Origin of the sequence: Psychrobium sp. 1_MG-2023 (assembly GCF_030689115.1) — a bacterium.
Classification (GTDB): domain Bacteria; phylum Pseudomonadota; class Gammaproteobacteria; order Enterobacterales; family Psychrobiaceae; genus Psychrobium.
Genome location: NZ_JAUYVJ010000017.1, coordinates 1 through 57,671, shown reverse-complemented (window position 1 = coordinate 57,671; position 57,671 = coordinate 1). Strand labels below are relative to the sequence as shown.

At 40.2% G+C, this 57,671-nt stretch carries 55 protein-coding genes and 1 pseudogene (1 of these 56 running past the window's edge); 28 read left to right on the top strand and 28 right to left on the bottom strand.

Annotation, left to right across the window (positions count from 1 at the left end):
* From Q8W26_RS10435 to pedF, 3 genes are all read right to left on the bottom strand, one after another.
* Positions 1-938, bottom strand: partial view of a PQQ-dependent methanol/ethanol family dehydrogenase gene (locus Q8W26_RS10435; protein ID WP_101215409.1) — the 5' portion only. Its footprint begins 826 nt before the window's first position; the window shows 938 of its 1,764 coding nt (coding positions 1-938); its start codon is at positions 936-938; its stop codon lies beyond the left edge, outside the window.
* Between the two features lie 299 nt (positions 939-1,237).
* Positions 1,238-2,098 carry a substrate-binding periplasmic protein gene (locus Q8W26_RS10430; RefSeq protein ID WP_370694276.1) on the bottom strand — a complete coding sequence of 287 codons (861 nt, stop codon included), beginning with the start codon at positions 2,096-2,098 and terminating at the stop codon, positions 1,238-1,240.
* Between the two features lie 4 nt (positions 2,099-2,102).
* Positions 2,103-2,504, bottom strand: a complete 402-nt coding sequence (pedF, locus tag Q8W26_RS10425) for a cytochrome c-550 PedF (RefSeq protein ID WP_305473307.1) — start codon at positions 2,502-2,504, stop codon at positions 2,103-2,105.
* Positions 2,505-2,790: 286 nt separating this feature from the next.
* Here pedF and Q8W26_RS10420 point away from each other — a divergent pair, with 286 nt between their 5' ends.
* The 4 genes from Q8W26_RS10420 to Q8W26_RS10405 are packed head-to-tail and all read left to right on the top strand — an operon-like array spanning position 2,791 to position 6,591.
* On the top strand, positions 2,791-4,023 hold the full coding sequence (locus Q8W26_RS10420) for an ABC transporter substrate-binding protein (protein WP_101215406.1): 1,233 nt from the start codon (positions 2,791-2,793) through the stop codon (positions 4,021-4,023).
* Positions 4,024-4,034: 11 nt separating this feature from the next.
* Positions 4,035-5,033 carry a YVTN family beta-propeller repeat protein gene (locus tag Q8W26_RS10415; protein WP_101215405.1) on the top strand — a complete coding sequence of 333 codons (999 nt, stop codon included), beginning with the start codon at positions 4,035-4,037 and terminating at the stop codon, positions 5,031-5,033.
* A 14-nt stretch (positions 5,034-5,047) separates the two neighbouring features.
* Positions 5,048-5,788 (top strand): ABC transporter ATP-binding protein, encoded by a 741-nt coding sequence (locus Q8W26_RS10410; RefSeq protein ID WP_101215404.1) that lies wholly within the window; start codon positions 5,048-5,050, stop codon positions 5,786-5,788.
* Between the two features lie 14 nt (positions 5,789-5,802).
* Positions 5,803-6,591 carry an ABC transporter permease gene (locus Q8W26_RS10405; RefSeq protein ID WP_101215403.1) on the top strand — a complete coding sequence of 263 codons (789 nt, stop codon included), beginning with the start codon at positions 5,803-5,805 and terminating at the stop codon, positions 6,589-6,591.
* 383 nt (positions 6,592-6,974) lie between these two features.
* Here Q8W26_RS10405 and Q8W26_RS10400 read toward each other — a convergent pair whose 3' ends face one another.
* Complete coding sequence (locus Q8W26_RS10400; RefSeq protein ID WP_305473287.1) at positions 6,975-9,353, bottom strand: TonB-dependent receptor; 2,379 nt, start codon at positions 9,351-9,353, stop codon at positions 6,975-6,977.
* 242 nt (positions 9,354-9,595) lie between these two features.
* On the opposite strand from Q8W26_RS10400, the gene Q8W26_RS10395 reads away from it, so the two are divergent.
* Positions 9,596-10,219 (top strand): trimeric intracellular cation channel family protein, encoded by a 624-nt coding sequence (locus tag Q8W26_RS10395; RefSeq protein WP_305473286.1) that lies wholly within the window; start codon positions 9,596-9,598, stop codon positions 10,217-10,219.
* A gap of 8 nt (positions 10,220-10,227) precedes the next feature.
* Here the strand turns inward: Q8W26_RS10395 and Q8W26_RS10390 are convergent, their stop codons facing one another.
* Complete coding sequence (locus Q8W26_RS10390; protein ID WP_101215401.1) at positions 10,228-10,746, bottom strand: DUF501 domain-containing protein; 519 nt, start codon at positions 10,744-10,746, stop codon at positions 10,228-10,230.
* A 123-nt stretch (positions 10,747-10,869) separates the two neighbouring features.
* Here Q8W26_RS10390 and Q8W26_RS10385 point away from each other — a divergent pair, with 123 nt between their 5' ends.
* The 4 genes from Q8W26_RS10385 to Q8W26_RS10370 all read left to right on the top strand — a co-directional run bounded on the left by Q8W26_RS10385 (position 10,870) and on the right by Q8W26_RS10370 (position 13,667).
* On the top strand, positions 10,870-11,376 hold the full coding sequence (locus Q8W26_RS10385) for a DUF3087 family protein (RefSeq protein WP_305473285.1): 507 nt from the start codon (positions 10,870-10,872) through the stop codon (positions 11,374-11,376).
* A gap of 134 nt (positions 11,377-11,510) precedes the next feature.
* Positions 11,511-12,611: a peptide-methionine (R)-S-oxide reductase MsrB gene (msrB, locus tag Q8W26_RS10380; protein ID WP_101215399.1), complete on the top strand. Its 1,101-nt coding sequence runs from the start codon at positions 11,511-11,513 to the stop codon at positions 12,609-12,611.
* A 67-nt stretch (positions 12,612-12,678) separates the two neighbouring features.
* A complete protein-coding gene (locus Q8W26_RS10375) occupies positions 12,679-13,329 on the top strand; it encodes a UPF0149 family protein (RefSeq protein ID WP_101215398.1) in 651 nt (216 codons plus the stop codon).
* Positions 13,330-13,400: 71 nt separating this feature from the next.
* Positions 13,401-13,667 carry a late competence development ComFB family protein gene (locus Q8W26_RS10370; RefSeq protein ID WP_101215397.1) on the top strand — a complete coding sequence of 89 codons (267 nt, stop codon included), beginning with the start codon at positions 13,401-13,403 and terminating at the stop codon, positions 13,665-13,667.
* An 11-nt stretch (positions 13,668-13,678) separates the two neighbouring features.
* Here Q8W26_RS10370 and Q8W26_RS10365 read toward each other — a convergent pair whose 3' ends face one another.
* Positions 13,679-14,089 carry a hypothetical protein gene (locus Q8W26_RS10365; RefSeq protein ID WP_101215396.1) on the bottom strand — a complete coding sequence of 137 codons (411 nt, stop codon included), beginning with the start codon at positions 14,087-14,089 and terminating at the stop codon, positions 13,679-13,681.
* Positions 14,090-14,411: 322 nt separating this feature from the next.
* On the opposite strand from Q8W26_RS10365, the gene ccoN reads away from it, so the two are divergent.
* From ccoN to ttcA, 11 genes are all read left to right on the top strand, one after another.
* The gene (ccoN, locus tag Q8W26_RS10360; RefSeq protein ID WP_101215395.1) at positions 14,412-15,836 is read left to right on the top strand and encodes a cytochrome-c oxidase, cbb3-type subunit I; all 1,425 of its coding nucleotides are present in this window, start codon (positions 14,412-14,414) and stop codon (positions 15,834-15,836) included.
* A gap of 12 nt (positions 15,837-15,848) precedes the next feature.
* Positions 15,849-16,463 (top strand): cytochrome-c oxidase, cbb3-type subunit II, encoded by a 615-nt coding sequence (ccoO, locus tag Q8W26_RS10355; protein WP_101215394.1) that lies wholly within the window; start codon positions 15,849-15,851, stop codon positions 16,461-16,463.
* A gap of 8 nt (positions 16,464-16,471) precedes the next feature.
* Positions 16,472-16,648 carry a cbb3-type cytochrome c oxidase subunit 3 gene (locus Q8W26_RS10350; protein ID WP_101215393.1) on the top strand — a complete coding sequence of 59 codons (177 nt, stop codon included), beginning with the start codon at positions 16,472-16,474 and terminating at the stop codon, positions 16,646-16,648.
* Complete coding sequence (ccoP, locus tag Q8W26_RS10345) at positions 16,645-17,595, top strand: cytochrome-c oxidase, cbb3-type subunit III (RefSeq protein WP_101215392.1); 951 nt, start codon at positions 16,645-16,647, stop codon at positions 17,593-17,595. The genes Q8W26_RS10350 and ccoP overlap by 4 nt, the downstream gene beginning before the upstream one ends.
* 126 nt (positions 17,596-17,721) lie before the next feature.
* Positions 17,722-18,213, top strand: coding sequence for a FixH family protein (locus Q8W26_RS10340; RefSeq protein ID WP_101215391.1), 492 nt, complete (start codon positions 17,722-17,724; stop codon positions 18,211-18,213).
* A gap of 8 nt (positions 18,214-18,221) precedes the next feature.
* Positions 18,222-20,621: a heavy metal translocating P-type ATPase gene (locus Q8W26_RS10335; RefSeq protein WP_101215390.1), complete on the top strand. Its 2,400-nt coding sequence runs from the start codon at positions 18,222-18,224 to the stop codon at positions 20,619-20,621.
* A complete protein-coding gene (gene ccoS / locus Q8W26_RS10330; protein ID WP_101215389.1) occupies positions 20,618-20,794 on the top strand; it encodes a cbb3-type cytochrome oxidase assembly protein CcoS in 177 nt (58 codons plus the stop codon). The genes Q8W26_RS10335 and ccoS overlap by 4 nt, the downstream gene beginning before the upstream one ends.
* A 10-nt stretch (positions 20,795-20,804) precedes the next feature.
* Positions 20,805-21,500, top strand: coding sequence for a sulfite exporter TauE/SafE family protein (locus Q8W26_RS10325; protein ID WP_101215388.1), 696 nt, complete (start codon positions 20,805-20,807; stop codon positions 21,498-21,500).
* Between the two features lie 69 nt (positions 21,501-21,569).
* Positions 21,570-22,301, top strand: a complete 732-nt coding sequence (fnr, locus tag Q8W26_RS10320) for a fumarate/nitrate reduction transcriptional regulator Fnr (RefSeq protein WP_101215387.1) — start codon at positions 21,570-21,572, stop codon at positions 22,299-22,301.
* A gap of 133 nt (positions 22,302-22,434) precedes the next feature.
* On the top strand, positions 22,435-23,361 hold the full coding sequence (uspE, locus tag Q8W26_RS10315) for a universal stress protein UspE (RefSeq protein ID WP_101215386.1): 927 nt from the start codon (positions 22,435-22,437) through the stop codon (positions 23,359-23,361).
* Positions 23,362-23,457: 96 nt separating this feature from the next.
* Positions 23,458-24,360, top strand: coding sequence for a tRNA 2-thiocytidine(32) synthetase TtcA (gene ttcA / locus Q8W26_RS10310; protein WP_101215385.1), 903 nt, complete (start codon positions 23,458-23,460; stop codon positions 24,358-24,360).
* Between the two features lie 44 nt (positions 24,361-24,404).
* Here the strand turns inward: ttcA and Q8W26_RS10305 are convergent, their stop codons facing one another.
* Genes Q8W26_RS10305 through Q8W26_RS10295 form a run of 3 tightly spaced genes read right to left on the bottom strand, consistent with a single transcriptional unit; the run spans position 24,405 to position 26,608 of the window.
* Positions 24,405-25,070 (bottom strand): DUF2987 domain-containing protein, encoded by a 666-nt coding sequence (locus Q8W26_RS10305; protein ID WP_101215384.1) that lies wholly within the window; start codon positions 25,068-25,070, stop codon positions 24,405-24,407.
* Positions 25,071-25,871 carry a glucosaminidase domain-containing protein gene (locus Q8W26_RS10300; RefSeq protein ID WP_101215383.1) on the bottom strand — a complete coding sequence of 267 codons (801 nt, stop codon included), beginning with the start codon at positions 25,869-25,871 and terminating at the stop codon, positions 25,071-25,073.
* A 2-nt stretch (positions 25,872-25,873) separates the two neighbouring features.
* Entirely contained in the window at positions 25,874-26,608 is a 735-nt protein-coding gene (locus Q8W26_RS10295) for a hypothetical protein (RefSeq protein ID WP_101215382.1), read from the bottom strand.
* A 179-nt stretch (positions 26,609-26,787) separates the two neighbouring features.
* On the opposite strand from Q8W26_RS10295, the gene sppA reads away from it, so the two are divergent.
* Complete coding sequence (gene sppA, locus Q8W26_RS10290; RefSeq protein ID WP_101215381.1) at positions 26,788-28,632, top strand: signal peptide peptidase SppA; 1,845 nt, start codon at positions 26,788-26,790, stop codon at positions 28,630-28,632.
* A 42-nt stretch (positions 28,633-28,674) separates the two neighbouring features.
* Positions 28,675-29,697 (top strand): asparaginase, encoded by a 1,023-nt coding sequence (gene ansA / locus Q8W26_RS10285; RefSeq protein WP_101215380.1) that lies wholly within the window; start codon positions 28,675-28,677, stop codon positions 29,695-29,697.
* Between the two features lie 71 nt (positions 29,698-29,768).
* Here ansA and Q8W26_RS10280 read toward each other — a convergent pair whose 3' ends face one another.
* The 7 genes from Q8W26_RS10280 to Q8W26_RS10250 all read right to left on the bottom strand — a co-directional run bounded on the left by Q8W26_RS10280 (position 29,769) and on the right by Q8W26_RS10250 (position 37,397).
* A complete protein-coding gene (locus tag Q8W26_RS10280) occupies positions 29,769-30,038 on the bottom strand; it encodes a YeaC family protein (protein WP_101215379.1) in 270 nt (89 codons plus the stop codon).
* 15 nt (positions 30,039-30,053) lie between these two features.
* The gene (locus Q8W26_RS10275; protein ID WP_101215378.1) at positions 30,054-30,377 is read right to left on the bottom strand and encodes a hypothetical protein; all 324 of its coding nucleotides are present in this window, start codon (positions 30,375-30,377) and stop codon (positions 30,054-30,056) included.
* A 101-nt stretch (positions 30,378-30,478) separates the two neighbouring features.
* Positions 30,479-32,137, bottom strand: coding sequence for a sodium:alanine symporter family protein (locus Q8W26_RS10270; RefSeq protein ID WP_101215377.1), 1,659 nt, complete (start codon positions 32,135-32,137; stop codon positions 30,479-30,481).
* Between the two features lie 199 nt (positions 32,138-32,336).
* Complete coding sequence (locus tag Q8W26_RS10265) at positions 32,337-32,975, bottom strand: TetR/AcrR family transcriptional regulator (RefSeq protein ID WP_305473281.1); 639 nt, start codon at positions 32,973-32,975, stop codon at positions 32,337-32,339.
* A gap of 232 nt (positions 32,976-33,207) precedes the next feature.
* Positions 33,208-35,238, bottom strand: coding sequence for a prolyl oligopeptidase family serine peptidase (locus Q8W26_RS10260; protein ID WP_370694275.1), 2,031 nt, complete (start codon positions 35,236-35,238; stop codon positions 33,208-33,210).
* Positions 35,239-35,376: 138 nt separating this feature from the next.
* Positions 35,377-35,781, bottom strand: coding sequence for a hypothetical protein (locus tag Q8W26_RS10255; RefSeq protein ID WP_101215374.1), 405 nt, complete (start codon positions 35,779-35,781; stop codon positions 35,377-35,379).
* A gap of 101 nt (positions 35,782-35,882) precedes the next feature.
* Positions 35,883-37,397 carry a fumarate hydratase gene (locus Q8W26_RS10250; RefSeq protein ID WP_101215373.1) on the bottom strand — a complete coding sequence of 505 codons (1,515 nt, stop codon included), beginning with the start codon at positions 37,395-37,397 and terminating at the stop codon, positions 35,883-35,885.
* A 164-nt stretch (positions 37,398-37,561) separates the two neighbouring features.
* Between Q8W26_RS10250 and pabB the strand changes: the two genes are divergently transcribed.
* Both pabB and Q8W26_RS10240 read left to right on the top strand, forming a co-directional pair.
* The gene (gene pabB / locus Q8W26_RS10245; protein ID WP_101215372.1) at positions 37,562-38,962 is read left to right on the top strand and encodes an aminodeoxychorismate synthase component I; all 1,401 of its coding nucleotides are present in this window, start codon (positions 37,562-37,564) and stop codon (positions 38,960-38,962) included.
* Positions 38,963-38,984: 22 nt separating this feature from the next.
* Complete coding sequence (locus Q8W26_RS10240) at positions 38,985-39,554, top strand: CoA pyrophosphatase (RefSeq protein ID WP_101215371.1); 570 nt, start codon at positions 38,985-38,987, stop codon at positions 39,552-39,554.
* Here Q8W26_RS10240 and Q8W26_RS10235 read toward each other — a convergent pair.
* Positions 39,540-39,896, bottom strand: a complete 357-nt coding sequence (locus tag Q8W26_RS10235; RefSeq protein WP_101215370.1) for a hypothetical protein — start codon at positions 39,894-39,896, stop codon at positions 39,540-39,542. The genes Q8W26_RS10240 and Q8W26_RS10235 overlap by 15 nt on opposite strands.
* 360 nt (positions 39,897-40,256) lie before the next feature.
* Between Q8W26_RS10235 and Q8W26_RS10230 the strand changes: the two genes are divergently transcribed.
* Entirely contained in the window at positions 40,257-40,472 is a 216-nt protein-coding gene (locus Q8W26_RS10230) for an ATP-binding protein (RefSeq protein ID WP_305473278.1), read from the top strand.
* Positions 40,473-40,503: 31 nt separating this feature from the next.
* Here Q8W26_RS10230 and Q8W26_RS10225 read toward each other — a convergent pair whose 3' ends face one another.
* The 4 genes from Q8W26_RS10225 to speB all read right to left on the bottom strand — a co-directional run bounded on the left by Q8W26_RS10225 (position 40,504) and on the right by speB (position 46,065).
* Positions 40,504-41,499, bottom strand: a complete 996-nt coding sequence (locus tag Q8W26_RS10225) for a sensor domain-containing diguanylate cyclase (protein ID WP_305473276.1) — start codon at positions 41,497-41,499, stop codon at positions 40,504-40,506.
* A gap of 583 nt (positions 41,500-42,082) precedes the next feature.
* Positions 42,083-42,775: an alpha/beta fold hydrolase gene (locus Q8W26_RS10220; protein ID WP_101215368.1), complete on the bottom strand. Its 693-nt coding sequence runs from the start codon at positions 42,773-42,775 to the stop codon at positions 42,083-42,085.
* A gap of 388 nt (positions 42,776-43,163) precedes the next feature.
* Entirely contained in the window at positions 43,164-45,092 is a 1,929-nt protein-coding gene (gene speA, locus Q8W26_RS10215) for a biosynthetic arginine decarboxylase (protein WP_305473274.1), read from the bottom strand.
* A gap of 10 nt (positions 45,093-45,102) precedes the next feature.
* Entirely contained in the window at positions 45,103-46,065 is a 963-nt protein-coding gene (gene speB, locus Q8W26_RS10210; RefSeq protein WP_305473272.1) for an agmatinase, read from the bottom strand.
* Between the two features lie 225 nt (positions 46,066-46,290).
* Between speB and Q8W26_RS10205 the strand changes: the two genes are divergently transcribed.
* Both Q8W26_RS10205 and speE read left to right on the top strand, forming a co-directional pair.
* Positions 46,291-47,253, top strand: coding sequence for an adenosylmethionine decarboxylase (locus Q8W26_RS10205; protein ID WP_101215366.1), 963 nt, complete (start codon positions 46,291-46,293; stop codon positions 47,251-47,253).
* Entirely contained in the window at positions 47,243-48,103 is an 861-nt protein-coding gene (gene speE / locus Q8W26_RS10200; RefSeq protein ID WP_101215365.1) for a polyamine aminopropyltransferase, read from the top strand. Before Q8W26_RS10205 ends, speE begins: the two co-directional genes overlap by 11 nt.
* A 138-nt stretch (positions 48,104-48,241) precedes the next feature.
* Here the strand turns inward: speE and Q8W26_RS10195 are convergent, their stop codons facing one another.
* Together Q8W26_RS10195 and hutH are read right to left on the bottom strand one after the other, a co-directional pair.
* On the bottom strand, positions 48,242-50,242 hold the full coding sequence (locus Q8W26_RS10195) for a urocanate hydratase (RefSeq protein WP_101215364.1): 2,001 nt from the start codon (positions 50,240-50,242) through the stop codon (positions 48,242-48,244).
* Between the two features lie 13 nt (positions 50,243-50,255).
* Positions 50,256-51,749, bottom strand: a complete 1,494-nt coding sequence (gene hutH, locus Q8W26_RS10190; RefSeq protein ID WP_101215363.1) for a histidine ammonia-lyase — start codon at positions 51,747-51,749, stop codon at positions 50,256-50,258.
* Positions 51,750-51,896: 147 nt separating this feature from the next.
* Between hutH and Q8W26_RS10185 the strand changes: the two genes are divergently transcribed.
* Positions 51,897-52,817: a LysR family transcriptional regulator gene (locus tag Q8W26_RS10185; RefSeq protein WP_101215362.1), complete on the top strand. Its 921-nt coding sequence runs from the start codon at positions 51,897-51,899 to the stop codon at positions 52,815-52,817.
* Positions 52,818-53,559: 742 nt separating this feature from the next.
* Here Q8W26_RS10185 and Q8W26_RS10180 read toward each other — a convergent pair.
* From Q8W26_RS10180 to Q8W26_RS10160, 5 genes and pseudogenes are all read right to left on the bottom strand, one after another.
* The gene (locus Q8W26_RS10180) at positions 53,560-53,973 is read right to left on the bottom strand and encodes a hypothetical protein (protein WP_305473270.1); all 414 of its coding nucleotides are present in this window, start codon (positions 53,971-53,973) and stop codon (positions 53,560-53,562) included.
* Between the two features lie 222 nt (positions 53,974-54,195).
* Positions 54,196-54,504: a hypothetical protein gene (locus Q8W26_RS10175; RefSeq protein ID WP_101215360.1), complete on the bottom strand. Its 309-nt coding sequence runs from the start codon at positions 54,502-54,504 to the stop codon at positions 54,196-54,198.
* 380 nt (positions 54,505-54,884) lie between these two features.
* Positions 54,885-55,223, bottom strand: a complete 339-nt coding sequence (locus tag Q8W26_RS10170) for a hypothetical protein (protein WP_101215359.1) — start codon at positions 55,221-55,223, stop codon at positions 54,885-54,887.
* A 132-nt stretch (positions 55,224-55,355) separates the two neighbouring features.
* Positions 55,356-55,679: pseudogene (locus tag Q8W26_RS10165) on the bottom strand (S41 family peptidase); the annotation flags it as partial.
* Between the two features lie 309 nt (positions 55,680-55,988).
* A complete protein-coding gene (locus Q8W26_RS10160) occupies positions 55,989-57,497 on the bottom strand; it encodes a serine hydrolase (RefSeq protein WP_101215357.1) in 1,509 nt (502 codons plus the stop codon).
* Between the last annotated feature and the right edge of the window lie 174 nt (positions 57,498-57,671).

Below are 57,671 nucleotides of genomic sequence, written 5' to 3'. Positions count from 1 at the left end.
AAATGCCATTTAATTTTACCCGTGTCAGGGTCAATACCTAGACGTGATGAAGAAAAGTAGTTATCGCCAGGACGTAAGTGAGAGTTCCATGGAGCTGGGTTACCTGTACCAAAGAATAATAAATCAACTTCTGGATCGTATGTACCACCTAGCCACGGAGCAGCACCACCTGATTTCCATAAGTCACCAGTCCATGTTTTGCCAGCTTCGCCACCTGAAATACCGTTTTCCATTTTCTTACGGTTTTTCCAGATATAACCCATGTGACCTTCAACTGTTGGACGTTCCCATGCAATTTGACCAGTCTTTGCATCATACGCACGAATTTTACCAACGATACCAAATTCACCACCTGATACACCTGTGATTACTTTACCTTTTACAACAATTGGTGCTGCTGTAATTGAGTAACCAGCTTTATAGTCTTCTACTTTTTTCTTCCAAACAGTCTTACCTGTCTTATTATTAAGTGCGACTAATTTTGCATCAAGTGTACCGAAGATAACTAAATCATCATAAAGTGCAACACCACGGTTGATAACGTCACAACAAGGCATGATGCCATCAGGTAAACGTGCGTCATATTGCCATAACTCGTCGCCTGTAATTGCATCAATTGCGTAAACACGTGAGTAAGAACCGGTAATATACATTACACCGTCTTTAACAACTGGTTGAGACTCTTGACCACGTTGTTTCTCACCACCAAGTGAAAAACCCCATACTGGACGCATGTCTTTTACAGTTTTAGTGTTAATTAGGGTTAATGGGCTAAAGCGCTGCCCTCGAGGACCTAAACCATTTGATACAACATCGTTAGTTGTGGCTTGGTCATTAATAATGTCTTTATCTGTTACTTTTGCATTAGCACCTGCTGCTAATGTAAAAGCAATTACAGCGGCTACTGCTTTTAGCTTTGTTTTACCTGCACTTATCATTGTATGTTCCTCGCGGGCTTTAGTTATAATGATTGCTCAACGTGATTTAAAATGAATCAATTCGTTGGTTCATGTTATTATTTGAACAGTTATAGTGTATGCATCAATAAAGCGACTGCCCATAACACTGCGGTAGGTAAACGCATCATCACTTAGTATGAAAATGGTTTGTTTTGTCCGATAAGTATCAATTATTTATAGATTTCCAAGCTTGGGAATATCTACAAATATAAAAAAAGGCGTGATTATTAATCACGCCCAAGAAGGAAATTTTGCAGAGTAAATAACGATTCAATTCTTTATGGGTTGTAGTAAGTTGGCTGTTGATAAATGGAACCATACTGCTCAAATATCCGAGCCATTTGGCCATTTTTTACCATTTCAGTAACAACATCACCGATAGCATAACTCAGTTGGCGATAATCACTTTTTACTGCCATGCCAATATCCCATTGTTGACGACCGATTAGAGGGAATGCATTAGTCGCTAGTTCAAAGTTAGCAGGTTGTTCCACTAACAGGTGACTGACTTCACTGCGCAATCCCATGATTGCATCGACCTCTTCAGCGAGCATCGCATCGCGCGCCAAGCGGATATTTGGGTAATGATGAGTGTGTTTAGTCATGGTTCCTCGAAATGCACCAGTAAGATAAAACGCCGGGACGGTATCAACTTCAACACCAATATCATGGTATTGAAAAACCGCCATGGTAGACACTTCTTCTATCTTATTTTTATTAAATGCAATTTGCCAAGACTCAGTATGATAAGGAGCAAACATGTGCACTCTATCATGAACCAACTCACCAATATCATCACGCATCTGTGAATAGTCACGATCATAAGGAACGCGCATCATTAAGTCGCTTTTGGTTTTAGTTTGAAAATCTCCCTTCCATAAGGTGTTTCTCAAATCATCTTCCACACTCTCGTCGGCCGTTGTAAAACGCACAGTAAGTTCAACGTTCAGAGACTTAGCAATCTGCTTAGCTATATCAACATCGATACCGTGCGCTTTACCGTCCTTTTCAAATGAAAAAGGCGCAAAATCACGATACACCGAAACTATGAGCTGCTTAGTTTCAATAATATCGTCGTAGGTTCGACCCTGCGCTAAACTGCTAATAGCACTTACGACTAGAAGTGCTATCAATAATATAGTTCTACTCTGCAACACTTACAGACTCTAACCAAGTTCTAATTGCCCAAAGTGCTTCTTGACTAAGGTGTTCTGACATTTTAGGCATATAAACAGCACCATTTCGTACAGCACCGTTTTGAACACGGTAAACGAACCATTCATCGCCATCATAGTCTGCTGGTAACATTCTTAGGTCAGGTGCGATTCCTCCAGAAATACCTTCCAAGCCATGACAACGTGCACAGTTTTGCGTGTAAGCAGATGAACCAATGCGAGTAATTTCGTCTAACATTTTTCCTGTTTGGTCACGGTAAGGGTTAGTTTCTTCCCACTCTGTCCCTAATTGTGGGATAGTCGATGTATCAATCGATTGAGGCGTTACATCACCGTGTGCTGATGCTAAAAATGGTGTTGCACAGATCATAGCTGCAAATATTTTGTTTTTTAGTGACGACTTGTTCATTACCGAATACCTTTTAATATTTTTAATAGGATCATTGTAAAAGTACTCGGCAATCTTGTTTATTCCACTTTAGCTCGGTTGAAAGTCATCCTTTAGGATGAAAAATACACTGAAAGTAACAGCGCAGCTCATCGTAATGTATATATATCAACCACTTAACCTTAATTAATGAAATAACCTACTCTTCAAAAGAACACATTTTAATTATATGCTACGGCTTATGTAAAATTAGAACAGTAAAAATAATATGAAATATTTTCAACAATTTGCAGCCAAATTTACAGCTATACCAGCGCCTAAACTATCTATTTTATTCAAGCCTGCGAAATTAACATCGCTGTGCGTAACCGTTTTATCTGTTTTGATCCCTATCTCTGCTGAACAACTCGTCCTTGATGTCGATTATATCAAAGAAAAACAGCCTGTTATCGCGACGCTGTCAAATTTGGTTAAACCTGCTAGTGACAGTGGCTTTATGGGTTCAACACTTGGCGTTAATGATTCTAATACCACCGGCAAGTTCTTAAATCAGAAGATAGTATTAAATAAAGTTGATATAAGTACACCTCAAACTATCATCTCTACTTTAGAGCAGCAATTTAGTCAAGGTAGTCGTTTTTTTGTAGTCGAGTTATCTCGTGCCAGCTTAAAGCTTGCCAGAGAATGGGCAAGCGATAAGCCCGTTATATTATTTAATATAAACCTTCAAGATGACTTTTTTCGACAACAACAATGCAGTAGCAACACGTTACACACCATTGCGAGTTACGCAATGAAGAATGATGCCCTTGCTCAATGGTTGTTGAAAAGGCGCTTTAATGACGTGCTCGTTGTTACAGGTCAACGTGAAGAAGATAAGCAATTAACAGGTTCATTTAAACGTGCAGCAAAACGTTATGGGATCAAATTAATTAAAGAGAAAACTTGGGACTTTGATTCAGATTTACGTCGTAGCGCCGGGGCAGAGATGCCTTTATTTACCCAGACAAGAAAAGATTATGATGTTGTATTTGTCGCTGATAAACATAAAGACTTTGCTCAATATTTACCATTTAATACCTACCTACCGCGCCCTGTGATTGGCTCTGCTGGGCTAGAAGCATTAGGTTGGCATCGCAATATCGAACAATGGGGAGCAACGCAATTACAAAACCGTTTTATTAAACTTGCTAATAGAGCAATGAATGAAGTCGACTTTAGCGGATACTTGGCTATTCGTACTTTAGCATCAGCCCTTACAAAAACTAATTCAGCAGATCCTGCAAAGTTATTGGGGCATATTAAATCAGATCAATTTGAATTGGCGGCGTATTTAGGTAGAAAACTCTCATACCGTCCGTGGAGCCAGCAACTTCGTATGCCAATAGCACTTGTTCAACCTAATGCACTTATTTCGCAGTCACCACAAGCAGGAATGTTGCACCCGGTCACGGAACTTGACACACTCGGTTTCGATCACAAAGAATCTACTTGTCAATAAGGACTCCCTCAATGATTAATAAAATCTCACATACTATTACAACTAAATTATCTGGTTGTCTTGCGCTTGCCTTATTAAGCTTTGCAGCCCACAGTGCCGAGCTAGCTTATGTCACTAATGAAAAAGATAACAACATTTCAGTAATTGATCTTGCTAGTTTAGATGTGGTTAAAGAAATCCCAGTTGGTCTTCGTCCTAGGGGAATTATTTTCAATAAAGAGCAAACTCTCGCTTATATTTGCGCTAGTGATTCAGATACCGTACAAATTCTTGATTTAGCGACAGATCAAGTTATTGGAGAGCTGCCCTCTGGCGCTGACCCTGAGACTATCGCATTACACCCACATGGTAAGATAATCTATACTGCCAATGAAGATGATGCATTGATGACTATCATTGACATTGAATCACGTAGTGTTATTGGTCAGGTTGACGTTGGTGTAGAACCTGAAGGCTTGGCTGTAAGCCCAGATGGAAGTCTTGCTATTGTGACCTCCGAGACCACTAACATGGTGCATTGGATAGAGACCAAAACAAACACTAATATTGCCAATACACTTGTTGATTCGCGCCCTCGTGCTGCAGAGTTTACCAAAGATGGTTCTCAATTATGGGTCAGCTCGGAGATTGGTGGTACAGTTTCGTTAATTGATGTCGCAAGCAAAAAAATTATTAAAAAATTCAACTTTGCTCTTAACGGTATTCATAAAGATAGAATTCAACCTGTTGGGATTAAATTAACGGCTAACGAGCGTTTTGTTTATGTTGCGTTAGGTCCAGCGAACCATGTCGCTATCATCGATACTAAATCACAAGAAGTCACTAAGTACCTCCTAGTAGGCCGTCGGGTCTGGCAACTTGCATTTAATCATGATCAGTCTTTATTACTGACAACGAATGGGGTTAGTGGCGATGTTTCGGTTATAGATACAGCCAAGCAGAAGGTTATTCGCTCTGTCAAAGTAGGTCGTTATCCTTGGGGTGTGGCAATCCGTCAACTAAGCAAATAACGGGGTGAACTTAGATGACTGCAACACTTGAAATCAATCAAATTAGTTTCAATTATGGTCCGAAAAAGGCCCTAGATAAAGTAACCTTTGCGATCAAGCCTGGTTTCAATGTATTACTTGGCCCTAACGGAGCGGGTAAAAGTACTCTGATTTCCTTGTTAACTAGATTAACTAAAGTCGATTCCGGGAACATTCTTTGCGATGGCTTTGACCTTGAAAAAGAAACTGCGAAAGTAATGCGATTGTTCGGGGTTGTTTTTCAACAATCAACCCTAGATTTGGACTTATCAATTAAACAAAATTTGGTATATCACGGCGCTTTACATGGGTTAAGTGCAAAACAATCCCTGTCTAACGTTATGCCGTTACTTGAAGAGTTTGAACTATCATCTCGTTTAGGTGACAAAGTGCGAAGTTTAAATGGCGGTCATAGGCGTCGTGTTGAGCTAGTCAGAGCATTATTACATAAACCAAAAGTACTCTTACTTGATGAGGCCAGTGTGGGTCTTGATAACCCAAGTCGCCACATGATCATCAACTACTTACGTCAATGTGTAAGGCAAGAGGGTTTAGCTGTGCTCTGGACAACACATTTACTTGATGAAATTAACGCAAGTGATTATTTGATCATGCTTAACCAAGGGCGAGTAGCACAGCAAGGCCAAGTCTCAACACTTTTAGCCCAGTATGCAGTGAATGATGTGCAAGCATTATACGCAGCGTTAACCGATGCTTTTGCATTCAATAAAATATAGCAAATGAGCTTTATATGAACCTGTCACATTACTATGTCGCTTTTCTTGGGATCGTATCACGTGAATTGCACCGTTTTTTCCAACAACGCACCAGATTACTCAGTGCGTTAATCAGACCGCTGCTTTGGCTTGTCGTCTTTGCTGCTGGTTTTAGGGCTGCGCTTGGTGTTTCCATCATGGAGCCTTATGGAACTTATATTACCTATCAAACTTACATTACACCTGGTTTGTGTTGCATGATTATCTTGTTCAATGGAATGCAAAGCTCACTGTCTATGGTCTATGACAGAGAAATGGGAAGTATGAAAGTTTTACTAATGAGTCCACTGCCCCGCCCTTTTTTGCTGTTCTGTAAGGTCTTTGCGACCGCGCTGTTATCATTAATCCAAGTCTACATCTTTTTAGCACTTGCCCAATTGGTCGATGTTGAAATCGATTTTATGGGTTATATAACAGCTATCCCTGCTGTCTTTTTAATTGCACTATTTTTGGGTGCTTTAGGGCTTATGCTATCAAACCTCATTAAGCAATTAGAGAATTTTGCTGGCGTGATGAACTTTGTTATTTTTCCAATGTTTTTTCTATCCAGTGCGCTTTACCCTTTATGGAAAATGAAAGAAGCTAGTTTGTGGTTATACTGGATTTGTCATTACAATCCGTTTAGTTACTGTGTCGAGTTATTACGGTTCGCTCTCTACGAGCAGGCTAATACCGATACTTTGATGGTGTTAATCCCAATCACTTGCGTTGTTGTTGTCCTTGCTCTTGCAAGCTTTAGTCCTAAATCAGGTGGTAGACGGTAGTCATCAAGCTTTTTCAGGGCTTGACACTTAATGTCACTGCCCTGAAGGTATCCCATGTTTCTATGTCTTTTTTAATCTTATCTTTGAGCAGTTAATCGTTTAATTAAATTAGGATTGTAGAAGTGAATAGGTCTCTCGTACGATTTCCTATTTATAAGCAGATTTAACCCTTGTCAAATTAGGTCGCGGATGCCTCTCTAAATGAATGATCTGATCTTCTCCCACTAACCTCAATGATGGTTAGAAATGCTCGCCATTACGCTTACCACTTTCATTCATACCCTAATCACATTTCACCAGATTAACCAATGATAGCTGCGTAAAAACAAAAAAAGGCATAAAACATCACTGCTTTATGCCTTTGAGTAAATTATTAATTAATATTAGAACTGGTAGCTTAATTCTACAGATACTGACCTTGGTTTTGCTGGTCCAACAAAATACGGGTCTTCAATATCAGGGTAGACATTTTCTAATACTTCATCTGCTTCACCGTATGCGCCAAAAGTGAAGTATTGGCGATCAAACACATTATCAACCCGTAATTCTAACGCGAGTTGTTGGGTAATTTGATAATTTGCAAATAAATTAACCACGGTATGTGAACCAATTTGCTGGTTCTCGTTAGCCTCATCTCCACGATAATAGCTTTCAGATGCATAACTAAGCTCAGAACCAATATCGAAACTTTCAGTTGCTTGGTATTGACCAATTAATTTGATTTGATGCTGAGGTTGCCCAGGTATTGTATCACCTGGACTCACTTGACGGTTTGGTCCTAACGGATTAACTGGGCTAAATGAAACAAATGGAGATTCAAATGTCGCATCTAGATAGTTATAGCTTGAGGTAATATCAAAGCTCTCACCGCGATAGCTTGCAGATAGCTCGACACCACGACGCTGTGTTTCATCAATATTGACAAAGTAACCGCGAGCTGGGTGCTCTCCGGCTTGTTGAAAGATGATATCGTCTTGGCTTTGTGTACTAAAGAACGTTACTCCATAATTTAAATTATCGTCTTTACCCAATAAACTCAATTCAACGGTGTTTACCACTACCTGTTTTAGCGGAGGATCTGAAACAAAACCATTAGGTAGCTTACAAGGATCGTCTTCGTCGGCACAGCTCAACTCTGCTGGACTAGGGTTACGAGATGACTCACTGTAGCTTAATTTAGCCGTCAATTGTGGTGAGATTTGGTAGCTTAAACCAATCGCAGGATTAAAACGTGAGAAATCATGATCACCATCTAAAGAGCCTTCACCGTCGTCAATTAAATCATTCATCAGGATGTTTGAGTCATGATAACGACCAGCAATGTCTAAATGTAAATCAGAAGCTAATTTAAAACGGTTGGCTAGATAAAAATAATACTGTGTAGTCTCAGTATCTAAACGAACCGTTGATTCTTGATCAAACAGGCCGGGTATCGGTGTAACGCTTCGGTCATCTTCTGCTGTATCATTATGTAAAATAGCAAATTGCGTGTCACTTGCAAATGAGATATCAGCTTTATCTGCACCACCACCAATAATTAATTCATGGCCATTACCCCATTGGGTAACTAATTGCGCACTAAAGCCAAAGCTTTCATTATCAGTGGCCCCCGTATTATAAGTACCGTCTATATCATCAGCATCGAGTGCTGGCATGATGTCTGATAAATACTGTCCTTCGTTATAGCCAACAAAGTGAACAGGCTCTATCTCTTCACCCTCATCATCGTCATCGCCGTGTGACTCAATACCATCGATTTCATCATCATCGTCGTCTTCACCTTCACATAGTGTAACAGCTGTTCCAAATTCACATTCATCATAGTCACTGTCATCGCCATTAATGCTGCTGATTTCATTTTTGCGATAATATGCATTGACCGCCAATGAAGAATCCTCTGTTAACGCTGCCGTGATATTCAAGCCAAGCATGTTCAAGTTGGTCTTCGTTTGATCCGGCTGTGTGTAGATTGCTGTTGAAGACTCCTGCTCAAGCAGTTCGATTGGCACAGTACCATTACCGATCATGGTATTATTGTTGGTTGCAAACAATAAATCAGCGGTTAAATCATCTGTTTTATAGCTGAGGTTTGCTAAGTATTGCTTTACCTCACTTGGAGAGCCATCTCGCCAACCATCTTCTTCATAATGGTTTAGGTTAAGGTAGTAGCCCCAATTTCCACTCGTACCACCACTTTGCACATTAAGCTGTTTCTCTCCAAAGCTACCCGCTTGCGCCGATAATTCATGACCATCATAAGTGAAACCATCTTTAACAGATAAAGCTAAAGCGCCGCCCAGGGTGTTTTGACCAAAAACAGGGTTCGATCCTGAGTATAAAGTAACATTATCAATGGCGGTTAGTGCAATCAGATCCCAGTTAACGGTGTCACCAAAAGGTTCGTTAAAGCGGATGCCATCTAGATAGACAGATATACCTTGCGGTAAGCCTAACAATGGTGAGGCAGTAAATCCACGGTATTGAACATCAGGCTGGAACGGGTTGTTTTGAACATCATTAATATTTACGCTAACGAGCGTATTCTTTAATTGTTGTGTCAGTGTTTTTGCGTTTGAACGTTCAATCTCTTCAGCGGTTATCTTTTGCGCCACGCCAAGAAGGTAAGGACCTTGTTGGTCATTTGTTAACGGGGTTTGACCAGTCACTTTGATGACTTCTTGTGCTGGGGTTTGTGCCCCTGGCGTCGGTGGCGTATTCATTGCAACATTCATTGCTGTTGCCAGCACTGTGAGGTAGAACATTCGACTTCCTTAGTTTCTATAACATTAGTAAAAACAAATAGATCATTTGCTATTGTTACTAAGTATTCATCGAATGACATAATTTGTCTGTTAGACATGGGTACTCATTCTAAAGGATGATAAATTCACATCAAAGATAGTAGAATCTTGATTAATTTTGCCGTTTTTTCTTCCGTTTTTATCCTGTTGCTATTATTATCTTTTTTATTTAACTTCTAACTAACATGTATGAATCTCTAGAGTTGTCAGCCCTTGTTAACTGGCTCGGTTTATTTGGTATTGCAGTGTTTGCCGTTTCAGGTGCCCTTGATGCTGCCCGTAAACACATGGACATTTTAGGCTTCATGTTGATTGGTACTCTCACTGGATTAGGAGGCGGTACTGTCAGAGATGTGTTGCTCGGGCGCTTACCCGTTTATTGGACAATTGATGCTACTTTTGTTGGTCTGTGCTTACTGATGTCCTTTATCACTTTTTTTATTGCACCTAAATTAGACTCACGAAAAAAAGCCTTAATTTGGATGGATGCGCTTGGTTTATCACTCTTTTGCGTCACTGGCGCACAAATTGCTGTAGAAATTGGTGCAGCCCCACTCATCTGTGTTTGTATGGGAGTCATTACAGCAACCTTTGGTGGTATTCTCCGAGACGTATTGTGTGGTTATGACTTAGTCCTTGGAAGTCGTGAGCTTTATGTAACAACCGCAGTGGTAGGTGCGTCGGTTTACCTGGGCTTGCACTGGTTGGGTATTGGAGAAAATATTGCTGTGGCAGGTGGTTTTATCGCTGCATTAACCCTTCGAAGTGCAGCGATTATCTGGGGATTATCACTGCCCTCATACCGTGGGCAGCATAATCGTAATTAATAAAATAATTAGATACTAATTGCCAATTTATTCAGTTCGAACTCTTGGTCCATCAGTTGGCCAATCACGTTCTCACCACATAGGTGGTGAGCATACTGCATATGAAGACAACGAACTTTGTCCCATTGAGAAATGCCTCCGATACCGTATTTATCGAATAGCTCGATGTAACCTAGCGCTTCTAAGCGCGCCTTGTCTTCAGGGAACATGGCTAACCATCTAGCTTTCACATATTGTTGATGGTTTTTGTAAAACGTCTCTCTCAATTCATCATCTTCAAGGATGCGTTGCTCAATCAGTTTAGTCCAACCTGAAGTTTCAATCTCATTAATAGCTTTATGCAGATCTTTAGAACATAACCAATACATTGTTGGGAATGGTTTATCAGCAACTAAAGAACGCGTTTGAAGTACCGTTGGAATACCTTGAGGAGTTTGATGAGCAATTTTTACAATACCGCGTGGTGTACGGCCTAATTGAGTTTTAATAATTTCTAACTCTTGCTCAGATAATTGGCAGTTTGACATCGAGAATCGCCTAAATTTTAAAAAGGCTGATTATACGCACAAGTGGATTAAATTTAACGTCATAAACTGTTTAATATGATAAAATTCGCATAATTAATTAAAAAGTCTCTGCTTGGATATACAGTGAAAATTAAAAATATAGATAAAACGCGTTACCGCAGCCATTTAAACAAAATTATAATTGTATGTATTGTCGCTTTACTCCTAGGCTCGATTGGCATTTCTCAAATGCTAATTTTATTACTGAGTCAGCCCGATGCTGATAATTTCTATTTCAATTTGATGGGGGTCGTATTAACACTGGTTAGCATCCTAATGACATTGAGCGCGTTTAAACATCACCCTTTTATGACTGAAGTTTATTATGTATGGCAATTAAAGATGGAAATAAACCATATTAATAGAAAATTGCGCCACGTTGAACAAGGGATAGAAAGTCAACAACATGCAGCATTTGTAATCATGAATTTCTTTTATCACGCATCACGTCAATTATGGACACTTGATGACAATACGATCTCAATCGATAGCTTAACCATTAAAGAGCAACAGCTTGCAGGTTTACTAGCCCAAAATAACCTTAAAGTGTCGACCGATGATTATAAGCGTGAGCTTTTAACTAACTATTAATTTTTTTAGATAACTATATTACTTTTAAAACCGTGTGATAAATTTGTTATAGTTAATTGATGTGCGCGCGAAGATTCCCTTCGCGCCACATTGTACATTGAGTAATAACCTAAGTTAACCTTGTGGAGTCGCTCATGTCCCTATCATCCTTTTTTAAGTCTATATCGTTTATCCCCTTTGTTTTTGTCTCTGGTTTTTCAGCCAACACTTATGCTCAAAAGCCCAGCGTTGCAACTTTCGCTGGTGGATGTTTTTGGTGTATGGAACATCCTTTTGAAAAAATTGAAGGTGTAAGTGCAGCGACTTCAGGCTACGCTGGCGGCACAACAGTTAACCCTGCCTATAAGCAAGTTGCATCGGGTAAGACCAATCATGTTGAAGCTGTACAGGTGCACTTTGATTCTAGTAAAGTGAATTACCAACAATTATTAGACATTTATTGGCGTCAAATAGATCCAACTGATAATAAGGGATCCTTTGTTGATCGTGGTGCACATTACAGACCCGTTATTTACTTTCATAATCCTGAACAAGAAAAACTGGCTAAAAAGAGTCTAGTTTCGTACACAGAAACTGGCCGTTACCCAAAGCCTATCACACTTGAAATTAGCCCATTCACAACTTTTTATAAAGCCGAGGATTACCATCAGGATTATTACCGCAAAAACCCACTGCGTTATAAGTATTACCGCTCCCGATCAGGGCGTGATAATTATTTAGATAAAATTTGGGGGAAAGATCGAAAGTCCTCACCAAAATACAAAGCGATGATTGATCAAAACAAGCAAATGAATAATCACCGGTTTGATAAAGCCATGCTTAAGAAGACCCTAACCCCATTACAGTATAAAGTGACTCAAGAAGATGCGACTGAACCAGCATTTAATAACAAGTATTGGGACAACAAACGAGAGGGTATCTATGTTGATATCGTGTCAGGGCAAGCATTATTTAGTTCAACCCATAAATTTAAGTCGGGTAGTGGCTGGCCAAGTTTTTACCAGGCAATCGACGAAAAAAATGTAGTACACAAGATAGATAAATCGTGGTTTATGACACGAATCGAACTTAGAAGCAGTGAGGCCGATTCACACTTAGGACACTTGTTTTCCGACGGTCCACAACCAACAGGCCAACGTTATTGCATTAACTCGGCGTCCCTACGATTTATCCCAGTTGCCGAACTTACAAAGCAAGGATATGACAAATATCTGTATTTATTCGCAACCAAATAAAGGCATAGCTTTAAAAATTGACTAAAAAACGCGATAATAACTTTATAACATTTAAAGGAAATCATCCGTGCAAGCATTATCAAATGAACAAGAGCAGCAACTTTCTAGTTGGCTGCTCGATAAAGCACCCAGCAACACATTAAGTCTCAACGCTGTTAAAGGGTATTTTTTTGCCTTAATTGCTTCCCCTGATCCAATTGACGTCAGTCAATGGCTTCCCGTCATCTTTAACAACCAAACTAATGACTTACCAGATGAAATAACACTCTCATTAGCACAGCTTTATAATGCGACCAGTGATCAAGTGTTCGACACAGGCTATACGTTGCCTGAAGTAGTTGAGTGCTCTGACATGATTGAAGCGAACTTTCTAAGTGGCCACCCTCTGCATGAGTGGTGCTTGGGTTTTGCTTGTGGCGTTAATTTTTATTCCAATAAACTCCTTGATAACATGCCTGAACAAGGGGAGATTACCGAGTCATTCTCTTTAGCGATAATGGCAATGACGTTTTTTGCTGATCGCGACATTGCTCAAGAAGTTGTAGATAATCAAGATGAAAGTAATATTAATCTTTTCTCTCCTCTAATGTTTCAGATGATCAATGAGTTAGCACCTGAGTATGCCAGTTTAGTTGAGCATGCCGCATTAAGCACGGGTTTGTATGATGAAGAAGTTAATGACGACGAAGAATGGGATGAAGATCAGCCATTAGATTAATAAAATATTCATTGCAACTGAATGAAATTTAATCTTTACTAATAGTATCTAGCATTTAAAGGACGGTAGGTATGCATTTAGAACTTGATATTCACAACTACTATGAACATTTAGTCGTTGAGCGGTTGCACGAAGATAATCTATACAAATCATATGACAAGGAGTTTCTAGCCGATCTCTGTTGCCTAGCACTAAGTAAACTACCAGCTCGTTATATTCGTCATGAAGTTGATATGGCATTTTACCTAAGCGTCGAACAGCGAACATCGATGGTTGAAGAATCAAGAAAAGCTGTTCGTGAGTCTCTTGATTATCTTCTAACCAAATCAGATGAGTAAGCACTTCCACATTAGCGTTTAATTTCAATTATTTGGCTGTGCTGCATTCGTTGTTCTCCTTGCAGCCAAGTGATTAGCATTCGCCACTCCATAGAAGGCTCTGTACAACTTCCGACTATCACTTGAGAATGGTAATCTTGAAGATGCCCATTTTCTTGCGCCGAGAATATAATCGGCATCGTCCCCATATCCATATTGATACTAATGAGTTTTGCTTTGACATCCCTGACCGGTTGTGAAAAATGTAAACTCACCGGGAATAAAGTTTCTGCGTTCATTTGCTTTGGTACAGTCATCGTTAAATGTTCTGACATAAATGTCACGGTACTGTCTTGCCCCATTTTGTTAATAGGACTATTCTTAGCCGATTCTTGGCAGCCTAATAACGCTAAAATAGATAATAAAACTATTTTCTTAACCATAAAGTTGTACACCTTTCCCCTTCAAAAGTATGGCTTTTGACGTTAATGTAAATGAAATGACTAAAAGCCATGCATATTAATTGACCATTCAACTAAAGTTATGAAATTTATTTCCATTTTCTCATTTATCAAATTTCATCTTTGATCTAAATCAAGCTACAATAGACCCGATTTATCGTATGATAATACCGCTTAAATTTAACATCAATAAAGTTAAATGTAGCAAGGGTCCTATTTACGCTTTTTGTAAATAGGTTTTTCGCTGATTTAGAATCTTCTAAATCGGTTTTCACAAGCAAATGTAAGCACTGGAAGCAGAAAGATGACTCACACTAGTCCATCACACGCTGATTATAACTACACTGTTATTCGTCAGTTCGCTATTACCACAGTAATTTGGGGTATTATCGGCATGACAGTAGGTGTATTTATCGCAGCACAGCTATACTGGCCACAATTAAACTTTGATACACCGTGGTTAACCTTTAGCCGTTTACGTCCGCTACATACTAATGCAGTAATTTTTGCATTTGGTACTAGCGCCCTCTTTGCAACGTCTTATTACGTTGTTCAACGCACATGTCAAACAAGACTGTTTAGCGATAAACTCGCAAGCTTTACCTTTTGGGGTTGGCAGGCAGTAATCATATCTGCAGTAGTAACTTTACCACTTGGTTATACCTCGTCTAAAGAATACGCTGAGCTAGAATGGCCAATTGATATCCTTATCACCATCGTATGGGTTGCCTACGCGATTAACTTCTTCGGAACGTTATTCCAACGTAAGACATCACATATCTATGTTGCTAACTGGTTCTATGGTTCATTCATCTTAGTTGTTGCTATTTTACATTTAGTAAATAGTGCAGCTATACCTGTAGATTGGTTGAAATCTTACTCTGTTTACAGTGGTGCAACCGATGCAATGGTGCAATGGTGGTACGGTCACAATGCCGTAGGTTTCCTACTAACGGCTGGTTTCTTAGGTATGATGTACTACTTCGTACCAAAACAAGCTGAGCGTCCAGTATACTCTTACCGTTTATCTATTGTTCACTTCTGGGCCCTTATCGCATTATATATTTGGGCTGGCCCACATCACCTTCACTACACAGCGCTTCCTGATTGGACGCAAACTGTAGGTATGGTTATGTCTGTTATTCTATTCGCGCCTTCTTGGGGTGGTATGATTAACGGTATCATGACACTTTCTGGTGCTTGGCATAAGCTACGAACTGACCCTATTCTACGTTTCTTAATCGTTTCACTTTCTTTCTACGGTATGTCTACCTTCGAAGGTCCAATGATGGCGATTAAAACAGTTAACGCTCTATCGCATTACACTGACTGGACTGTTGGTCACGTACATTCTGGTGCACTTGGTTGGGTTGCTATGGTATCTGTTGGTGCTTTATACCACATGATTCCACGTCTATACGGCAACACCCAAATGTATAGCACAAAATTAATTAACACTCACTTCTGGTTAGCTACCATCGGTACTGTATTGTATATTGTTGCAATGTGGATTTCTGGTGTAATGCAAGGCTTGATGTGGAGTGCTGTTAACGCTGACGGTACATTAACTTATAGTTTCGTTGAGTCGTTACAAGCATCTTACCCATTCTACTTAATGCGTACTATCGGTGGTGTGTTCTTCGTAGCTGGTATGGTTATCATGTTATACAACGTGATCAAAACTATCCAAGCGCCTAAAGGTTCACTAACTGAAAAGCAAGCATTGTAAGGGGTCGCTGAAATGTTTAAAAAATTAAATCATGAAGCAGTTGAAAAGAATGCTGGCCTATTAGGTGTACTAGCTATCGTAGCGATTAGTTTCGGTACGTTAGTTGAAATTACACCACAGTTATTCTTAGAAGAAACTAACACGCCAATGAAAGGTATGAAGCCGTTAACTGCATTGCAGTTTGAAGGCCGCGATATCTACATTCGTGAAGGTTGTGTTCAGTGTCACTCGCAAATGATCCGTCCATTCCGTCACGAAACTGAGCGTTATGGTCATTACTCATTAGCTGGTGAATCAGTATGGGATCACCCATTCTTATGGGGTTCTAAGCGTACCGGTCCAGATTTGGCTCGTGTTGGTGGTCGCTACAGCGATGCATGGCATGTTGCCCATTTAATCGACCCACGTGCGGTTGTTCCTGAGTCTAATATGCCTGGCTTCCCTTGGTTAGCTGAGAACAAATTAGACGGCGAATTAACGCCTAAGAAGTTATCTATCTTCAAGAATAGCTTCGACGTTCCATATACTGATGCTGATATTGCAGGGGCTACAGATGCCGTTAAAGGTAAAACTGAGCTTGAAGCACTTGTTGCTTACCTACAATCACTTGGCACTAACTTAAAATAGGAGTTCCCATGGATTACGCTACATTTCGTGGCATATCAACGGTGGGAATGCTGATTCTGTTTATCGGCATTTACGCCTGGGCATATAGCTCACGCCGCAAAAAGTCATTCGATGAAGCAGCAAATCTTGTATTTGCTGATGAACAAAATCATGACAATAAAATAGCAGGAGAAGAGTCCAAATGAGTACCTTCTGGAGTGCATGGATCATCATCGGTACATTGATTGTGATCTTGGGCAGTGCCTACCTTTTACGCATGGTTATCGTTGATACTATGGGTAAAGAAGGCGAAGAAATGCCGCATAGCTTTGACGGCATTGTAGAAATCAATAATCCGCTACCAAAATGGTGGACCATTATGTTCGCAATCAGTATCGTATGGGGCCTTGGCTACCTTGCGATATACGGATTAGCAAACTTTGGTGGTGTACTAGATTGGAAGAGTGCAAATAAAGAAGTCTATTCTTTAGAAGAATCTCGCGCAGCGATTAAAAAGTCTATTGAAGACGGTGATATCGTTCAGTACAACGCGGAAATGCAAATTGCTGATGAAGTTTACGGTAAAACGTACGCAAACTATGCAGCTAAGCCAGTAGCAGAATTACTAGAAGATCCTGAAGCACTGAAAGTAGGTCAACGCCTATTTATTCAAAACTGTGCTCAGTGTCACGGTAGTGATGCTCGTGGTCAACACGGCTTCCCTAACCTGTCTGATAAAGATTGGTTATATGGTGGTAGCTTTGATAAAATCAAAGAATCTATCATGATCGGTCGTACGGCTGTTGGCATGATGCCTTGGAAAGACGCGTTAGGCGGCGACCAAGGTGTTGAAGAAGTTGTTGCATACGTTCGTAGTTTAAGTGGCCGTAAAGTTAATGCTAAGCAAGCAGCTGCAGGTCAAGCTAAGTTTGGTTTATGTATGGCTTGTCACGGTGCTGACGGTTCTGGTAACCAAATGATGGGTGCACCTAACCTAACTGATAACATTTGGTTATACGGCGGTTCTACTGCTGCGATTACTGATTCAGTTGCAAACGGTCGTGCCGGCGTAATGCCAGCTTGGCAAGACATTTTAGGTAATGACAAAGTTCACGTTATCTCTGCATACGTTTACAGCTTATCTAATAAATAATTATCTTCGGGTAATTATCAATAAGGCTCCGTAAAGGAGCCTTATTTTTGTTATAAGTTTATTTCTATTAGCTTTTACTTACATAAGTATAAGTTAACAAATATAAATTTAAACATTGGAGTTTTTGTGGAAACGATTCAACCTTGGTATAAACAGTTCTGGCCTTGGGTCTTAATTTTCCTTCCTGGATGCGCAGTAGTTGCAAGTGTCACTACCCTCTTTATAGCCATCGACAACAAACCGGATATGGTTGTTGAAGACTACTATAAGAAAGGTAAAGCCATTGACGTAGATTTAACGCGACTAGAAAATGCGTACAAGCTTGCACTTAAATTCCGCTTAACAGTCACTGATGATAGCTTAACAGTTAAACAAACGTTCGGTGAGCCTCAGACGGCAGCACTAAAAGTACGATTTATTCACCGTACTCAAGAAGCGAAAGATTTTGAACAAATGATTACCGCTAATGGTAGTGGTGATTACACCCTTGCATTAGAGAAACCATTACAAGGGAAATGGACCGTACAACTCGAGTCATTTGATGGTCATTGGCGCATTCAAACGGTTGACACCTATCCATCATCGATAGATACACTTTTAGATTCATTTGATCGTTAGGTGACACAATGACATCACCTCATGATTGCTTCCATTGTGGTGAAGCTATCCCCGTTGATAGTGACTTTAATGTCACTATCAACGACATTACACAACAGATGTGTTGCATAGGTTGTGAAGCCGTTGCACAGTCAATTGTTGATAATGGATTGGTAAACTACTATAAACATCGCACCGAAAAAGGTGTTCAAGCCACGGAATTAGTCCCTGAACAGCTTCGCCAATTACAATCCTATGATATAACCGAAATTGAACAAGAGTTCACTTTCAGTTCAGGTGAGACTAAAGAAGTTTTACTGACCGTTGAGAATGTCACTTGTGCCGCTTGTGCTTGGTTAATTGAAGGACAACTAGTCAAGCTAGACGGACTGATTAAGTGTAATGTCAATACAACAACGTCTCGAATTTCACTGACATGGGATGGCAGTAAACTTAAATTATCTGAGATCCTTTTAGCCATTGCTAAAATTGGCTATAAAGCATACCCATTCCAGCCAGATAAAGCTGAACAGCAAGAAGTTGAAACAACCAAAGCCTATCTAAGAAAGCTAATCGTTGCTGGCCTTGCGACCATGCAAGTGATGATGTTTGCTATCGCTTCATATTTTGACGCGCTAGGTACATTAAGTGATGGTCTCAATGACTATTTCCGCTGGATAAGTTTGATTCTTGCTGTACCTGTTGTTTTTTACTCAAGCTTACCCTTCTATCAAAATTCTATATCCGCACTGGGTGCCAAAAGACTCAATATGGATGTACCTGTGTCCATTGCGATACTGTTGGCATTCTTTGCGAGTGCTTGGGCGACTTATACCAATGCTGGCGAAGTTTATTTCGAGTCTGTCTGTATGTTCGCCTTTTTCTTGCTACTGGGTCGATTCTTCGAACAACGAGCAAAAAAGAAGGCTGCTGAGTCTAGTTCAAATTTATTGAAATTGATTCCTGCAACGGCACTTAAACTCGTTGATGAGGACTTCATTGATGTCCCTGCTAAAACACTACAACCCGGAGACATAATTCTTGTAAAGCCTGGTCAAACAATTCCCGCTGATGGTCAAATCGTTGCAGGACAATCTCACAGTGATGAGGCTGTGCTCACTGGTGAACAAATGCCAGTCAGTAAACAAATCAATGATTGGGTTTACGCCAGTACTATTAATATAGATAGTCCCATTCGTTTTGAAGTTAAAGTTGAACGAAGTAACCAACTCATCACACAGATCATTCGTTTACAAGAGCAAGCATCACAAGATAAGCCTTATCTAGCTACACTCGCAGATCGGTTATCCCAATATGTTGTTGTTGGTATTCTTTTGCTCGCTTCTTTTGCTTACATAGGATGGAGCCTTGCTGGGAACCCTGATGCCTTTTGGATTGCGTTAGCTGTTCTCGTTGCAACCTGCCCTTGTGCTCTAAGCTTGGCAACCCCTTCTGCTTATACAGCCGCTGGATCTGCTATGACCAAGTTAGGCATGCTATTAAAGCGTGGTAATGCCTTAGATACTCTGACTAAAGTTAACCACATCTGCTTTGACAAAACGGGTACGTTAACCACTGGTAAATTTCGGGTCAGTCAGTTAGACACAGCACTAGAGCGCACACAAGTTCTTTCGTTAATTGCAGCACTTGAAGCTGAGTCTCAACACCCTATTGCAGCCGCTTTCAGTCAATATTTCAATAATGATCTTCGCGCTATCAATGTCAAGAGTATTTCTGGCGCTGGCATTGAGGGTGATATTGACGGCGATCACTACAAACTCGGCCATAACGGTTTTATTGGACTCTCATCCGTTGATGATAAAGAACAGCAACAACGCGTGGTTATCTACCTCAGTAAAAATGACGAACATATAGCAACTTGTTATCTAGAAGACGATATCCGTGAGGCGAGCGAGCCGCTAATTACCTACCTCTCAAGTCACAATATTGAAACAACATTACTCACTGGTGATAATTCTACCCATGCATTGTTTGTTGGCGATAAGTTAGGTGTTAACCAGGTTGAACGAGGTAATACACCTAGTCAGAAACTAAATTATCTCAATACATTACAGACAAACCCGAAAAAAGTGGTTGCGATGTTTGGCGACGGTGTTAATGACGCTCCTGTCCTTGCAGGTGCACCACTCTCATTCGCTATGGGTACAGGTTCAGATATTGCAAAGTCTAGTGCTGATATTGTCTTATTGCACGACGACCTTTCAAAGGTTGCTGATGCCATAGACCTCGCAAAGAAAGTCAAACGTATCATCATCCAAAACTTTTGCTGGGCATTAGGTTACAACCTAACCGCAGTCCCTTTTGCTTTGATTGGATTATTACCTCCTTGGTTAGCTGCCTTAGGTATGTCACTTAGTTCACTCATCGTAGTAGTTAACTCGTTACGTTTATTAAAGGTTAAATCATGAATATTATTCTACTTTTAATCCCTGTTGCTTTGATCATCGTCGTTATTGCGATTTATTTCTTTTTCTGGGCAGTCAAGAGTGACCAGTTTGAAGATTTAGACCGTCAAGGTTCAAATATCCTATTTGATGAAGACGACACATCGTCTAATAAAACAGACAACCCTAAACGCTAATGTAACTGCTATGTTTGATGCTACTGAATATGACTTTTATGCCGCTGTTATTGTCGGGCTGTTTAGCGCGGGTCATTGCTTTGGCATGTGTGGCGGCATCGTAGGTGCCTTTTCTAATAATCTGCCTTTACATCACCAGCATGCACTTAAGTATAAGTTACTCTACATATTAAGTTATAACTGTGGCCGAATCGTAAGCTATTGTATAGCCGGTGCTTTAATCGGCTATTCCTTTGGCTTTTTCGCGCTTAAATCAGCGATTTTTTTGCAAATCATCAAACTTTTCTCAGGTCTGATGTTGGTCGTCATAGGTCTTTATATCGGGCGTTGGCTTAATTTGGTTCAAAAAACAGAAGTTATTGGTAAACTTATCTGGCCACTGATTATGCCATTGGGCAAGCGATTCATCCCTTTTTCAACACCACTTTCTGCATTTCCTTTTGGTGTTATTTGGGGATGGTTACCATGCGGGCTTGTGTATACCACTCTTACTTGGGCAGCTGCTTCAGCGAACGCCACGTCTGGCGCTCAGATCATGCTGGGTTTTGGACTTGGCACGTTGCCAGCCTTGTTTGCTCTAGGTCTATTCTCAACCTACCTTAATCAATTACTTAGCCATGTTTGGTTTCGAACTGTTGGTGCTTTGTTAATAATCTGTTATGGGCTTAATATCACAATTACAAGTCTAAATATGTTAATAAATTGATCTCGCTCAATCGATTAATAAATGGTACTATCCTGTCAACTCAATTGTAAATCGGAAATCTAGTAAATTATGAGTTCTCAATCTTGTTCTGGAAGCAATAGCATTCACTGTCAAAACTGCAGTATGGCTGATTTATGTATTCCATTTACATTAAATGATACAGAAATGGGACAGCTTGATAACATCATCGAGCGAAAAAAACCGATTCAAAAAGGTGAACTGATCTGTAGTGCAGGTGAACCATTAAGTTCTCTTTATGCTATTCGTTCTGGAAGTTTTAAAAGCTATATAATAACACCTGATGGCCATGAGCAAGTCACGTCGTTTAATCTAGCGGGTGATATTGTTGGGTTTGATAGCATCGGCCGTGAAATACACCAAAGCTTTGCCGTCGCTTTAGAAACTTCAATGGTTTGTGAAATCCCATTTGATACAGTAGATCAACTCTCAGGTCGTATGCCCCGTCTACGTCAACAGATGCTACGCCTAATGAGTGATGAAATTCTTAACGATCAAACCATGTTGATGCTACTTAGCAAGCGGAGTGCTGAAGAGCGCTTAGCAACATTCATCGATAGTCTTGGTGACCGTCATGGTGAACGAGGTCTTTCTTCTAAAGAGTTTCGCTTAACGATGACACGTGGAGACATCGGTAACTACCTTGGTTTAACTGTTGAAACTATCTCTCGCTTATTAGGGCGCTTTCAAAAGAATAACCTGATTGAAGTCCAAGGTAAGTACATAACGATTGTTGACAAACAAGCTCTCGCTCAACTGAGTGGTGTGACAACCTCTTCATAAATATCTCTTCGCCAAAAGCCAGCCTCGCTGGCTTTTTTTGTCTATTTAACAAAAATTTGACCTAAACCATATTGTCTTAGTAACGATTCAAGCTATTATCAATAGTATATTAAAATAAACTATTGGTAGTCTTATGATGGAATACAAGAATATATTGGTGATGGTTGATCCAAGCAAACAAGAACAACCAAGCCTTGCACGAGCCGCATTCTTAGCCAGAAGTTATGGTGCGAAGATATCATTATTCCTATGTATCTATGATCTTTCGTATGAGATGACCTCTATGTTGTCACAAGATGAACGTGAAGCAATGCGTAGCGGTGTTGTAGAACAGCAAAGACAATGGCTTCTGGAATTAGCTGCACAGTATGATGATTTGACGATCGAAACAACGGTTTCTTGGTTTAATCGCCCTTTCGAAGCCGCTATTAAGCACGTTCAACAGCATCAAATTGACTTACTCGTCAAATCAACGCATAAGCATGACAAATTAAAGTCTGTGATTTTCACACCTACAGATTGGCACTTGTTACGCAAATCACCATGCGACGTCTTGTTAGTTAAAGAGCATGACTGGCCCGAAGACGGCCAAATTGTCACAGCAATTAATGCCGTATCAGAAGATGAAGATCATATTTATCTCAACCAAAAAGTCATGCAGCATGCAACTGATCTTGGGAAAGTCATCAATGGCAACGTCAAAGTTGTCAATAGCTTTCCAGGAACCCCAGTCAACATAGCAATTGAAATCCCTGAATTTAACACCCAAGAATATAATAGCTCGGTCTATAAGCATCACTTACAAGCAACAGAACAATTGGCGCAACAGTATGACCTTGCAACAAGCTGTTGTATCATCAAAGAAGGTTTAGCAGAGGATGTGATTCCCGAAGTAGCTAAAGAACTTGATGCTGAATTAGTGATTATCGGCACAATAGGCCGAACGGGATTATCAGCCGCGTTTATAGGCAATACTGCAGAGCATATCATTGATCAGATCGACTGTGACTTACTGGCTATCAAACCCGATGGTTTTGTTTCGCCAGTACAAAGTGATTAATATCGTAACAATCCGTTTATTTAAGCGGTAATTTTGCATTACTGAACTAGGTCGCATTATAATAGCGGCCTTTTTAACGCCGTGGTACCTAGATAAATGCAATCAAGCCCTGAACAACAATCAACTCAAGATAAAGCTAAACTAAAGAAGTTAGATAAACGTCTTTCTCGTCATGTTGGTAAAGCCATCAGTGATTTTAATATGATTGAAGACGGCGATAAAGTCATGGTCTGTTTATCTGGTGGTAAAGACAGTTACGCGCTATTAGATATTTTGTGCTCATTAAAAAAGCGAGCACCAATCCATTTTGATATCGTTGCTGTTAACCTTGATCAAAAACAACCAGGTTTTCCTGAACATGTATTACCAACCTATCTGGATAGTATCGGTGTCGACTATAAAATAGTCGAGGAAGATACTTATTCAATTGTCATGGATAAGATAGAGCCTGGAAAAACAACTTGCTCACTGTGTTCACGAATGCGTCGTGGAATTTTATATCGAACTGCCAAAGAGCTTGGGGCCACAAAGATTGCACTGGGTCATCATCGAGATGATATGCTTGAAACAATGATGCTCAATATGTTTTACAGCGGTAAGTTAAAATCGATGCCACCAAAGCTTGGCAGTGATAATGGCGAACACATTATTATTCGTCCCCTCGCCTATTGTGTTGAATCAGATATTGCAAAGTTTGCTCAGTTAAAGCAGTTTCCGATAATTCCTTGTAATTTGTGTGGCTCGCAAGAAAATCTGCAACGCCAGGCAGTTAAAGCGATGCTTAACGACTGGTCTCAACGTTTCCCTGGACGTATTGAGTCAATGTTTACAGCAATGCAAAATGTCGTTCCTTCCCACCTTGCTGATAGTGACCTATTTAACTTTAAAGAGATCACTGCTGACGCATTGATAGAGGGTGGAGATACCGCATTTGATCAGCCAGTAGTCAAACAATCTGCTGCCAGTAATTCTGATGTTCAAATCGTAGAATTAAGCTAATGCACTGCAGTAAATAACTAAAAGCACCCTATTGGGTGCTTGTGTTATTTTTCAAGAATCGGTTTGGCTGCAACCACTGACTGACTAAATACAAACTTGCCAGATGTATCAAGTGCATTAATCGTGTCGACACTCAAGTTTAGTTTGCCATCACTGTCCACTTTAAATGTCTGATCTCCCGTCACTGAACGATAGACTGCTGAAGTGCCATTTGCCTCAAATTCGAGTACTAACCCCGTTAGCTCTGGCATAAAATATTTACCAGGCCAACCCGCTAATGTTTCATAAAGGCCGTTTAATTGTTTCACCCATGATTTAACATTGCGTGATGATGTATTTTCAAGCTCAAACTCCGCTACCTCAATTTGCATCGATAGGTGACACATATTTGCTTTAGGTGTCTTTAAAGTAATAGTTGCACGATCTTTTTTTAATTTTTTGTCTAAAGGTATTAACAGCTCACCATCATCAGACATACTAATATCATATCTGTTTTCACCATCACTGAGATAGACATCTGAGGTTGGGCATAATGTTTTAGTCGTGTTTTCTAATAACACAAAATTAAGAGACAACTGTGAAAACTCAGAGCTTTGTGCGGTTTTCAGGCTCTTATAAATCCCACCATAGGTAAAGGATGTTTCAACGTCTGCCTGCACTGTACCAGACAGTAGTAATACTGTTGCTAATGTCGCAAATCTTTTTTTCATTTAAAGGAAAGCCTTATTGTGTCTTAACATTTGTAATAACTCGATGACATAGTCGTGTTGGCGTTCTGAGTAATTGAGTAATCCTGGCGCTAAATGCTCTGGGTTAACTTCTAAATTATTCTGACGCAACTCTAATCGTATCTCACGTAAGTGTTGATATGCCGGGTGAGTGTTTAAATTTCGAAGGTAACTAGCAATTGATTGATCAACAGAGTCAAAAACGCGCACTTCATGATTAGCCCCTTCATTTCTAGATTGGGGAATTAAACCACAGCCTTGCGTGAAGCACCATTGGCCAAAAAAATTAAGGCCAAGTCTTGCAAAGCGAGATGTGCCCCAGCCAGACTCATTTGCAGCTTGCACCATCACTAACTCTTCAGGAATAATGTCAACACGACTTAATAGCTTAGCGATTGAATCAGCATTTACGTCATTACTTTTATGCTGGTAGTATTGTGCGAGTTCACTATAGCGCTGATAACTACTTGGTGAAATCTCAAAGTTTTCTTCGATTTTCAATTTATGCTGTAAATCCAGTAGAAATTGACGATTTAAAGCGATGTCACGATTAGCGGCACGGACACCTGGTCGAATAAAGTCAAAGAACGCCCGCTTCTTTTCTCTAATATCACTAATTGCCGCAAAATCTGGTAACAAAGCTTTTTGTGGTAAGGCTTGTTTACCCACAACATGAGGATCAACAACAGTCACTGGTTGATGAAAAAAAACTTTAAGAGTAAACACTGCAAGTACTAGTAGTGCTAATGCCGTGATAACTCTTGCTAGATATCCAAATCTCATTATTACGCCTCGAATTCATTACCTGAATGGTTGTTATCTTGTGGTTCTTCACAAGTGTTGTCGAAAATGACATGGTAAAGCTGCCCTTTTACATTCATATAAAAAGGAATAGTTAAAATTAACGCGACACCCAGTGTCATAACTGCTGATAATAAAAGTAGTCCAATTAAGATAATATAAACAAGCAAACAGGCAGCCCAATGCTTAGTTAACGCTTTAAAGGACATTGGGATCGCTTGTAGTAATGTTGCTTTCCCATCGCACATCAGCATTTGCGCCATAGACAAAACAATCATCAGAAATAGTCCAGGCAATAAAAACAACATTGAGCCTAATTGGATAAGCGAGATAGTGAAAACTGATAAAATAATGATTCGCGCGCTATCAGACACAATGTGTAAAATGTCACTGGCGGCTAACTTTCCACCTCGAGCAGCTTTCAAACCCATCATCATTAAACCGACCTCAAGTGGTGCAAATACTAACGTCACAAGAAAGAACCCGAACTGCAACTGTGATAATACTTCAGGGTTTATTGAGTCACCTTTCACACCGCCCGACGATTCCATCAACTGTTCGTGAGTAACGCCTAAGTACTCAATCACCTGCATTACTGCAAAATAAGAAGCAACTACCCCAATGAGAAGCACCGGTAAATAAGCGATAAAATTACGTTTAGTTAAGGAGAAGCCTACTTTTAGCGTCTGCCATGAGTCGATAGGTTTACTTGGTGTCATATCAAATTAGGTACATATAAAGAATAAGTTGCCGACATTATAGGGTTAATCACCTTTTTGATAAATAATTTAGTTAAACTTTTAGATGCTATTTAGAAAAAACTGTTACAATTTCGCACTTACGCAATAAAGCGTTATTCGTTAAAGTAACAATGTATACTGTCAAACAGAGAATTTACATGCAAAAAAAGCCCAACATTGTATTCCGCATTATTAGACTCCTATGGTCCATTATCAATAATACGCGAAAATTATTACTAAACTTATTAGTCTTTGGCTTAATAATCGCCTTTATTGGCGTCATTGCAAGCCAAGACAAAACTGTTACCCCTGCTCAAAATGCAGCGTTAGTCATCAATATTCAAGGCACGCTGGTCGATCAAAAGGAAGCTATTAATCCTATCGATCAATTAACCCAAGATGCCTACGGTCAGCCTAAACAATTAGAAACGTTACTCAGTGACGTCCTAACAGCGATTAATCATGCAACTACTGACAGTAATATTAAAATGTTGGTAATTGACTCAAGTGGCATGGCCAAAGGGTCGCTCGCTAAGTTACAAGATATTGGTAAAGCAATTACCACATTTAAAGAAAGTAACAAGCCCGTTTATGCTGTTGGCGGTAGCTATAACCAAGCACAGTATTACCTTGCCAGTTATGCCGACAAAATCCTAATGAACAACAAGGGCATGGTTTCAATAGAAGGTTTTGCTCGCTATCGTATCTATCATCAAGAGTTGTTTGAAAAGTTAAAAATTAACTCACACATTTTCCGTGTTGGTACTTATAAGTCGGCTTTAGAACCCTACCTTAGAAATGATATGTCTACAGCGGCAAAAACAGCAAATCAATCTTGGTTAAACGACCTATGGCAGTCATATGTTAATGATGTAGCAGAGCAAAGAAATATCACACCACAAGCTTTTGATATCAATGCAACAGCTTACCTCGCTGCTGTCGAAGCCGCTAATGGTAACATCACTCAAGTTGCAGTAGATCTCGGCTTAGTCGATGTTGTTGATAACAATATCAACTTAACAAAATTACTAGTGGATATCGTAGGCGAATCAAAAAATAAGTTAAGCTACAATAAAATCTCGCTGAATAATTACTTAGCGTTAATATCTCCGCAACTACCTCAAGATAAATCCGCTAATATTGCCATCATTGTAGCCAAAGGCACAATCCTTAACGGCCATCAGCCAAAAGGTACAATTGGTGGTTCAAGTACATCAATGCTGTTAAGGAAAGCACGATTAAACGAAGATATTAAAGCTGTTGTATTAAGAATAGACTCTGGTGGTGGTAGTGCTTATGCTTCTGAGCAAATTCGTAATGAAGTTATTGCACTTCAAGCAGCTGGCAAACCAGTCATTGCATCAATGGGTAGTGTCGCTGCTTCTGGTGGCTATTGGATTGCTGCCAATGCGGATCAAATCATTGCACAGCCAACCACTATCACAGGCTCAATTGGTATTTTCGGTATGATTAATACTTTTGAGGACTCATTGGCTTCAATCGGCATCCACACTGATGGTGTAGCAACGAAGAAATTTGCAGGTATTACAGTCACTCGTGACTTACCTATTGAATTCAAGCAACTAATGCAATCTTATATTGAGCATGGCTATGGTGAGTTTTTAACCCTAGTAAGTGAAGCAAGAAACTTATCAATCGAAGAAGTAGATAGCATTGCCCAAGGGCGTGTCTGGTCAGGTGCAAAAGCAAAGGAACTTGGTTTAGTTGACCAACTCGGTGATTTGAATACCGCAATCACTGAGGCTGCTAAAATCGCGAAGCTTGAAAACTACACGACACGCGTCCTTGAAAAGCAACTTACACCAATGCAGGAACTATATCGAGACCTACTACAAGGGGCGGTATCCTCGCTTGATCTTGAACCTCGTCGACCAAGTGCAATTGCACAGTTACTCGCGAATGTCGATTCACAGCTGTCCCAGTTATCTGAATTTGATGATCCTCAACATCTTTATCTCTATTGCCTAGAGTGTGAGCAATAGCAATGATTAGTCCGGCTCAGCCGGACTTTTTTATGGTGTAACATGAATAGAAAAAAAATATATATCGCCTATACGGGCGGAACAATTGGCATGACTCCTTCACCTGAAGGCTATATTCCACAGACGGGTTTCTTGACTGATTGTGTCAGAAACAATCCTGAATTTGCTAGACCAGAAATGCCTGAATATTCGATTAATGAATATTTTCCTTTGATCGATTCGTCAAATATGCGACCAAAAGATTGGCAGCGGATCGCACAGGACATTGAACAACATTATGATGACTATGATGGGTTTGTCATTCTACATGGCACCGATACCATGGCTTATACTGCGTCAGCGCTTTCATTCATGCTTCAAGGGTTAAATAAACCTGTCATTGTCACTGGCTCACAAATCCCATTCGCTCAAATGCGGTCTGATGGTCAGTCAAACCTGCAAAACGCACTGTTTTTGGCAGCCTTTTACCCAATCAATGAAGTTAGCTTGTTTTTTAATAACAAGCTACTGCGTGGAAATCGTTCGACCAAAGCTTATGCCGATGGTTTCAATGCGTTCGAATCCCCTAATTTGCCAGAACTAATTAATGTCGGCATTAATATTGAGTTAGTTGATGGCGTACTAACCTCACCTAAAGTTGACGCGCAAAAAACACATACATTCTCTATCGACAGCATCACTGAACAGCCTGTCGGTGTAATTATGCTTTATCCAGGTATTGATGCAACTGTGGTATCCAATATCATCAAGCAGCCCGTAAAAGCACTAATAATGCTCAGTTACGGAGTAGGCAATGCACCGCAGGATCAAGCCCTTTTAGATGTGCTAACTCAAGCAAGTGACTCTGGCATAGTGATTGTAAACCTTAGCCAGTGTCAGCGCGGAAAGGTGAATATGTCTGGTTATGCCACAGGTAACTCACTACAACGCTGTGGCGTTATCAGTGGCAGTGATATGACCATTGAAGCTGCTTTAACAAAGCTTCATTGGTTATTAAGTAAAAACTTGCCTTTTGATGAGATTAAGCAAATTATGCAGGAAAACATTGCGGGCGAACTTAGCTAGTTTTCCGCTACTAACAAAAAAGGGGCTGACACATCGTTGTCAGCCCCTTTTTTTGGTCTCACAGAGACTAATTAGACCTTGCTACGCGTGATCTCGTCGTTATTAAACTGATTACGCAATTGTGATTTACTATGCTGATTGAGCGTGCCACCTTTTGCAACGGTCATATGATCAGTTTGCTCAAGGTGAGTTCCTTGATACAACATCATGGCTTGAGAAGCCATATCACGTTGTTCTTCAGTCAATGGTTCACCGTTCGGCCAACGACCAATCTCAACGCCCTGCTTAATCACTTCATAAACAGCTGGCGACATATTATTGATTAAATGTTCTATTTGCACGTTAACCTCTACGACTTACGAACGTTTGAGTAATATTAATCTTACTCGATTGAGTAGATACCAAAAAAAACCGACAGCAATCATACCCTGACCGATTATATTAAACCAGTATTCATCAGGCTTATCATCCCAATACCAGATTGTAAAACCGGCAAGAAACAGGATAAGGGCAAGAAAGGTTTGTATTTGTATTCCCTGAGCTTGTTTTATTTTATGAACACGAGCAGAAGACTCCATCGACTCTTTTGATATCGGCCCAATGGTTGCGTCACAGTGCATACACATAGACGCTTTATCAGAGATTTGCTTTTGACACGAGGGGCAAGAAATAATTGCCATTACAGGCTCCCATAAAAAATATTTAATTCATTTTACAAAAAAAAGCACCGCTAAAACAAGTCGGTGCCTTTATCAATGCTCAAACTAGAAACCACTAATGGTTAATCATTTGGGGTAAAGTTTTTCCAATAATCTTTAACGGTCGTTTTCATCTCTTTTGCAAGTAGCAGAATACCAATTAAGTTAGGTATAGTCATCAATACAATTGCAACAGCAGCTAGAGTCCATACTAAAGTGGTGTCGGCAAACGATGCCCAGAAAAAGCCTGCAACATAGAAAACACGGTAGGTTTTAACCCACTTATTACCAAATAAATAAGTTACCGCGCGATCACCATAGTATGACCAGGCAATAGCAGTCGAGAACGCAAAAAGTAATAAACCAATCGATACAATGTATTGACCATACTCACCGAAATAACCTTGTTTAAAAGCTATTGTCGTAAGTTTGGCGGAATGAACAAGAGATTTACCTTCAACAATAATTGCATCGTTAGTAAGCTTACCGTCGATAATCTCAATTTGTCCGTTAAATGGCTGGTCTTCAATACGGTAAATAGTATCTTCAGCAACTGAACGAGCATTCATTAGGGTGAAACGACTATCATTTACTTTACCATCGATTACTTGGACTTGACCACTAAATGGGGCTACATCACTTTCATAACGGTTAAGATATTTGTACAGTGCTTGACGGTCATCTTCATTTTTATCCGAGTACTCACCAGCTAGATAGATCATATCCGAACGTTGGAATTCATTTTCAAACTTTTGATTCCATACACCTGACGACAAGATCACCATACCAGTTAAAGTACAGATGATTATAGTATCAATAAATGGTTCTAAGATTGATACCATACCCTCAGCCACTGGCTGATCAGTTTTCGCAGATGCATGGGCAATAGGTGCACTACCCTGACCCGCTTCGTTTGAGAATAAACCACGGTTAACACCACGATTAAATGCATAAGCAAAACTTGCCCCTAAGAAGCCGCCAACAGCCGCTGAACCAGTAAAGGCGTATTCAAATACTGATAAGAAAGAAGGAACCAAATTTTCAATGTTATAGAATATAACCGCTAAAGCACCAACGATATAAATTACTGACATAGCAGGTACAATCGTTGACGTCACTTTCGCAATGCGAGAGATACCACCAAGAATAACTAAAGCTAGAATAATGGCTAATACACCACCTGTAAGCATTGGCTCGATACCAAAAGTATCTTGCATACCAACAGCAATATTATTTACTTGTGGCATGTTACCAGTACCAAATGAACTGATAATAGTCGCGAGCGCGAAAATTACGGCGAGCCATTTCATATTCAGGCCCTTGTCCATGTAGTACATCGGGCCACCGGCCATCGTGCCATCTTCAACTTGGTCACGATATTTATGCGATAAGGTCACCTCGACAAACTTGGTAGTCATACCAAAGAAAGCCGTTGCCCACATCCAGAATAATGCCGCAGGACCACCTAGAAATAATGCAAAAGCAACGCCACCGATGTTACCAGTACCTACAGTACCTGATAATGCAGTTGCTAACGCTTGAAAGTGAGTAGTATCACCTTTATCTTCTGGCTTAGCGTACTTACCAGTAACCACGTTCCATGCGTGCTTGAAATAGCGAACTTGGGGAAAACCCAAATAAAGAGTAAAAAACAGACCCGTTCCTAACAGAAGAAAGGGAAAGTAACCTGCTGAGCCTAGATAGCTATCTAGTAGCAGAAGGAAATTATTAATTGATTCCACACCAAATTCCTTAGTTTTATAGTTATTATGTAATGAGTGGTGCGATGATAGCTTAAATCAAGCTAACAATTAAGCACCATAGGATAATTTATCCAATATTTCTGGTTAATTACATGGATGCGGCTAAATTAGCACCAATATAAAACAAGCCACAAAAATGTGGCTTGTTTGATTATAGACTGTATTGTGGTGCCATGCTTTAGGGCAAGGTACCACCAGCGCTGACACCCGATGAAATGAAAGGTACGACGCGCTTAATTAGCCCTTCAATATCCACATCAACGTCAAAATCAGCTTTGGCGATATCAATAAGTGCCTTACTTGAGGCCATCGTAAAGACTACAGTGCCGAGTGTAAAATGTAGACGCCAGAAAATCTCTTCTTTAGATAAGTCTGGGTTAGCATCTTGAACGGCTTTATTAAATGCAGTTAGCACTTTGCCGTAATGTGTCGTGATGAACCAGCGAAGGTGACCTTGGTTCTCAATATAGCCACGGCCTAACAACTGTAGGAATATTGATGTGCCGCGATGGCGAAAGGTGTTTAATTCCAGTAAAGGCGCTAACAAACAATTAAAGACATCATGCTGGGTAAAAGGCACATCGCTCTTATTAAGGACAGCAAGTGACTGCTCAAGGCTAGGTGCACACACTTCTAAATATCGTGCAAGCACAGCTTGAATCAATTCTTTTTTAGAACCAAAGTGATAATTAACTGATGCTAAATTAACCTCTGCTTGACTTGTTATTAAGCGCAACGATGTATCTGCATACCCTCGTTCAGCAAACAGTTGTTCAGCCGCATTTAATATTTTTGTTTTTGTATCGACCTTTTGCACTTTTAAAATCCTTTGATAAACGAACGTTTTAAATATAACGCTTTGGTTCGCGCTGTCAAGTGGCATCTCGAATAGTCGCGATAAAATTAAATAACATGTTATAACTCTTAATCTTAGGTTATTTACTCACAAATGTTAGTGCGTAATAATCAAACAAGAGATAACAAAAAGTCAGAAGCTTACAAGACAATGAAGACTTGCTTGTTCCTGACTTTTCCGACTTAACTATTAATTACTTAGCGGTGTATTTATCCATCCAATCCAACACGTTTTTATACCACTGCTTTTTGTTGTCATTGGTTAAAATCCAGTGGTTTTCCGAAGGAAACATTAATAACTTGGAATCAATCCCTTTGCGTTGCAAGACAGTAAACGCTGCTAAGCCTTGGCCATAAGGTACACGGAAATCTTTTTCCCCGTGGATAACTAGCATAGGTGTTTGCCAATTCTGAACGAAGTTTGCTGGATTAAACTTCTCGTAGTTTTCTTTAACGTTTAAGTAACTACCACCAAAGTCCTGCTCAGGAAACCATAACTCTTCAGTCACATTGTAGAACATTCTCATGTCAAATAAACCAGCATGATTTACTAGACATTTAAATTGTTTACTCCAGTTACCCGCAATCCAGTTAACCATGTAACCCCCATAAGATCCTCCTAACGCACACGCATTATCACCGTCTAACCAAGGTTGTTGCTTGGTTACAGCAGCGAGGCCCTTTTGAAGGTCTTCTAGCGGCTTGCCACCCCAGTCTTGGTTGATAGAGTCGGTAAATTGCTGGCCATAACCTGTTGAACCATGAAAGTCTATCATAACAACACCATAGCCAGCCCCGGCCCACAGTTGTGGATTCCAACGTGTTGAAAAGCTATTACCGAATGAGCCTTGTGGACCGCCGTGAATTAAGAATGCTATAGGGTACTTTTCACCTTGCTTAAAGTCCGCAGGCTTTACCCAATAACCGTGAACAGTTTCATCGTTCCACCCTTTAAAGGTGAATTGTGAGTATTCACCAAAATCCACATCGGCTAAAACGTCTTTGTTAACATTGGTTAATGTTTCTAGACTCGTGCCGTCATTACTTAACGAATATAAGTCACCTGGGCTTGATAAGTCTTTCTTACTAATAATAACGTTATCACCACTAACACCGATGATAGAAGAACTACCTTCATTATGTAATGTTTTAACGTCACCAAATTGAATGTTTATGGCAAAAACAGATACCTGCCCTAGATCTTGAGCGGTCACATATAAATTACGGCTGTCTGGCGCAAACTTAATTGAACGAACTGAGCGATCCCATAATGGAGCAACCTCTTTTACATTACCCGTTACAAGATCTTTTAGCATAATTGCAAATCGATCGGACTCGGCCGCAGGTTTACTCATAGCAGCATAGGCCATATAGCGCCCGTCATTTGAAAATACAGGTTGTGAATCCCATGCCGTATTAGCTGCCGTTAAGTTACTTGCTTTACCACCTGTCACAGGCACTTGCCATAAATCGTAGTTGGTGTGCCAAGACTGGGTGTGATCACCTAATTTAGCAGAATAAACAATGCTTGCACTGTCAGGTGTAAAACTCACCTCTTCCATGCCCGAAAATGGTTTCGCAGGAACATCGGTTTTAAGGCCTTTATGGATATCAACGAGATTCTTGGCTTGGTTATTCGTTAAGTCAGCAACAAACACGTGATTGTAACTATGGTCTTTCCAAGTGTCCCAATGACGAACCATTAGCTGGGTGTATTCGCGCCCTTGGTTTGGTTTCTCTGATAACGTTTTTTTCTTATCAGCAGTACATTGTATTGTCTTACACTCTGGAAAAACGGTTAAGGCCAAAGCGATTTTTTTGTTATCGGGTGATAATTTGATACCGTTGACTGGAATGGGTAAGTCCGTCACTTGCCGCGCTTCACCGCCATCTAATGCTAATGACCATACTTGTGCAGAACCACTTCTAGCTGAAATGAAATAGATGGTTTTATTATCGTTACTCCAAACAACGTCATGCTCTGTTGTTTTATGCGCAGTTAATTGTTTAATCGGTTGTTTAATATCATTAAGGTTGCGTAAGTATAAGTTAGACACTTTGGTGTCTTTATTTACCTTTTTATGGCCATAGATTAAGAATTCGCCATTAGGTGAAACACTCGCAGAATGGACACTATTTAATTTAGTCAGTGTTTCAACATCAAAACCTTTTGCTGATACAGCAGCGGTTAAACCTAAACACGAAATGACAGCGCTGGCTTTTATAACCCCTAGCGATAATTTGCTTAATGAATACTGCATTAAATAACCTTTATATTTTTATCTATATTTTTGCGATTATCATACCAGCACAAACAAAAAAGCCCCAGTAAAAACTGGGGCTTAATTAAACAATAGTCTAAATTATAGCTTAATTGCTTCCTTTAGTTTTTGCTCTTTTTCTTCTTTCTCTTTTTTCAGTAAATCATCAGCAGCTTTTTTCGCTGCCTCTACTTTATCTGCCGCTTGAGTTTTAGCATTTTGATACTGCTCACTTGCTTCGGCTTTTGCAGCTTCCAATTTACTAGATGCTTCTTGTTTCGCTTGGTCAAGTTTAGTTGAAGCCGCCTCTTTTGCATCTGCTAGGCTGCTGCTTGCCGTTTCTTTTGCTTCAGACAATGAATTAGTCGCCGTTTCTTTAGCATCAGATACCATTTGTGAAACGGCACTTTTCGTTTCTTTAGATGTATCTTTTGTCTCTTCTTTAGCTTGCTCACCACAACCGGCAAGTAATGCTGCAGTCATAAGTGCGAGAGAAATCTTTTTCATGTTATGTTTTCCGTAAATTTATGATTTGTTAATCGTAACAGAGATAAGCTGAACAACAGTTGAACATTAGCCAACTAGACTAATGTTCAATGAGTAATGACTTAAGCCGATGGGTCTTGTAGCTTGACGCGCCAAGTACTTGGGCCAGTGTCATGAGCGTTTTCGCCTGTTGAATCAACCGCTACAGTTACGGGCATATCTTCAACTTCAAACTCATAAATTGCTTCCATACCTAATTCAGGGAATGCAACAACACGTGACTTCTTAATGGCTTTAGACACTAAATAAGCAGCGCCACCAACAGCCATTAAATAAACAGACTTATTATTTTTAATGACTTCAACTGTCGCAGGTCCACGTTCAGCTTTACCAATGGTGCCCAACAAGCCAGTTTCTTCAAGCATCATCTTAGTGAATTTATCCATACGAGTTGATGTTGTAGGGCCAGCAGGACCAACAACTTCATCGCCTACAGCGTCAACAGGGCCAACGTAATAGATAAATTTACCGTTGAAATCTACACCTGCAGGTAAACCTTGACCACTTGCTAAGAGTTCTTGAATTTTCTTATGTGCAGCGTCGCGACCAGTTAAGATTTTACCGCTAAGTAAAACAGTTTCTCCTGTTTTCCACTCAGAGATGTCTTCTTTAGATAAATTATCTACGTTGACTCGGCGCACGTTATCGCCTACTTCCCAAGTGATCTCAGGCCAATCTTCTAGCTTCGGCGGCAATAAATTTGCCGGACCGCTGCCATTGAGATGAAAATGTACGTGACGTGTTGCAGCACAGTTAGGGATCATTACAACAGGTTTTGATGCAGCGTGTGTCGGTGCTGACTTGATTTTAATATCAAGTACAGTATTAACACCACCAAGACCCTGCGCACCAATACCTAACTTATTAACTTCGTTGAATATTTCTAAACGTAGTTCTTCTTCACCTGATTGAGGACCATTCTCAATGATTTCATTAATATCGATACTTTCCATTAATGACTCTTTAGCCATCACTGCCGCTTTTTCAGCTGTACCGCCAATACCTATACCTAACATACCCGGTGGACACCAGCCTGCACCCATAGTTGGTACTGTTTTCAATACCCAATCGGTAATTGAATCAGACGGGTTTAACATGACCATTTTCGATTTGTTTTCACTACCGCCACCCTTTGCAGCGATCATAACTTCAACTTCATCGCCTGCAACCATATCGATATGAACAACCGCAGGTGTGTTATCTTTAGTGTTTTTACGTGATCCTGCTGGGTCAGCAACGATAGAAGCGCGTAGCGGGTTATCTGGATTGTTATAAGCTCGACGAACACCTTCATCTACCATTTCTTGAACTGTTAAGTCGGAATCCCAACGTACATTCATACCGATTTTAACGAAACAAGTAACAATGCCCGTATCTTGACATAGCGGACGGTGACCTTCTGCAGACATGCGTGAGTTAATTAAAATCTGTGCAATTGCATCTTTCGCAGCACTGCTTTGTTCGGTGTTATAGGCTTTTTCCATCGCATCAATAAAATCTTTAGGATGGTAATATGAAATGTATTGAAGTGAATCTTCAATACTTTCAATAAAATCTGCTTTTTTAATTACGGTCATCAATATCCCCTTTCGGAATCAAACTATTGCAAATACAACTTATATTTTATTATTGTGGTGCAGCGATCAAACTCGATGCATCCAAGTTGCGTTTGAGTATATAATACCTTGCTTAAATGTCACTAGCCAAGTGCTACCAACGTCCAACAAATTAATAGGTTAAAATGTCTTCACTCGTTCATTGCTCATCACTTTCCACCAGCTTAACTTGCCGAGAGTTATTTTCAACAGTGGCCATGCACCCATGGGCTATGTTGCTAGACTCCGGAGCTAGCGCCCATATCGACGCAAAGTACGACATTATGGTGTTTGACCCTTTATATACCTTACAAAGTGATGACGAGAAGACGCTAATCACAGACTGTAAAACAAATGAGCAAACCTATTCATATGACAACCCTTTTGATGTCCTTGAACAAATACTTGCTTTGGCAGAGTTAAGTGATGAAGGCCACCAGCTACCTTTCACTGGTGGAGCGCTAGGACATTTTAGTTACGACCTAGGCCGACATTGTGAGCGCATCGACCAAATCGCTGCCAAAGACATCGACCTCCCTGTCATGGCCGTAGGGATTTATCGTAGTGGCATTGTGTTTAACCGTGCAACTAATGAGGTATTACTAACAACTCGCGGTACAGCGGATCAACACCAACAGGCATTAACCCAGGTCAATACGTTGCTTGCCACGGCTAAGCAACATCAATCCCCTCAACAATTTCAACTAAGAGGTGCTTGGCGTAACCAGTTAACTCGAGAGCAATACGACAACAAATTTCAACAAGTCCAGCGCCATTTGCGTGCTGGTAACTGTTATCAAATCAATTTAACCCAACGCTTTGAAGCTAATTATCAAGGTGATGAATACCAAGCCTATTTAACACTAGCCGATCAAAACAATACGCCTTTTAGTGCGTTTATTCGACTTGAACAAGGTGCAATCTTAAGTGTTTCACCCGAACGTTTCATACAGTGTCACCAAGGCTTTGTAGAAACTAAACCAATTAAGGGAACACGCCCTCGTAGTCAAGATGTCGAGCATGATCTGTTATTAGCGCAAGAATTAAGAGATAGCGAGAAAGATCAAAGTGAAAACCTCATGATCGTTGACCTTTTAAGAAACGATCTTGGCCGTAGCGCAAAGCCAGGGAGTGTCCAAGTCCCAAAGTTGTTTGATATTGAAAGTTTTAAAAATGTTCATCATCTTGTTAGTACTGTCACTGCTGAACTAAGCAGCGATGTCACCACGGTAGGGTTACTCAAGAACGCTTTTCCTGGCGGTTCAATTACTGGAGCCCCGAAAATTAATGCAATGAATATCATTGATCAACTTGAACCCCATCGCCGTTCCATCTATTGTGGTTCAATTGGCTATATTAGTGCAGATAATCAAATGGACACCAATATAACCATCAGAACCTTGCTATGCTTAAATAAGACAGAGCAAGAGAAGGAAATTTTTTGTTGGGCCGGCGGCGGAATTGTAGCTGACTCACAAGTCGATGCTGAATACCAAGAATGTTTTGATAAAGTAGCCTCGATACTTCCACTCTTAGCGGGAGAGTAAATGTAACACTTGGGAGACACTGATGAATAGAGAGCAACTCATTACACTTTTTCAAATGAATAGTTTTAAAAAAGTGTTAGCTCAAATTCCCATGAGTGGGCACCTCACCCCTAGCGCCGTTCTTATTCCTTTAGTCGAACGTCATGGGCAGATCTATATGGTGCTGACCCAGCGAGCCAGTCACCTTAGGCACCACCCAAATCAAATTAGTTTCCCCGGTGGTAAATTCGATCTAACAGACAGCTCATTAATGGAAACAGCCCTACGAGAAAATTTTGAAGAGCTAGGTGTTGAGCATCACAAAGTAAGTATCTTTGGTCAATTACCCGCTTACCAGACCGTTACAGGTTTTACCATCAAGCCGTACATTGGGTTTATTGAACCAGATATTATCTTTACCCCCAACTTAGATGAAGTTGCTGAGGTCATAGAGCTGCCACTTGCGCAATTGTTTAATGATGAAAGCCATTTCAATATCGATATCTGCCGGCATGATGGCATCTACCCTGTCTATTTTAAGCCGACCGACGGCTGGCCCATCTGGGGCGCTACAGCAGCTATCATCGAGCAGTTTCGCTTAGCTATTCATTAATGGACGCCAAATAGTTAAGACTAAGGCGCCCACACTCGACACAGCCCCCAATAGTAATGCGGGAAACCAATAAGTATCCTGTTGTTGTATGCGTAGGTACCAATTGACCACAATCGATGCGAAGCTTACCCCAGCGCAAAACCATAATAAAAACATCAAACGCTCATAAACTCTCAGTAGCCAAGTTGTCCTAACGGCAATCTCATGATGAAGTGTAATAATCGTACTCATTTCTGGTCGTGCTTGGTGGAACACAACGAGTGCATAAAACAGTACCCCCCAACCAACAATTGTCAGACCAGCTAAAAGCAGGTGAATAAGATCAAGGCTCCGTTTACTCATGTTTAACCGTAGTTTTGATGACACTCTTTAATCATAATACTTTATTGAGACTTTAGCTGGTTATAGCTGGCTTTTATCTAGGTCCAATGAATGTGTCTCTTACAGTAACTTCACATAGCGACTCGCTGCTTCTTGTGCGCTTTTCCACTCAGTGCTTTGATAAATATCATTTAAGCGTTGCATACGCTCCACTTCATCCAAGCCAGTTACCTTTAATGCTGCCTCATACGGTAATATACCCTGCTCAATCTTTTTAAGATCATACCCTTTTTGTTTTAAGAGAAAGAGCGCACTCGCACCAGTACTATAAAAAGGCTAATGAGCCGCAAAAGCTGCATCGCTATTATAATAGTTTGTGTCATGGTAAGTGATGACGGTCAAGGAATCGACCCTAAGGATTATCAAACCGTTTTCATACCCTTTACTCGATTAGATAAAAGCCGTAGTCGAAAAACCGGCGGCTTAGGAGTTGGTTTAGCGATTACGAAAGGGGCCTGTAAAAAAATTAAGGCAGAAATCTCCATTAGCCAATCGCACCTTGGTGGAGCGCGCTTTGATTTGCGCATCCCCCTTTAGAGGCTGATACGTGATTATTAGTCTAGCCAACTCACGTAATAGTCTCTGTGGTATGTACCTCGTAGCGATTTCGTCCTTTACGTTTTGCCTCATACAGCGCTTCATCGGCAAAGTGCATCAACTTTTCATAAGAACTATCAGAACAAGCGACACCCACACTAACCGTTACACTCTTATCATAACAGGAGTGTTGATGTTCAATTGCCGAGGAAAAGACTTGCTCAACTATTGTTTTTGCAATGTTGATTGCACCATTAAGCTGGGTAAAAGGTAGAATAATTGCAATTTCTTCACCACCATACCGCGCGACAAAATCGGTTTTTCTTGGCAATGCTGTTTTAATTAATTGCGAGACTTGTAGTAAAACCTCATCGCCTTTGTCGTGCCCATAAGTGTCATTAAACTCCTTAAAATTATCTATATCTATCATCAAAATTGCTAAAAATGAGTTGGCACGACGAGCCACACTAATTTCCGTTTTAATCTTTTCTTCATAAGCACGACGATTTGGGATCTGTGTTAGTGCATCAATATAACTCAGTTTTTTAAGTTGTTTGTTTGCTGCATCAAGATTGGCAATTGCGACTTTTTTATCGGTGATATCGAGATGCGTTCCAATCATCCGCTTTGGCACACCTTCACTTTCCCATTCCACCACCCGGCCTGTATCATAAACCCAAATCCAATGGCCCTTTTTATGCTTCATTCGAGATTCGAATAAATAATACTCTGACTCACCTGACCAATGCGCCTTAAGCAGACGCTCTGACTCTTGCAAGTCATCAGGATGTGCGAATTTAAGCCACGTTTTAATACTGAGTTCACCTAACTCAGCTAACGTGTAGCCAATGATATTTGCCCAGCGTTCATTAAATATCGTCTCACCGGTTTGAACATTCCAATCCCAAATGCCGACACCGGTATTTTCAATAACAAGTTCTAATTCATGTTTATTCTTTTTAAGATCGGTTAATGCAGATTTCAGTGCCGCATTTTCTTGAAGGAGAGATTCGATGGTTTCTTGCATAAATCGACATCCTAGACATTCGTATTTAAATCAACAAACAATTAACGGTGTTAGAGCGCGTTAACAGGGTATAAGTCTAAACCTGTTAACGAGCATTTGTAAAATTAATGTAGCATCTTCACACATAAGAACCAACAGAAAGTAACTGTGGTGTTTTGATAGGCAAAAAACATGACCTGCTGGATAGGAGGCTCATAGCGTTATTATTTTTTTGTCCTTTTTCTTAGAGCAACTATCCAAACTGACAGCTCTAAAGCAGCCCCCAAAACGATAAAGAACACTACACCGTTTGAAAAACCATAACTATAAGAAATTAACGCAGCGAACAACAAACCTAGCAGTAGTAGCCACTTTAGTAACGTTTTCAAATCGTACCCCTCCTACGAATGCTTACATTAAATATATTTTCTTCTCGTGTTAAACACAACGGCTCAAGTGTAAAATAATATTTAAGTGGTTTATAACAAAAAAAATCGCAATCGCTAGAAAATAAGGAATAAAATCGTACATCAGTTTTGATTGATGTTGTGTACGTAACTTTGCTCTAAGTCGCTAACAGTGCCATTTAGTTAGCCAGTGTCTATCATTGTGCCCATCGGTTGATTTGTGTTGCCAACTCATGAGGTTTTTCAAGGGGCAACATGTGGCCACTACCAGCCGTGCTATAAAGTGATAGTCTCATATTAAGCCCCTCTAAATTACTTAGCCACTGTGAATTAACCACAGCGTCGTCTTCACTATAATAAAAATGTGTCGGAAATGGAAAGTCGCTAATAGCTACTCTGAGGTCTTCTCGTTCTAAGGTACATTGGTATTGACTAAAGAATTGTTCTTCACCACTTTCTTTATCCATCTCAATAATCAGATCAACAACTGAATCTGATAGAACACCACGGTCTAATAAGCCAGCAGCTTTTTTGCGGCTAATCCCTTTATATCCATGAATTTTAGCAAACTCAAGAACCTTACTACGTTGAGTATACTCAAGTGTTGGAAGCGCGGTCGGGCTATTAGATATCACAAATAATTTGGCAACGTTGTGTGGATATCGCATGGCGTAATAAGCAGCGATGTAACCACCCAGTGAAAAGCCAATCACATGAACAGGCTTATCACCAAATAAATTGTCGTAATATGCTGCAAGTTCATCAAAACTCTTTCCCTGAGGGATATTCAACAAAACAGGTTCAAAATCTTTTGCCAAATGTGGTAGCACTTCCGTCCACAGTTTATCGGTACACATTGTGCCGGGAATAAAGAATAACTTCTTGCGCATGAGCTTGCCTTGTCTGGTGTCGCCTAATTTGGTGTGTATCGCTTCAGGAACTCATTGACATTTTGACTAAAAATGTCAAACAACCCTACACTCAATCAACATGTTATGTAGACACTAAAGAATCGTTGACTCATCATATCGTTCTTATACCACCAAATCAGTTCTACTAAAGTCGTCATCCTTTCTTGTAATCACTTGAGGGATTTACCGTTGTTAAAGCCAATGGATTCATTGCCAGCCTGCCCCAGCTATCGTATCCAAGGCCCCTTATAAGAACATGGATAATCACTGGCACATAGAGCTCCCCCTTAGGTAGGTCTACCATGCAAGACACAATAATCCGTCAGACTGGAATGTAATTACTGACTATTTATTTCAAACTGACTACTTACTTCAAATAGGTGTAACCGTCCAAACAATCCTCATAAAAATCAATCAAATTGACACCTTCACGTGGTTTAATTTTACCTCGAGCGATTTGATCATCGATTTCTTTTTTGATTATTTGCGCCATAATTGCCGGGGTGTATTGCATGGTAGAAAGAACATTATCAACTGACGACCCCTTAATCACCTCTTCAATGTAGAAGTCCTTAGGATCATCGTCATAACTGACAATATGAACTTCGTTTAAACGACCAAATAGGTTGTGCATATCTCCCATAACATCTTGATAAGCTCCAGTTAGAAAGATACCGATGAAGTAATCATCAGCGGGGTTGAGTGTGTGCAACGGAATGTTGTTTGCAACTGTATCATTACCGATGAATTTATCTATTTTACCATCGCTATCGCAGGTGATATCGACCAAGCTACACAACTTAGTCGGTGCCTCGTTTAAGCGTGAAACCGGTACGATAGGCAAAACCTGATCAATTGCCCAAGAATCAGCAGCAGACTGGAAAACTGAGAAATTGGCTAAATATTGTGATGACAACAATTGAGAAATATCATTCAATGCTTCCGGAACAAAGTCAAGATGTTGCATTTGCTGCTCAATCTCATTAAGAATGCGCCAATACATTGTTTCCACTTTGGCAAGATCATCCAGACTCAATATACCCAGTTTGAAAGCCTGCATTGCTTGAGATTTTAATTGCACGGCGTCATTATAAATCTCTTGCTGATTGTCATTTCTGTCAGTTACCGCTAAGTTTTTTTCCAATTCACGAATATTGCTAACTATGATGTGTTCGCCCGTTGCTTTCCCCGTGAAATACTGTGTACCGCTTGGGTGTATTTCACCAATAACATTGGTTATCACGCACGAATGATGAGCCGTCATCGCTCGCCCACTTTCACTGACAATATGTGGATGAGGTACTGACTCAAGATCACAATTTTGTTTAAAGCCATAGACAATGTCAGAGACATACTCTGATAGATTGTAATTACAAGATGAATCGTTTGTTGATTGTGAGCCGTCATAGTCAATCGCTAGCCCGCCACCGACATCAATATATTCCAGTGGCACACCTAACTTGAACAACTTACTGTAAACCAGAGATGCTTCTTGAACGGCTTCTTTAATGGCACGAATATCTGTTAATTGACTGCCGATATGAAAATGCAATAACTTAACACAGTCGATTAAACCTTCGGATTCTAAATAGGTTACAGCATTGAGGATTTCAGCAATGCTTAAACCAAATTTTGCGCGTTCACCACTAGAATGTTCCCATTTACCACGTCCTTTAACCATCATTTTGACGCGTAAACCGATAATCGGCTTTATTTTGAGTTGCTTAGCAAGGTCGATTAACTTAATCAGCTCACTATACTTTTCAATAACCACGATCACTTTTCTATCAATTTTCAACCCTAACAAAGCCAAGCGTAAATACTCATCATCTTTGTAACCGTTCAAAATCGTTAATGAATTCTTATTGGTATTGTAGGCAAGTGCAGCAATTAGCTCCGGCTTAGAGCCCGCTTCCAGTCCATAATTATAACGACTTCCAGCACTGACTATTTCTTCAATGACTTCACGCATTTGGTTAACTTTCACAGGAAAGACACCAAAGTACTGCCCTTGGTAGTTTGCATCTTCAATGGTATTTCTAAATGTCTTATTGAGCAGTTCAACTTGTGAGCGCAGAATATCGTGAAAGCGAATGACAGCAGGAAACTGAATGCCCTTACTCTGCATTTCGTCAATCACTTCTTTTAAGTTAATCTTTAGGTTCGGCTGGTCATAACGTGGAATAACTTGAATATCGCCACTTTCGCCGATATCAAAATAGCCATTGCCCCAGCGTTTTACATGATAGGTATTTTCAGCGTCATCAATTGACCATGGTGTTAATACAGTTTTCAAGCGCATTTCTCTATTTAGTGTTTAAACAAATAATCAGTTCTCGGACAACTTTAGCAGCGAAAACATCACTATTGCCCGTAGCGTCAATCTCTGGCGAGAGTTCAACAACATCGCAGCCGACAAAGTTCTTGTTTTTTAAAATTTTGCAGAGGCTGACAAAAGAATGAAAGTCTTCACCACCGGGTTCTGGCGTCCCCGTTCCCGGAAAGAAACTCGGATCAAAATAATCAAGATCCAAGGTTAAATAGATAGGTCGACTGTCATCTAAATCGGCAACGCTTTGTAAAAATTCCTCACGCGAATTGATTAACGTGTTATTTGAACGCATCCATTGATACTCGTCTTTTGTGCCTGAGCGGATCCCGTACTGAATTAATTGATGCTGCCCTGAAAAATGATCAGAAACACGTTTAATAATCGAAGCGTGTGAGTAATGAAAGCCTAAATAACCATCTCTTAAATCAGCATGGGCATCTAAATGTAATAATACTAAGTCATCATAGGCTTTTAAGTACGTTACGATAGGGGCGTAGGAAATAGAATGCTCACCACCTAGTGTTAAGGTCTTTATGCAATGCTGACTAATCGACTCAGGACTAAATTGTGCAATGTAGTCATCGGTGGCAACTTGCCATTGCTGCTCAATGTTTTTGTGTTGATTGTCGCTCAGTTTAGCCTCAGTCGACAAATTACCTAGATCGTAAAAAACGATATCATCAATGTCATCATCAAGGTAAGGTGAATAAGACTCTATACCATCCGACACCCCGCGTAAGGCATTTGGCCCAGCTTTTGTTCCTTTTCTAAAGCAAGCCGTGCCATCAAACTCAAAACCGAGCAGGTGAACAGAATCAGGGTAAATTCCATCGGGTGTTTTTGCACACTCAAATCGTATATCAGGCTCGATAAAGTTGACCACCAAATCGCAGACTTTATTCTGTTTGTTTATCATTTCGTCGTTGTTATTCATCATAAAATACCATGTTAGTCATGGGAGTTTTTAGGTCGCATTATGCTTAAAATTGCCATAAAGTATAGTCTTTTTAGCAGTAAATAAACTAACTCATCATTTGATTATTTTTATCTTGAAATCTACACTTTTTTTTGTAAAATAGCGCGATTTTTTGTGTCTGGGTATCCTGCACAATGACGTTATAGTTAACTTGTAGTTTTAGTCAAACTCTATTTAGGAAAGCCAGTGTTTTTTGAAGGTTCTGAAAAAAAAGTTGAAATTCTCGTGCACAACGAAAAGTTGTCATTGCTTAACGATGTCAGTGACGCCTTTTGGGCGGAGCTCGTCATTCGGTGTAATGCAAAAATACTCTCAAGTATTCGCAATGCAGAGTGCAAGGCGTTTTTGTTATCAGAGTCGAGTTTATTTGTTTGGGATAACTACTTCCTTATATTGACCTGCGGTGAAACCAACCTTGTCAATTCAGTCGAGTACTTTATTGAACAACTAGGTGTAGATACAATTAAGCACTTAACTTATCAACGCAAAAATGAATACTATGCTCATGCACAACCTAGTTGCTTTGGCGATGATGTAAAGCGGTTAACCAAATACATTCCAGGTAAAGCCATGCGGTTCGGTGCGATGGACAGTCACCACAACTTTATTTTTCATCAAGATAACGACTTTAAAGCAGCCACCGATGATAAAACCTATGAAATATTTGCATATCAAATATGTCATGACGCTTCAAATCATCTAACTCGTCACGGATTAGCAGCCAACGATATCCGAGAGTTTTTAAAGCTTGAACAACTTATTCCTGATTTTCAGTTAGACGACTTTGTATTTCAACCTTATGGCTATTCGGTTAATGCCATTCGTGGCCGTCAATACCTCACTATTCATGTGACACCGCAAGCAGATAGTAGTTATATCAGCTTTGAGTCTAATGTGAATTTAATTGATTTATTGCCAATCATTCTCGACGTCCTAAAACCGTCATCATTTGATTTACTCTGCTATAACGAAACGCAATTTCAGACACTTACCGATAAAAGTGTCCCTCAAGACTATGTTAGTCAATCACTAGTACAACAAAAATTAACCAACGGTTTTTTAGTTAATTTTGCAAATTATATTTTACCAACACAACAATTTACTCAAGCCACAGTGTTTGAAGTCGACGGAGAAAACCATGAACTCTAATTTATGGATAGAAGAAAAATTTGAAGACTTTTTAGGTCTTAAATTTAAAGTAGAAAAAGTATTATTCTCTGGCAAGAGTGAATATCAAACTGTTGACATCGTTGAAACCAAAGGGCATGGCAAAATGCTGCTCAATGATGGGTTAGTGATGGTAACCGAGCGCGATGAATTTGCCTATCATGACATGATTTCTCACGTGCCATTATTTACCCACCCAGCACCAAAAAATGTATTAATTATTGGTGGCGGTGACGGAGGTACAGCCCGTGAAGTTCTACGCCATTGTAGTGTTGAGAAATGTACCATGGTCGAGATTGACAGTATGGTTGTTGATGCTTGCAAAGAATTTATTCCGCAAACGGCCAAAGATCTTGACCACGACAAATTAACATTGATCATTGGTGACGGCGTCGAGTTTGTAAAGAACACCACTGAAAAATTTGACGTCATTATTGTCGATAGCACTGACCCAATCGGCCCTGCTCAGCCGTTATTTGGTGAAGCATTCTATCGAGATGTGTACGACTGTTTAAGTGATGATGGTATTGTAGTCTCACAAGGGGAGTCTTCTTGGTATGCATTGGATATCCAACAGTCATTATTGACCGTTTTAAATGCTGTTTTTCCACAAACCTATCTCTATAGTTTTAGTAATTTAACCTATCCGGGCGGGCTGTGGAGCTTTACATTTGCTACAAAAAAACATCACCCCATCAACGATTTAGATGTTAACAGAGTAACAAATAGTGGCTTATCTTTTGACTACTATAACGCAAACTTGCACAGTGCAGCCTTTGCACTGCCTAATTTTGTAAGAAACGGTCTAGCGGGCTTAATTGATAACGACTGACCTGACCTTAGCCTAAAATTACCGAGGCGCTAATTTTTGACAGAGACTGTTGCAAGAATAGCCTACTATCCAGTTTAAAAATAAAAAAAGCCGCTCGTGACCAATATAGTCAGGAGCGGCTGTCCTTTTAAGCAAATGTTAAAGCGATAAGTTATCTAAAATATCATCTTCAACCAAGTTCGCTAAAGTCACTTTCAGCTTAGGCGTACGTTCCATTTCGCGTTTTATCGCAAAATTTGCTTCCTCATTTCGAGCCCAGCTACGACGAGCAATACCATTATTAACATCAAATAATAACATTGATTTTAAACGTCTTTCGGCAGCGTCTGTTCCGTCAAGCAACATACCAAAACCGCCATTAGTTACTTCACCCCAACCAACACCGCCGCCGTTATGAATAGATACCCAAGTTGCGCCGCGGAAACTATCACCAATCACGTTATGAATTGCCATATCCGCAGTGAAGCGACTGCCATCATAGATGTTTGACGTTTCGCGGAACGGTGAATCGGTACCACTCACATCATGATGGTCACGACCTAATACAACAGGGCCAATTTCACCGCTATTGATGGCATCGTTAAACGCTTTAGCAATTTCCATACGGCCTTGTGCATCGGCATAAAGAATACGTGCTTGTGACCCAACCACTAATTTGTTTTGCTTAGCGTCATTAATCCACGTGATGTTATCTTGCATTTGCTGCTGAATTTCTTCAGGTGACTCTTGCATGATCTTGTTCAGAACCTTGGCTGCAATCGCATCAGTCTTATCTAAATCTTCTGATTTACCAGAAGCACAGACCCAGCGGAATGGACCAAAGCCGTAATCAAAGCACATTGGACCTAAGATATCTTGAACATAAGATGGGTATTTAAAATCAATACCGTTCTCAGCCATAACATCACCACCAGCGCGAGAGGCTTCGAGTAAGAATGCGTTGCCGTAATCAAAGAAATACGTACCACGGGCAGTATGTTTATTTACTGCATCAGCATGACGTTTTAGTGTCGATTGTACTTTTTCTTTAAATAACTCAGGCTCTTCACGAATTAAACGGTTCGACTCTTCATAGCTGATATCAACTGGGTAATAACCGCCTGACCATGGGTTATGTAGTGACGTTTGGTCTGAGCCTAAATGAACAAAGATTTCTTGCTCATAAAATGCTTCCCACACATCAACCACGTTGCCGATGTAAGCGATTGAAACCACTTCTTCGTTAGCTTGAGCGCTTCGAACACGTGCAATCAACTCATCCATGTTATCAATGAGCTCATCGACCCAACCTTGTTGGTGACGCTTAGTGGCCGCGTTAGCATTGACCTCAGCACAAACAGTAATACAGTTGGCTATGTTACCCGCTTTTGGCTGTGCGCCACTCATACCACCTAAACCAGCGGTGAGGAAGATTTTACCTTTTGACGTCTGGCCTTTTTCAAGCACTTTACGGAATGCATTCATCACCGTGATAGTCGTGCCATGAACAATGCCTTGTGGCCCAATATACATGAATGAACCAGCCGTCATCTGACCGTATTGTGTCACACCCAACGCATTGAACTTCTCCCAGTCATCTGGTTTAGAGTAGTTCGGGATCATCATACCATTAGTAACAACAACACGCGGAGCGTCAACCGATGACGGGAACAATCCCATTGGATGCCCTGAATAGATATGTAATGTTTGGTCACTTTCCATTTCGCTTAAATACTTCATTGCTAACAAGTATTGCGCCCAGTTTTGGAATACCGCACCGTTACCACCATAAGTGATCAATTCTTCAGGGTGCTGTGCTACAGCAGGATCTAGGTTGTTATCAACCATCAGCATGATAGCCGCTGCTTGTTCACATTTTGCAGGGTAATCGCTGATAGAGCGCGCTAGCATGTGGTAGCTCGGCTTAAAGCGATACATATAAATTCGGCCGAAGTCTTTAAGCTCTTGTGCAAACTCTGTAGCCAACTCTTGATGCCATGCCTTTGGGAAATAACGTAATGCATTTCTAACCGCCAGTTGTTTTTCTTCAACCGTTAGAATGTCTTTACGCTTTGGCGCACGGTTGGCATTCTCTGGGTAAGGTCGTGCCGGTGGCAATTCACTAGGAATACCTTGTTTGATAATGTCTTGAAAATTCATTGTTGGTATCCCCTTAGTTTACTTTGAAGGCTTGTGTCTTAACTAATGTAATCAATGCATCGATGTCTGGCTTTAACAGTCTGTCTTCTTCAAGCTTAGCGACTTTTGCTCTAATTACGTCAAAGTTGTGCTCAATAATATCTGAGCATTTGTTAGGGCGTCTAAATTCAATCGCTTGCGCTGCATACATTAACTCGATTGCAAAAATCTTTTCTAAGTTACCCAAGATTTGATTTAGTTTACGGCTAGAGATACTACCCATTGATACGTGATCTTCTTGACCCATCGATGTTGGTACACTATCAGCTGATGGTGGGAAACACAGTGATTTATTCTCTGTCACTAATGCTGCTGTTGCATATTGTGGGATCATCATGCCAGAGTTCAAACCGCCTGATGTTGTCAATAAACGTGGTAAGCCGTGTAAACCTTCTAATAATAAGTAACAGCGACGGTCAGAGATATTACCTAATTCAGCCGCAGCGATTGATGCATAGTCAAGTACCATAGCCAGCGGTTGACCGTGGAAGCTACCACCTGAGATTGCTTCCTCACTGCTAATTACGATTGGGTTATCAGTCACTGAATTCATTTCAATTTCAGCAAGCTCATATAAATGAGCGTAAGCATTACGTGATGCACCGTGAACTTGTGGAATACAACGTAGTGAGTACGGATCTTGAACACGGTCACACTCTTCATGATCAGCCATGTTTTGAGAGTCTTTAAAGAAACGTCTCATGCGAGCAGCGACTTCAAGGTTGCCTGGAAACGGACGAGTTGCATGAAGCTCTTCTCTAAACGGAGACTCACTGCCCTGCATCCCTTCGATGCTCATTGCGCCTGTAATATCTGCTAAGTCTAATAAGTAACGCATCTTAGTTAACGCCGTAATCGCGTGCGACAAGATAAACTGCGTACCATTAATGAGTGCAAGACCTTCTTTAGCGTGTAGATCCATTGGCTCTAACCCATGCTCTTTTAACGCTTGGGCTGCTGGGATCATGCTATCACCGTGCCAGAACTCACCTTCGCCGAGTAATGGTAAGAATAAATGTGATAGCGGTGCTAAATCGCCTGACGCACCAACAGAGCCTTGCTCTGGGACAACTGGAATTAAGTCTAGCTCGATAAACGCTAGCATTCTTTCAACAGTTTCTAGACGAATACCTGAAAAACCCTGACTTAATGCGTGTACTTTAGTGATAAGCATTAATTTAGAAATGGCTTTAGCAATGGGCTCACCAACACCAACAGCATGAGTGATTAGTAAGTTTTTTTGTAATAAATTGGTTTCTTCAGGGGTGATTTGTGTGTCACATAACGGACCAAAGCCAGTATTGATTCCATAAACAGGCTCATCTGATGCCGCCATCTTTTCAACACGTTGACGACTGGTATTAATTTTATCAATCGCTTCTTGGCTCAGTACTGCTTTGATGTCGCCGTTAGCAATCGCGTTCACTAGATCTAAATCTAAGCGATCGATACCATAATTAAATGTCATATAAATACTCCTAAATATTTCTATATTCTTATATTTTTTAAGAAAACTACTAAACAGTTTGTTAATTATAACTTGCTGCTGTTGTTTTACAGATGCATAATAATCGTAATTCATTCCGATTATATCGAACTAACAGACGGTGAAATAATGCAAATCCATGACGTTGATTTACGTTTACTCAGAATATTTGTTGCCATTGTAGAATGCGGCGGTTTATCAGCCGCTGAATCACGTTTGAACATTGGTCGCTCAACCATCAGCTCACACTTATCTGATCTAGAGGTGCGCTTAGGTATCAAGCTATGTAAACGGGGTCGTAGTGGTTTTGAGTTAACCGAGCCGGGGCGAGTGACTTATCAAGCATCGTTAGAGCTTTTGCAACAATGTGACGCCTTCATGACGACGGTCGCCAGTGCCAAAAGTGAGTTATCTGGCCGGGTCACTATCGCGACCATTGATACATTAGTGAGCGATCCTCGTTGTGGAGTTGCCCGTGTCATTTCGGCGCTCAAAGCTCGTGGGGATAATATTCAATTTGATATTAATGTATGTGAAGCTCGGGAAGTGGAAACGTCGGTGGTCAATGGCCGCTCTCTTGTCGGGTTTGGTGTGAGTCGCCACCATCTACGCGGGCTAGATTATTTACCACTACACAACGAAACGAACTATTTGTACTGCGCCCAAGGTCACCCACTATTTGAGTGTGAACCAAAGGAAGTGGTATCGCTACTAGAAGAATCCGAAGTGATCACCAGTAACTATATGCGAGATAAAGAAGTGCGAAACGATGGCTTAAACTATCAAAATAGCGCCACCGCATACCATGATGAAGGCATCGCTCAACTGATTCTATCTGGTGCGTTTATCGGCTACTTACCTGAGCATTACGCGAGTCATTGGGTTGAAAAAGGGTTATTTAAGTCGATTCTTCCGAAAAAATATTCTTACGAAATCCCCGTGACACTCATTACATCCAAGAATGCCGTCACTTCACCATTGGCTCAAGCGTTGATTGAAGAAATTAAACGCTGTCATTTGAGTCCCCCACCCCACCCCAGTGGGCAATAGTGACTGGTTTATCAAGGTTCTGCTCAATCGGTTATTGCTTTACAGAACCGCTAGATTGATTTTGTATTGAATATAAATAACATGTAAGAAAGTGCTAAGGAAAGGGTTTAGCCACGCGCTGCTCCCCTTTTCTGCCCCCAATAGACGATGAATTCTATTTCTAAGCTTCCCAATCCATATAAGGTGTGAAATAGACGAAATCACATGCATTACTTTAGAAAAAAGTAATAACTGCTGAGAGCCACTGGCGAGGATAAAATAAGCCAGACTGATAAATGAGAGCAAATGAATAACGACCGCGGCGACGACAAACCACGTGGCTATTGGATTTTTAATATGCGGGTTCGTTTGCAACGTCAGTGTATATAATCGATAGATGACATACAGTCCGCACGTCAGTACACATAGTGCAATGGTGTGACTCGTGGGCTTTGTTCCAAATATCGGTAGAGTTCTTTGCATGGTTAGTCCTGATTCGTTCTCCTGTTATTGTAATGTGGTCAAACTCAGACTTCTCAAGCATGCTAGCCACATAAACAACTATTTTTTAACGACTTCTCTCAGGAGCAGTTAACATAGCGCCATAAGCCCCTGCTCATTGGATATGCCTTTCGTATTTTAAAAAGACAACTTCATGAACGTTAAGCCCTTGATACTTATCCCACAGCAACAGCGAAAATCACGATCATAAGGGGTCATGACTCTCCAATATAAGCACTGAGTAGGATAGTGTTACAGCGTTTTATTCGGTTATTCTGGTGCTGATTTCTCCATTCGCATCAGCCTTAGCCACTGTTGACAATTGCAACGGAGTTTTCCAAAGCCAAGGCACAACCCCAATACAGAAACCAAGAAATAACGTTTGAGTTTGAAGCGCAATACTGGACTCGAGTGCTTCAAGGGAATAAAGCACAAATGAGTTAATCGCCACATTTGTGGCCATCAACACTAATACAGCCACTAAACCTATTTTGCGATATTTAAGTAATAGCAAAACCACACAATAATCTAGAACACCGAGTAAAGACCAATAGATATTTATCCAAGTAGGAACAAATTGATATGGAAATAAACCGTAATAGATATTATCGAACACATGCGTCGAGCCAGCGACTATTAAACACAGACATAATAGCCTTAATACAATTTTTTCCATGTATGTTTTTCTTGATTTGCAGCATGGCAACGCCCATTTTTTAGCGAGAACCGTAACCCCTTTATTAAGGTGACTTGGCGAAGCTTATCAACAATAAACATTGTTATTTCCAACTAAAAGTAACGTCAGTAAGCCGAGTTTGTGGCTGATACTTAAGTCGCGAAACAGGAGCAAAACAACGTATTGTTTCACCCTCGTAAATTGATGTGCCCCAAGAGTCAATTAGCAGCTAAATTCTAACTCAGCCCTTATTAGTTGATTCTTATGATTGACAGTGGAACTGGTCATGATGGTTTTTAAGTTTGTGCTACTCTTTTCACTTTGACAAAACTCACTAGCCTCTTGGTTCAATGATGCTTGCAGTGAAGTTTTGGTTTTTAACGCTTCGTTAGCGACTTTAGTTATTCTGTAAGTGTCATCGCCTAAGGGGACTACGGTTATTCTGTAAGTGTCATCGCCTAAGGGGACTACGGTCGATGAGCATGCCGTAATAAACAGTAATGATGCGATTGTGAAAGACTTCCTTTTCATAGTAATGATTCCTTTTTAATAAAAATTTTCTATCTAGCCAGCTATTCCTACAGTATTTGAATTGGTATTAACGTTAGCGTTGATATTTACGCTAGGTTGTCATGCCCACTTCACTGACTAATAGGGTTGTTCTAAATCGACGTGACGAGTGTTGTTGGTTCATGATAAAAGCTGCCGAACAACAATATTTAAACACTTTATTAACAATACCTTACCTACCTGTGATTATCAAGTAAAGGCCATTAGTCATTAATGCTAAACACCGACTCCGGTAATCCACCGTACCATTGAGTATTTATCTTCAAACCACTCATTGAGCAACATCAACTAGACAGCGCAGTGACAGCCGCACCACACCTCTACTTGTTTGTTGCGGTAACTTAATTATTCACCACTTTTATTTTATACCAAAAATAATAACACCCCAGACAAGTACCAACGGGAAATGACAACAACAGCAACACAGAAACAACTGGCAGAACGGTGTGTGCTAATCGCTGTTTGCGTGCCAATAAAATACCGCCGATAAGACACATCGCCATAATCGCAGTGAATACTGAGCTAAGTACAATAGGTATATTTGATTGTTGGTCAGGCATAGCTAGCCAAACTTCTTCAAAAAGAGTCAAGATCTGTGGGAGCACAAATACGCTCAATAGTAGCCCTAAGCTTCCTAATCCCATAAACAGCCATTTTAATCTGAAGTGATGCTTATCCATAAGTTCCCCTAACGTCCTGATCTCTGGTTTACAATAATTGGTAAAATTTAGTACGAAAAAGCTTAAGCCAAGCTTTCAAGTCCTTCGTTGATTTGTTTGTTATATGACATGACGAGATACGCCTTGTTCTTATTATTGTGTTAAACGAGGGCTTAAAGCATTGAGCTCGTTTTGTATATCAGCCCTGTGATATTTATCACGAGTTACATTTAATAGCTTATTTAATGCTGCGTGATATGCAGTTTCAAAGGCATTGTCTGTTGAGGTTTCAATATCTGGAGTGACGCCAACCCACTCCCAATTACTCTTTGTTATTGGATTGATTGCCTTTCCATAAGGAATACCTGCGACAAAACCATCACCAAAATCAATAAAGCGCACCGGATGTGCGCCGCCCAAGGTTGTTTCGCCTACAATGATTGCCCGTTTAAGGCTTTGTAGATCATAAGCAAACGCTTCGGCAGCAGTGAAAAACTGGACAGGCTTAGACTTTTTCGGGCTTAAACTTTTAAGCTTTTTCTAATTAAGCAAATTATGCCCTCATATTGAAGCCTGTCCTTTTATTTTCTTCCTTGCTGAGACAACAATAACAGAGCCGCAATCTGTGTTGGTCGGAAATGATATTAACGAGTAACCGACAAGGGGATGCGACAATTTTGTTTATTGATTTTAGTTTGACGACAAGATGTCGCCAAATAAGTAACTCATGCTGATTAACTCAGTTATGGCTTATAGGTATTAGTTGGTTTTATGCCGCTTTTTTAGTTATACCTTGTTAAATTTTTCTCCGAAAAGCGATAATTCTTTAACTTCACCATCTTTTATTTTATATGTTAAAACTTTTCCTCCCTCATTCATTGCAGAGAACTCGACCCTCATTGTATCCAATTTAGTAAAAGCTGTTGCTATTGTGCTAATTTCACCTAATCTCACTTCAAAATTCCCTGACTTAAGCAGTTTAATATTTAATTGCCCCCAAAGAGGATGATGAAATACGCCAACATATTTTTGTTTATCCAGACTCAGTTGCATAACTCTAGAGGATGCTTTTTTTGCACTTACATCATTCCATTTTTTAATGTTTGTTTTCACTTCAGAAGCTCTTACTCGCATCGATAAAATATGCTTTTCTGCCTTTTTATTGGCGTCACCATCATCAAGTAAAATACTATAAGCGATATCACTTATGGCATTGGTTAAATATTGACTAATTTGACTTTCATTATTCAATACGACTAAACCAATATTATGCTCTGGAATAAAAGAGCTGTGGGTATGAGTGCCAGCAACACCACCAAAATGATGAAGCATTTTTCTTCCTTTGTATGGGCCTATTTGCCAACCCCATGCATAACCAGTACGTTTAAAATCAAGATAACTTGCATCGTGTGAGACTAATTGTTGGTGAGACTTTTTAATGACTGAAGCAGGGAACACTTGTTTGCCATTGACTTTTCCCTGATTGAGCTGCGCGATTAAAAATAGTCCAAGATCAGATGCAGTTGCAATAGTTCCACCGGCAGCATGCATAGTTATATCGCTTTTTTCAAACGGTAAAATTGCTGTAGGATCTTCACCTGTTAATCCATAAGGACGAGCTACCTCAATACGTTTTTTAGCGGCATCACTCATGTAGGAGCTAGTATGATTCATGCCAAGTGGTTGATAAATTGTCTCTGATAATATCTTTTGCCAGTCTTGCGAGTAAAAGTTATCAACCCATACACTAACAATATTAAAACCAAGATTGGTATATTCAAATTGCCCCAAAGGGTTTCTTTCATTTTTAACCGAAGCACTTAAAAGAGTTTGACGTTGTTGAAGGTTATGATTGCCCGTAAAAGCTAACGCATTGACAAGCGCATCATTCTCTATGCCTGCTGAACACGACATTAAGTGTTTTAATTGAACTTTATCTGCATCAATATTCAACAAGTCTTGCTTTGGGAACATTTCAGCCATTGTAGTGCTGTCTTTAATATCTCCATTGTGTTCCATCAGTAAAGCCGACAAAGCGAACATAGGTTTTGTAATTGAGGCAATATAGAATGCTGTTTCAGCAGTTACTTTCTTGTTTTCTTTGATGTTAGCGTAACCAAAATACCCTTCATAAACAATTTCACCGTCTTTAACAACAGCAATAGCGGTGCCAGAAGGCAAGCCTATTTCCTTTTTCGCTGCGTTTACATAGTTATCAATGGCAGAGAAATCATCCATAGCATAAGAGTTACTTGCCCAAATAGACAACGACACTAGAAGGGGAAAAACTTTCATTACTTAAGTCCTTTTAAAATGATTTTGCTATTTATGCGTTGATGAAAAAAGAGAAAGAGGACAGGCTTAAATATTAAAGCTTCACTTTGCCCTTCTGTATTCTGGTCAAGTCCAACCGGACACTTCATTCTGTAATTTCTCATAGTTAATTGGTGTTTTATCACCAAGTGTTGT

Bases quoted from the DNA above. Each gene is read 5' to 3' on its own strand.
- pedF (WP_305473307.1), bottom strand. From the start codon at position 2,504: ATGATCTGTGCAACACCATTTTTAGCATCAGCACACGGTGATGTAACG.
- Q8W26_RS10420 (WP_101215406.1), top strand. From the start codon at position 2,791: ATGAAATATTTTCAACAATTTGCAGCCAAATTTACAGCTATACCAGCG.
- Q8W26_RS10415 (WP_101215405.1), top strand. From the start codon at position 4,035: ATGATTAATAAAATCTCACATACTATTACAACTAAATTATCTGGTTGT.
- Q8W26_RS10410 (WP_101215404.1), top strand. From the start codon at position 5,048: ATGACTGCAACACTTGAAATCAATCAAATTAGTTTCAATTATGGTCCG.
- Q8W26_RS10405 (WP_101215403.1), top strand. From the start codon at position 5,803: ATGAACCTGTCACATTACTATGTCGCTTTTCTTGGGATCGTATCACGT.
- Q8W26_RS10400 (WP_305473287.1), bottom strand. From the start codon at position 9,353: ATGTTCTACCTCACAGTGCTGGCAACAGCAATGAATGTTGCAATGAAT.
- Q8W26_RS10390 (WP_101215401.1), bottom strand. From the start codon at position 10,746: ATGTCAAACTGCCAATTATCTGAGCAAGAGTTAGAAATTATTAAAACT.
- msrB (WP_101215399.1), top strand. From the start codon at position 11,511: ATGTCCCTATCATCCTTTTTTAAGTCTATATCGTTTATCCCCTTTGTT.
- Q8W26_RS10370 (WP_101215397.1), top strand. From the start codon at position 13,401: ATGCATTTAGAACTTGATATTCACAACTACTATGAACATTTAGTCGTT.
- Q8W26_RS10365 (WP_101215396.1), bottom strand. From the start codon at position 14,089: ATGGTTAAGAAAATAGTTTTATTATCTATTTTAGCGTTATTAGGCTGC.
- ccoN (WP_101215395.1), top strand. From the start codon at position 14,412: ATGACTCACACTAGTCCATCACACGCTGATTATAACTACACTGTTATT.
- ccoO (WP_101215394.1), top strand. From the start codon at position 15,849: ATGTTTAAAAAATTAAATCATGAAGCAGTTGAAAAGAATGCTGGCCTA.
- Q8W26_RS10350 (WP_101215393.1), top strand. From the start codon at position 16,472: ATGGATTACGCTACATTTCGTGGCATATCAACGGTGGGAATGCTGATT.
- ccoP (WP_101215392.1), top strand. From the start codon at position 16,645: ATGAGTACCTTCTGGAGTGCATGGATCATCATCGGTACATTGATTGTG.
- Q8W26_RS10335 (WP_101215390.1), top strand. From the start codon at position 18,222: ATGACATCACCTCATGATTGCTTCCATTGTGGTGAAGCTATCCCCGTT.
- ccoS (WP_101215389.1), top strand. From the start codon at position 20,618: ATGAATATTATTCTACTTTTAATCCCTGTTGCTTTGATCATCGTCGTT.
- Q8W26_RS10325 (WP_101215388.1), top strand. From the start codon at position 20,805: ATGTTTGATGCTACTGAATATGACTTTTATGCCGCTGTTATTGTCGGG.
- fnr (WP_101215387.1), top strand. From the start codon at position 21,570: ATGAGTTCTCAATCTTGTTCTGGAAGCAATAGCATTCACTGTCAAAAC.
- uspE (WP_101215386.1), top strand. From the start codon at position 22,435: ATGATGGAATACAAGAATATATTGGTGATGGTTGATCCAAGCAAACAA.
- ttcA (WP_101215385.1), top strand. From the start codon at position 23,458: ATGCAATCAAGCCCTGAACAACAATCAACTCAAGATAAAGCTAAACTA.
- Q8W26_RS10305 (WP_101215384.1), bottom strand. From the start codon at position 25,070: ATGAAAAAAAGATTTGCGACATTAGCAACAGTATTACTACTGTCTGGT.
- Q8W26_RS10300 (WP_101215383.1), bottom strand. From the start codon at position 25,871: ATGAGATTTGGATATCTAGCAAGAGTTATCACGGCATTAGCACTACTA.
- Q8W26_RS10295 (WP_101215382.1), bottom strand. From the start codon at position 26,608: ATGACACCAAGTAAACCTATCGACTCATGGCAGACGCTAAAAGTAGGC.
- sppA (WP_101215381.1), top strand. From the start codon at position 26,788: ATGCAAAAAAAGCCCAACATTGTATTCCGCATTATTAGACTCCTATGG.
- ansA (WP_101215380.1), top strand. From the start codon at position 28,675: ATGAATAGAAAAAAAATATATATCGCCTATACGGGCGGAACAATTGGC.
- Q8W26_RS10275 (WP_101215378.1), bottom strand. From the start codon at position 30,377: ATGGCAATTATTTCTTGCCCCTCGTGTCAAAAGCAAATCTCTGATAAA.
- Q8W26_RS10255 (WP_101215374.1), bottom strand. From the start codon at position 35,781: ATGAAAAAGATTTCTCTCGCACTTATGACTGCAGCATTACTTGCCGGT.
- Q8W26_RS10250 (WP_101215373.1), bottom strand. From the start codon at position 37,397: ATGACCGTAATTAAAAAAGCAGATTTTATTGAAAGTATTGAAGATTCA.
- pabB (WP_101215372.1), top strand. From the start codon at position 37,562: ATGTCTTCACTCGTTCATTGCTCATCACTTTCCACCAGCTTAACTTGC.
- Q8W26_RS10240 (WP_101215371.1), top strand. From the start codon at position 38,985: ATGAATAGAGAGCAACTCATTACACTTTTTCAAATGAATAGTTTTAAA.
- Q8W26_RS10235 (WP_101215370.1), bottom strand. From the start codon at position 39,896: ATGAGTAAACGGAGCCTTGATCTTATTCACCTGCTTTTAGCTGGTCTG.
- Q8W26_RS10230 (WP_305473278.1), top strand. From the start codon at position 40,257: ATGGTAAGTGATGACGGTCAAGGAATCGACCCTAAGGATTATCAAACC.
- Q8W26_RS10225 (WP_305473276.1), bottom strand. From the start codon at position 41,499: ATGCAAGAAACCATCGAATCTCTCCTTCAAGAAAATGCGGCACTGAAA.
- Q8W26_RS10220 (WP_101215368.1), bottom strand. From the start codon at position 42,775: ATGCGCAAGAAGTTATTCTTTATTCCCGGCACAATGTGTACCGATAAA.
- speB (WP_305473272.1), bottom strand. From the start codon at position 46,065: ATGATGAATAACAACGACGAAATGATAAACAAACAGAATAAAGTCTGC.
- speE (WP_101215365.1), top strand. From the start codon at position 47,243: ATGAACTCTAATTTATGGATAGAAGAAAAATTTGAAGACTTTTTAGGT.
- Q8W26_RS10195 (WP_101215364.1), bottom strand. From the start codon at position 50,242: ATGAATTTTCAAGACATTATCAAACAAGGTATTCCTAGTGAATTGCCA.
- hutH (WP_101215363.1), bottom strand. From the start codon at position 51,749: ATGACATTTAATTATGGTATCGATCGCTTAGATTTAGATCTAGTGAAC.
- Q8W26_RS10185 (WP_101215362.1), top strand. From the start codon at position 51,897: ATGCAAATCCATGACGTTGATTTACGTTTACTCAGAATATTTGTTGCC.
- Q8W26_RS10180 (WP_305473270.1), bottom strand. From the start codon at position 53,973: ATGGAAAAAATTGTATTAAGGCTATTATGTCTGTGTTTAATAGTCGCT.
- Q8W26_RS10175 (WP_101215360.1), bottom strand. From the start codon at position 54,504: ATGAAAAGGAAGTCTTTCACAATCGCATCATTACTGTTTATTACGGCA.
- Q8W26_RS10170 (WP_101215359.1), bottom strand. From the start codon at position 55,223: ATGGATAAGCATCACTTCAGATTAAAATGGCTGTTTATGGGATTAGGA.
- Q8W26_RS10160 (WP_101215357.1), bottom strand. From the start codon at position 57,497: ATGAAAGTTTTTCCCCTTCTAGTGTCGTTGTCTATTTGGGCAAGTAAC.